We start from the raw sequence: 57,671 nt of genomic DNA, 5'->3' as shown, positions 1-57,671 counted from the left end.
AAATCTCCGGCTGCTATTAAATTCAAGTAGGCTCGGCCAGCATAAGAAAGTCCCGGGAAATGGCCCCGGGACTCTTTATTTTAATTAATATGCATCTGTTCTATGCTTTTCACCGAAAACATGGCTGTCCAGGTATTTATGGAAGAACCATTCTCCTGCTGCAATGACGATGGCGCTGATGATAGAAGCGATGATGATGTCACTGTCATTGGCAACAAGGTTATTGCCCATGAACCAGATAACCAGGAATGCGAGCACCGCATCTGAAATAGTCGCAATCAAATTTCTTTTTCCCTGGTCTGAACGGTCTCCTGTTGTACGGAAGATTAACAGGTCGCCGGCAATATAAGCCAGAATGGTCAGAACCACACTAATGAGCAGGGAATCGGTCAGACTTACATCAAAAAAGCCGGTTAAGATAATGCCCAATACAACAGCAATCATCACAAATTTAATGAGAAGTGCCTTAACATGTTCCATTGTTCATCCTCCTTCTGTGGTGTTGGTATATCCATTACTTAGCCTGGCCAGCCCGGGCATAAACCCAAATATTTTCCGGCGGGCAAGGGAATTAATACCAAAAATAATCATGCTTAAAAGGGTGGCAAGCGGGTAATGATTGGTAAAATCCTGAAAAAATTGCTTCATACTGATTCAATAAAAATAGCTGTAATCCAGGGAAATATATGGCCAACATCCAACATGAAATGGAGCTGAGCAGCATGGACGGTAAAGGGACCGACCAGATCATCAAACTTCTGGAAGATGAGAAAAAGCTCTATGAAGATAAACAGATCAAGCTGGCTATCGAAAAGGGGAGCAAAGAGAAGGAAGCTTATGTAAAGGGAATTTCCGAAGGATTATCGATTGCTGCAGCCATCATTTCCGGTGCTGGTGAGAAGTAATCGACCCGGGGGAAGTAAAGGACAGCGGACATTGGTGAGGAAAGGCAAGGGCTGAAATGGACAATTCTTTCATTGGCATTATACTATCTGCAATGGCAACAGGATTGGGCGCTGTTCCAATCCTGTTTTTGGATAAAATTAACGGGAAAATGAAGTGCATCCTGCTGGGATTTGCTTCAGGGGTCATGATGGCAGCGACAGCTTTCAGCCTTATCCCTGAGGCACTTAAGGCCTCTAATTTACTGGTGCTCTCAATAGGGATGCTTGCCGGTACAATTATACTGAACTATGTGAATTCAAAGGTTTCGGAGCTGGATGCCGGCGACATACGCTTTAATCCAGGCATCGACAGAAAAACGCTTATCATCGTCATTGCAATCATGCTTCATAATTTGCCGGAAGGCCTTTCGGTGGGGGTGAGCTACGGATCGGGCGAAGATAATCTCGGAACGATCATTGCTTTGGCTATCGGTCTGCAGAATGCCCCCGAGGGGTTCCTGGTCGCCATTTATTTACTCTCAGAAAATATCTCATGAATTAAATCCCTCCTGATTGCCGCTCTTACGGGAGCGGTCGAAATTGTTACAGGGACGATCGGCTACTTTCTGGCATCAAAGGTGGATGGCCTTGTTCCATATGGCCTGAGCTTTGCGGCCGGGGCTATGCTTTTCGTGATCTTTAAAGAGCTGATCCCGGACAGCAATGAAAGGAAGGAAGAGAAAATTCCAACTTATGCATTTGTGCTCGGGCTCCTTGCTATGCTGTTCCTTGTCCAGGAGTTTGGATAAGGAAAGGAAAAGGCGATGGCCGCAGGTTCGGAGAAGAATCCGGAACCTGCGGCCATTGTTCTGAGAAAAAGCCGGCAGCATTTACTCGACACTGTTTGCCAGCTGTTCATGCCATTTTAAAGTCTGTTCTTCGTTCTCCCCATTGATGAAGATATGCTTTCTTCCCATTTCAATATAAATATAGGGGGCTTCTTTGTGGATAAAGAGAAGGCTGCTTCCATAGCCTTCTACCGTAAACCGGCCTTTTGCAAGGGTTGACAGGCCAAAGCCGTTTTCCTTCCAGGTAACCTCCGGCATTTCCTCAAGCAGTTCTAGTTTCGTAATACTCTCAATTGGCCATTCATCCCCATACATGCCTGTTATTTCAAACGTATCTTCTGTGATTGCGAGATCCGGCTTTTGATAGCCGAGATAGGTAAGGCCGCTGATGAATCCAATCACGACGAAGGAGAGGATGCTGGTGAACCAATACATTCTTTTTCTTTTGCGGGGAATTTCGAACTTGGACAAATAGATGCTGCCGCCGAGGAGGAAAAGAAGCATAAAGCCAATTTGGACTTCCATTGCATATGTGAAGCCCGTAAAGGCAAGTGGAAGAAGGATGAGCATCCCAATTGCCGTCGCCAGCAGGAGGCCGCCCGTTTTCTGGGGCATTTTATTCTGAATGAGTTCCTCCTGCTCTGCTGCGGGACGTCCGGCAAAACCAGAAATGAGCCAGTAGTTCTTTTTATAGCGGATGGCCCATCCGAGAATAGAAAAAAGCACAATAACAAATACCTGTATACCTGCGAGGAACCACATAAAAACCACTCCTTTTTTGTTCGCTGTCTACTCTACGGATGGAGAGGGGCTTTGGATTCAGCTTTATGCGGTTCCTGAAAATAATAACCCTGAAAGATTTATTTGCTGCTTTATGCCATCCCGTGCTTTTTGCCTCCAACAGATACAGGGGTTTTGTAGCCTTCTGCGTGCACATCTTCAATACTGGCATGTTCACTGTTATCAGCCAGACCGAACCTGCCGTTCTCTCCTTCTGCCCGTACCTCCGAAACGCTGACATGCCGGATGCCTTCGCCAATCTGGATTCCCTGCTTTGCAGACCCTTGGATGGAGGCTTTGCTGATCTCTACATGATCAGCCCGCTGAGCTCCGCCGAACACTTTAATATCCACTCCTGCTTGTTTAAAGCCCTGAATGGCCAGGCGGTTCAGAACGACATTCCTCGCTCGGTATTGGATGGCAATGATGGGATTGCCGGCATAGTCATATTCAGGGTCGCCTATCAGTGTGAATTGGTTGATCACAACATTTTTATAAGCTGATATGACCAATCCCCTGGGTGCAGAGCCCGCATAAAGGTCTGTATGCACCGGGTGGATGCTCACTATCTTTGTTGCCCTGATGTTGCGGGCGGTCTGCGATTCTGGATCGCCGGCTTTATGATGGCCGATGTGGCGGAAGTTAAAGGAGCGGTTATCATTAACGGAAAGGTGGCCGATGATCTGGACATCAGAGGCTGCTGAAGAATTATGATGTGCCTTGATTTCCACCCCGCCGAAGCAGCGTGCGGATGAGTTATTGACGAGCCAGACATTTCTTGAGCCATCATCCACTTCAATGCCGTTTGAATTGGAGAAGCCTTTTTTGTGGGTACGGCCGCTTGGATCGCACATATGGCAGTTGGAGATCAGTATATTGTCGCTGTGATGGGTGGTGATCCCGTCATCTCCAAATCCATAGCCGTTCAGCTTGTCCAGCCAGACATAGCGGCTGCCTCCGCGTGCGCGGTATCCATCTCCTGAGTAGTTATAGAGTGTGGACGAAATATCAAAACAGTGAAGGCCGGGATTGATGGCTTCCACATTTTTTACCCATCCATACATCACGTTTGCATACGTAAGGCAGCTGGAGTGGTTTCCCCAGGTGCTGGTTTTAGCTGCATTGCCGAGCCTTTCGACGTTCCAGTCCAGGCTCAGGTTCCGGACAAGGATATGATGGTTCCCTTTCCAGTGATTTGAATTGGTCACCAGCCTTGCCGCCTTAGGAGACTGGTCAAGAAGTTTTATGACTGTCAGGCCTTTTCCTTCCCCCTGCAAGAGAGTCCATGAAGGGAGCTGAATGCCAGACACCAGATAGGTGCCGGCCGGAATGCTGACTTTTGCCTTGCCTCTGCCGATGGCCCGCCTGAAGGCTTCTGTATCATCGGTTATCCCATCTCCAGCTGCTCCGCATTCTTTAACACAAACCTCTTTTTCTAAGGCCTGGAATAGCCTGGTATATTCCTGGTCAAGCTTTTTTTTCCAGAGAGGGAAGGCAATGCCGGATTCATCAACTATCGTACTATCGGTCTCTTCATTATTCCGGTCTGCGGTCAGGATCAGGTTTTCTGCCGCTTTAATCAATTTCTTGAAAAACCCTTTGCCGTAATCAGGCGTTTTTCCGCTGTGGCTCGGGCCGGAAGGGGTTCTTCTCTCGTTAAACAGCCTGTCTGTCTCCTCGGCAAGCGTTTTTGTATCAAGCCCCGGGCTAAACTTATCTATCAGCTCTTTATTGCGGCACGGATCATGCTGCTTATCCAAAAATAGCATTTACGGATCACCTCTATTTCTTTGAGCCTGCTGGGCTATTGTATTATTCCCGTCCGGACAGGCTGCTAACCTTATTGCATCCAGAGGAGGGGAGAGAGCGGCAAATAGGAAATTAATAGACAGAAAATTGCAACTGGGTTAGTTTTATTATTAGAATACATGCGAAAAGGGGATGAGTGCAAAGAAGCTGTAAGGTTCTGTCTGAAAAAGGTTCACTTCAGAAGGATAATATCTGAATGAATTTAGATTATACACGAAGGGAAGAGGCTGGATGAATCCGTTTGTATTTGCCTGCATCACTCCGCATGGTGGAGAAATCATACCTGAACTGCAAGGGGAAAAGCCGGAGCGCATGGAAAAGACGAGAAAGAGCATGGGGAGGCTTGGGGCCCTGATGGATAAAGCCCGACCTGACAGCCTGATTGTGCTCACTCCCCATGGAACGCGCATCAATGGACAATTCGCAGTGGCTGTTTCTGAAAGGCTTGAGGGGGAAGCGGCTGAAAATGGTTCCTCCTTTATGATGGAGAGAAAAACCGATCTGATGCTTGCTTCCTCTATTTTGGCGGAGGCTGAAGCGAAAGGGCTTCCTGCAGCCGGAATTAATTACGGAACAAGTGCCGGCCCGCTATCCTGCCTTCCCCTCGATTGGGGTGCAATAGTACCGCTTCGTTTTATGCCCGAGGTGCCGGTTGTGGTCATTACGCCTTCGAGAGAAATAACTTATGAGCAGCATATCGCTTTTGGCAGGGCAATCAGAAAAGCAGCAGGGGAATCAGGGAGAAAAGTCGGCCTGATCGCCAGCTGCGACTGGTCTCATACGCATGACAGCGAAGGGCCTTATGGCTATCATCCGGCTGCGGAGGAATTGGACCGCCGGACAGCAGAATTGATAGAGTCAGGGAGGCTGGAAGACCTTGCTTTGTTCGATCCGGAGCTCGTGGAGAATGCAAAGCCGGACGGGATCTGGCAGACACTGATCCTGGCGGGGGCAGTCCCGGAGGAGGAACGGCACAGCAGGCTGTTCTCTTTCGAAGCGCCCACCTATTTTGGATTGATTTGCGCCGCTTATTATCAGAACCGGGAGGCAAGGGAAAATGATTGATTGGCAAAGGGAAGCAGAGGTACGGAAAAACGATCTGATGAAGGATCTGATTGGGATATTAGAAATTGCCAGCATCAAAGATTTATCCACGGCAACTGCAGAAAGGCCGATGGGGGATAAAATCGGCGAAGCGCTGGAGTATATGCTGAAGCTTTCCGAAGAAGCAGGCTTTACAGTGAAAAATGTGGATGGAATGGCCGGGCATGCCGAGCTGGAAGGCGGCGGGGAGGGAACAATCGGCATTCTTTGCCATGTGGATGTCGTTCCAGCCCCCGGAGAATGGACAACACCGCCCTTTGAACCTGAGGTAAGGGACGGCAGACTGTATGCACGTGGAAGCATAGATGACAAAGGTCCGACACTTGCCGCTTTTTATGGATTGAAAATGGTCAGGGAACTTGGACTTGAGCTAAGGAAAAATGTCCGGATCATCTTCGGGACAGATGAGGAAAGCGGGATGAGCTGCATGCGCCATTATGCAGAAGCAGAGCTTATGCCGGAGGAAGGCTTTGCTCCTGATGCGGTTTTTCCGATCATCAATGCTGAAAAAGGCCAGATGAATGTGAAATTGGCAATTGGGACGGGCAGGAAAGAACCGGGGCAGGAGAGGGTCTTGTCACTGCTGTCCTTCCAATCGGGCAGCCGCATTAATATGGTGCCTGAAAGTGCTTCTGCCAGTGTGGCCGGTCCTGATGCAGGACAGCTGGAAAAAGACTTTATCCTTTTCTGTGATGTAAACGGCGTCCGCGGAGATGTTGCTATAACTGATGATGTTGCTACTTTCAATCTGCATGGAACTGCAGCCCATGGGATGGAGCCTTTCAAAGGTGTGAATGCCGGGACCCTGCTTGCCGTTTTCCTGGCAGATTTGGAAGTACAGCACACCGGGGCGGAATTCCTTTCTTTCTTAAAGCTTCTCCATGGGGATTTTTACGGCCACAGGCTTGGCATTTCATACAAAGATGAAGTATCCGGTCCGCTGACAGTCAATCCGGGCATCATCTCCTTTGATCAGGCTGGTGAAAGCTTTGTGCAGCTGAATATCCGCTGTCCGGTTTCCTCTGTTTATGAAGATTTGAAAAACAGGCTGGAGGAAGCGGCTGAGTCTCAGGGGTTTAACCTTGAAGATTACAGAGAGTCGCAGCCCCATTACGTGGCCCCGGGGCACCCTGTGATTGAAGCCCTTCAAAAGGCATACCAGGAAGAGACAGGAAAAGAGCCGGTCCTTTTGTCAACAGGCGGAGCCACATACGCCAGGTTCATGAAAAAAGGGGTCGCTTTTGGCGCCTGCTTCCCTGGGAAAGAGATGACTGCCCACCAGAAAGACGAATACATTGAAGTGGATGATCTGGTGAAGGCGGCAGCCATCTATGCAAGGGCTATTTATGAGCTTGCAAAATAAAAACAGGCTGTTTGATCAACTTTTATTCAGGTGGCGGCAGCCGGTCTGGCATAGATGATCCCTCTCGATTTTAAAAGGTTAAACTAAACCGATTTAAGCAAAGAAGCTCAGCATAAAGCTGAGTTTTTTTGCTGTTCATCTTTATTTGTTATTGTAAATATTTAGTCAAAAGTGTAAAATTACACTAATTACAAAGTAAAGGAAGTGCTGGAATGCCTGGTAAATGGATTCTGTATTTTGGGATTGCCCCGTTCCTTCTATCTATGCTGTCTTTCCTTTTCCTGGGGGCCTGGCCGGACTATGCCTTTCTCCTGCAGATTATTGTGCTGGCGGCAGGCGGAGTGCTGATTGGTACATTTAAAAGCAGGAAGCTAAACGAGAACGATTGGCTTCTTGCCTGTGGACCGCTGGTATATACAGCAGTCATCTGGGCGGTTTTTATGATACTGACAGGAGGGTTTTCCGGCCACGAATCCTGGCTGTTTTATGGTATCCTCCATATTCCCTTTGCCCCGATCTTCATCTTCTCTTCCCTCATGGGCGAAGGGCGGACTTTCTTATGGGCTCCGATGGCATTTGAGCTGGCGTTCCTGGTGCCTATTGCAGTTTCAATGATTAAGAGGAAGAATGCCATTCGGATGATTCCCAAAAAGAAGGCTATCATTCTATCTTTAGTATTTGCGCTCTCGATAGGCAGCGGAGCCTTCATCCATTGGGAGCGGAGCAGAACCGTCCTCCCTTCTTATGGTTTCGATTATGGCGGCGGCTACTCAAGCACAGATCTGACACCCTATGATATAACCAATACGAACAACCGGCTTCCGAAACTTGAGGGAGGAGCTGATTTTTCAATTTCGGATGCTGATTCCATGCCTGTGCTGGATGGAGCAGAAGCGGCATTCCCTGTATATTCAGCCTTTGCGAATGCCGTTTATAAAAATGTACGGGAAGTTTCCCTTGAAAAGGAAGTGGTCAGCTTCACCAATACCATCTACGCTTATGAACGCCTTCTGTCAGGAGAGGCGGATATTTACTTCGGTGCTGAGCCCTCCGCTGAGCAGCGGAAAATGGCCGAAGATGCAGGGAAGGAACTGGTAATGACCCCCATTGGAAAAGAGGCATTCGTATTCTTCGCCAACCCGGAAAACAGCATTAAAAGCCTTACTGTTGAACAGGTAAAAGACATTTATTCAGGAAAGATAAAAAACTGGTCGGAGGTTGGCGGCAGCAGCGGCAAAATCATTGCGTTTCAGCGGCCAAAAAATTCAGGGAGCCAGACGCTCCTGGAAAAAATCATGGGTGATACACCAATCATGGAACCGTTGAAGGAAGAGGTCCCTGAGGGAATGGGCGGTATAATTGAGCAGGTTGCGGATTACCGGAACTATGACAATTCACTCGGATTTTCCTTTCGCTTCTTCGCCACAGGAATGAACCGAAGCACGGACATCAGGCTTTTAGCGATAGATGGCGTGGACCCAAGCCCGGAGAACATTGCCTCTGGAACATATCCATTTACTGCTTCCCTGTACGCCATAACTCTCAAATCCAATCCCAACAAAAACATCTCTCCGTTCCTGGAATGGATGCAGGGTGAGCAAGGGCAGCAAATAGTGGAAGAAATCGGGTATATAAAGGAATTTGAAAGCTGAGCCGGGTTACTATAGAAGGGGAAAACCAGGGGACTAAACGGTCCCTTTTTCCAATGGCTGGAACCTTTTCATGCTCCAATCCGTAATACAGACAGACAGGAGGAGACACTATGAATCATTTATCGGATTTGAAAACTTCTATAACCCCTTTTGAATGTGCTATCAAACTGCTGGAATCGGAATCATTGAACACAGATAAAATCCACGAAGAGTACCATACGCCTGCCGAAGGAATTGAGTTCTGTGTCCTTGTGTTTGAGAGATTTTATTTCCGCACGGGTGGAAGAGCGTCGCTGACGGTCATCATGGAAAATGTAAGAGGAGACAACAAAGTGAGATGCATTTCTGCGGGAAGTGCGGAAAGTCTGATCAGCTTTGATTGGGGAGCAGGCAAAAGCTTTGTCAATAAGGTGAGGGAAATTCTGGTTCCTTATACATTGGGAAAATAATTTAAAAAGGAAAACTTATGATAGAAACTCACCTGATAACAAATTCCTTAATATGGTAAACTATTAAATAGAACAATAATAGATTAAGAGGTGTGTTTCGTGCTGAAAAAGAAGAAGCTGGTAATAGGGATAGGAATTCTTGCAGCCCTGGCCATTATGCTGCTGATGGACGCTGTTAAAATCTCAAATGAGAAGCGACCTCCAAATCCGGTGGTCATGGTTGACGGGGAGAAAGTAGATGCCGATCTGCGGGGCTATACCTGGCATGGTGAGACACAGGCAGTGAAAAGGGCGAATGCAGCTTCTGTAACTGAAGTAAAACCCCGTTCTGAAATAACGGTACAATTTGGGACAAAGGACGAGCCTGAATCCACTGCACTGGACACGATTTATGGAACTGACCGCAAGAAGCCGGTGTATACAGGCACATATACGTTATCCAACAAGCCCGGCCCCATCACGATGAGAATAAAGGCAAAATGGGAAGGCAAAGGCCAGGCAGAATATACAGTGAGCCTGGACGTTGAAGAGGAATCGTCATACCAGGAACTGCTGGCTGAAGAAGCTGGTGAATATACTGTCCTGGCTATAAGGGAAAATGACCAGTCAGACCTGGGCGTTACTGAGGATGTTTATCAAGCTGGCGCCAACCGTGTGGAATATAGAAATCTGGATACAGTTCAACGAATATATACTGACCTGGAAGTCCGGCAGGCCCCGTATTTTATTGTGTTTAGCTTTGAAAAGCCTGTCCTGGGAACGAGCGATCCAGGTGAAGCTGCTGAGTACATAAGAACTCATGCTGACTGAAAATCGCCTGGCTTAAAAAGGGTCAGGCTGCTGCCCCTTCATCAGAAGTCTCTTTTCAGCATAGCTTGAAGCGCATCAATATAAAGCCGGGGTTTGGGTTTCCGCATATTCATTTAACTCGAAATAGCTGCCCTGTTTCATGTATAATAGTGGATGAGACTTACTATTTTCTGCAGGCATGGAAAGGTTTTTCCATGCAGCCATAGATCAGATATAAGTGAAAGAGAGTGGAACAGATGGGCCGTAAATGGAATAATATCAAAGAAAAAAAGGCATCCAAGGATGCAAATACAAGCCGTGTGTACTCTAAATTTGCATTGGAAATATATGTAGCGGCAAAGCAGGGGGAGCCGGATCCGGAATCCAATCAGGCTCTTAAATTTGTGCTCGAGCGTGCCAAAACCTATAATGTGCCAAGAGTCATCATCGACCGTGCGATTGATAAAGCAAAGGGCGGCGGAGAAGAGAGCTATGACAACCTCCGCTATGAAGGCTTTGGGCCGAGCGGTTCCATGGTCATCGTGGATGCTCTCACCAATAATGTGAACAGGACCGCATCCAATGTCCGCGCGGCATTCGGAAAAAATGGCGGAAACATGGGCGTCAGCGGCTCTGTATCCTATATGTTTGATGCAACGGCTGTTTTCGGTCTTGAAGGCAAATCAGCTGATGAAGTGCTGGAAATCCTGATGGAAGCAGATGTTGATGCACGTGATATCCTTGAAGAAGAGGATACAGTCATCGTTTATGCCGAGCCAGATCAATTCCATGCCGTTCAGGAAGCTTTAAAGGCTGCCGGGGTTGATGAGTTTACAGTGGCAGAGCAAACGATGCTTGCCCAGAATGAGCTTTCCTTATCAGAGGAAGACCTTGCCCAGTTCGAAAAACTGGTCGACGCCCTTGAGGATCTGGAAGATGTCCAGCGTGTATACCACAACGTGGATTTAGGAGAATAATTAGAAAAGCAGGCTTTCCTTGTTGGGGAGCCTGCTTTTTTCTTATTTATCTGCTCACAAAGAAAGGCAGTTTCTCGATGCCTGCGAGGCGGGCGTATGTAAACAGCTGTCCTTTATGATGGATTTCATGGTCTTTGGCATTCTCAAGGAGTACGATCCCGGGCATGGTCATGCCATAGAAATCGATTGTTTTGCCCAGCTGGTCCTGGGTCAGTTCTTCAAGTGCTGATTTTGTTTTTGAAGTTTCCTCCTGGACAAGTGCTTTTAGCTGCTCCAATGTTTCAATGGCCGGATACTCAGGCGGCGGCGTAAATTCGCCTTTCTTCACTGTCTGCACGAACATCTCCATAGAGCCTGTTATATGTGCTGTCAGCTCAGAAACAGACATCCCCTGCTCCCATGCTTTGAAATCCTGCTGCCCTTCTTCAAATGTGCCGAGCAGTTCGATCAGTGCATTCCTGTGGCCGAGCCAGCCTTGGATGAATCCATTCCATTTATCCATTAAGATCTTCCTCTCTTCTTATGAAAAATTCAGGCTGTGCCTCCACATCCTGCTGCCATCAGTATAATTCACTTTCCCGGGGCATTCAAAGGTGGTGCCTGCATATAAGAGCGTTCACTCAAAGGGGGCCTTTGGTAGAATGGAATGTATAGATTCGAAAGGGGGGCAGGATTATGCCTGGACATATCCATCATATTGAAATTAACGTATCTGATTTGCAGAAAACCATTGAATTCTGGGGCTGGTTTTTAGAAGAGCTTGGCTATGAATCTTTTCAGGAATGGGAAAAGGGGCGGAGCTGGAGGCTGGATGAAGCCTACATCGTATTTGTGCAGACAGAGGAAAAATATATTCATTTCCCTTATCACCGCTCGGGAACGGGCCTCAATCATATTGCCTTTCATGCTGATTCCCGCATCCAGGTCGACCGGATGGCAGAACAGCTAAAAAAGAAGGGGGTCAGCCTCCTTTATGAGGACAGATATCCATATGCCGGCGGAGAGGGTCATTATGCTGTATTTTTCGAGGATCCGGACCGGATAAAGGTTGAGCTTGCCGCACCATAAAACAGGCCGGAAGAATAGACTCCGGCCTGTTTTGCTTTATTTTATACTAACAGCCATTTCCAGAGCTTCAAGCGGTACCTTCTTTGTTTGAAGCTCGTAGATTCTTTCTCCATCTTCCCAGTAAATATCATTTTCGACCTCATTGCCGCCCTGCCTGTAATGAACCTTGATGTGCCCATCATCGTGTGGTGCAGGGAGGTAATGGGATTCAAGATAATCAACCATCTGGCGTGCAATTGCCTGATCATCCATTTGATCTTCTGAGACTGAGCTGATCTGGAGAATCCAGTTGCCTTCTTTCCAGTTTAAATATTTATGGCCTGCCGCTCCTTCTCCCATACCCTTGATGCCATGACCGAGATCAATGGCCATTTCTGCCGGTATATCGTCGAGTGACATCGGCGGGAACAATTCCTGCTCATTGTATGCTGCCGTTTTGTTATGTGCCTTAAAGACAGCGACAACAGGGGCGCTTCCATCAGGTGTTAATGAAGGGTCGTTGACAGGCACCATTTCATTCGTCTGATAGAAGGTGACCTGATAGGAATCTGTCTTATCCTCCTCGATTGAGGCTGAAAGATGGGTGCCTTCCTTCAGAGGGAATGAAGCGGGCAGGATAGCATTCTCCATCTTCAGCTGCTCTTTCACACTCCCGATGACGTCATCGGTTGTCTGGGTGCTGCCAGACTGGCTGTTATCTTCCTCTGTGCTGTTTTCTTCTGTCCCATCTGCTTCGGCTTCATTTTCTTCTGTACCGGTTTCTGCATTCTGATCATCAGGTACAGGAGTCTGTTCCTGCTGGGAATCTTCCGGAGCAGGAGAACCCGCGTCATCCGTCCCCGAACAGCCTGCTGCAGATATGGCAAAGGCAAGTGAAACTGGAAGCATCAGTCTTTTTTTATACATTGAAAATCCTCCTATTAGAATTGATATTAGATGTTTTCCCTATCTTTGCTGGAGGAAACGGTAGGTCAGCGCTGGAAAATTGAGAGACTGAATACAAAGATATATAAATACTATGCAATAAATAATTACCGATGAATTTACCGACGTAGTAAATACTTTTGCTGGGTACTACGAGAATAGGATGGATTTTCGGATGGGGCTGCTAATTTCCGTTCCAGGCACTTCGCTTTCCGCGGGGCGAAGTTGAGCCTCCTCGCGCTGCGCGCTGTGGGGTCTCAACATTTCCGCTGCAATCCCGCAGGAGTCTGCGTGCCTTGCACTCCAATTAGCAGGTTTTCCAAAAATTTTTGGGCAAGGAAACAGGCAAGGACTCTATGTTTATCCATTACTACACAAACATTGCTGTTTTCCGGCAGTATCATACAGAACTATTTTATTCTGGGGTATAAGGATAGCTATCAGGATGGGGCTGCTAATTTCCGTTCCAGGCACTTCGCTTTCCGCGGGGCGAAGTTGAGCCTCCGTGCCTTGCACTCCAATTAGCAGGTTTTCCAAAAATTTTTGGGCAAGGAAACAGGCAAGGCATTGTATGTTTATCCATTTTCATACCAACAGTGTTTAATGTATATCTACGTAAAAATTAAAGGAAGGACAGAAGGTTTCTTCTGTCCTCTTTATCTGTCAATCGTCACTGAAACAGCTGCCGTCCTTAATCCTCCTGCTTCTTAATCTTGGAAGGATTATTGATCTTATAGCGCACATCCTTATTCAGCTTCCGGTCGACGATTTTGGCTTCGAAGGTCAGCCTGTTCCCTTCAGTGAGCTCTGCCTTTTTCAGTGTTTTGCTGTAGCTGCACCAGGCTTCGCCAACTTCGAGCGGGCTTTCTCCTGTAATCTGCACCTGCTCAAAGACGATGATTTCTTCATCGGTCTCGTTAAAATGGTTATATTTTGTGGTGAATTCTTTAATGGCCGCCTCGAATGGAACCTTTTCAGACGGTAGGTCAAGGGCAGGAGCTTTTCTCTTTTTCTTCTCTGCCGGTTTTTTGTCATCCCCTGCCTTTGCTTGGGCCTTCACCGGCTCTCCTGCTTCCGGAAGCCCGGTATCCTGCGGGGAATCTCCCGTTTCAAGGGCACTGCCTTTGCCAAAGGAAGAGCTCTGCATTTCTTTTAAGTATGCAGGATGGACGCAGTGAAGGGCGTCATTGGAAAACGCCACTACAGCAGTTTCATGAGTGCCTGTCTGCAAAAATCCTTTTATGATGACAGTATAAGCGGAAGCACCGCGTTTATAAGAAAATTCCTGTTTAGCATTTTTGGCGGAGGCCGTAATCAATCCCCACTCCCTTAATTTAGCCGCATAGTCATTTTCATCGGCAAAGGTGAAAAATTCGCCGGGTGGTATCGTTTTAAACATAAGTGATCCTCCGATCTTTATTTTCTACTTGAACCAGCCTTTTTTCTTGAACCAGGCAAACATGGCAAGCCCGATAGTGAGCATGACCAGCAGGGTGGCAAAATAGCCGCTGTCCCATTCCAGCTCTGGCATGTGCTCAAAATTCATCCCGTATATCCCTGCGATGAAGGTGAGTGGCATGAATATGGTTGTAATGACCGTCAGCACCTTCATGACCCTGTTTGTCTGATGGGCATTCAATGATAAATAGCTGTCCCTGATATCGGTAGTCAGCTCCCTATTCTCTTCAATCATCTCGGCAAGCTTCAGGAGATGATCATGGATATCGGAAAAATATTTGATTTTTTCCTGAAAGCCAGCGAGCCGCTGGGAGTTCAGCATCCTGTAGATTAAATCCCTCATCGGGGCGACAGTGTGCCTCAGGGCCAGAAGATCGTGCCTGGCATCAAAGAGATCCTCAAGCAGAAGCTCCATCGGCCTGTCCTTTGAATTTTCGTCAATATCATTCAGCGTGTCCTCCAGCTGGTAGACGAGCGGAAAGTAGTTGTCCACAATTTTATCAAGAATATGGTATAGAACCAAGAGCGGCTCCCATTTATCAGGCGAGTTGGACAGCCTGAGCCTTTCCCTGACATCTTCTATTTCAGTGGAGGGATGGTGATGGAAAGTAATCACATAATTCTTCCCGAGGAAAAAGTTAACTTCTTCACGGTCAATCGTATCCGGATTGACACTATGCGTAACAAAAAATGCATAGTCTTCATAATAGTCGAGCTTTGGGCGCTGAAGCACATGGATACAGTCCTCGATGGCCAGAGGATGGAAATTCAGCGGTTTTCTCAGCAGTTCGATTTCTGCATCGGAAGGATTGCTGAAATCCGCCCAATACCAGAGAATATCCTCTTCGAGCAGCCTGGTGATATCCCAATTGCTCTTAATTTCATGATTCTTAGTAACCGCAATCGTTCTGATCATATTATCTCCTTTTAACAGTGCATCCTCTTTATAATAAACGAAATAATCGCTTTAATAAAATTTGAAAATAGGTTGATGATACAGGCTTTTTAAGTGAAATAAAGACATATGACCGATTGACCCGTTATTTTTTAGGAAATTCGGGTAATAAATAAGTACTAACACAATTGAATGATAATATCTTATAAAAACAGGAGGCAGGAACGATATGAATTCCGAGTACAAACCGAACCAATTCAACCAGGATCAGTATTTATCATCCATCCATGACCTAGCGGATAAAGACAGCTGGAAGACAAGAAAGATTCTGTCTCAGGAAACAACAGAATATACAGATGCAGTGAACGAAGTCATTGGAAAAGTGCAGGGCGAGTGGCTTGAAGCCAAACGATATGATGAAATAGACAAAGCTTTGGATAATAAAGATGAAGAGCGTTTTCAGGCCCTTACATCAGAAAACTGGGAAGCGGTGTTATAAAACAGGATGAATAGAGGAAAGAATATATTTATATTTCCGAGATCGGGCCCATCTTTTCAATTTGGAAATGAGCCCGATTTTTTTTTTGTTTACCCGTTATTTATGGGATAATAGTGGAAATAACGGATATTTCCTTTTAAAAGCATATACATAGGAGCTTGCCATAAATGAGATTTTTCGCCAGGAATTATACCATACTGGTATGGATTATTATATTATGTTTCATATTTTTAGTGGATGAGGCTATTAAAACAGCTCTTGCCTATTATTTTCCTCCCCGGAACTTGTGGGTGTTCGAATTGATCCATACAGTGATCAGCGTAGGGCTCCTGATTGTATTGTTCCTCGTTTTTATCCAAAAAGGCATCCAGAAAACAACAGCCGAACTGAGAAAAAGCAATCAAAGGCTTAACAATATCTTTGATACCCTGGACGTCGCCATATGGCATCATAATATGAAGAGCGGCAGGCTGATGATTACCTCAGGAATTGAAAAGCTGTATGGCTTTCCTCGGGAATCGTTTTATAGGGATCCGGATTTGTGGAGAAAAGTGATCCATCCGAATGATGTGTCTGTCCTGAATGAACGGGAACAAAAAGTCAAACAGGGAGAACCGGTCGTAAGCATATACCGAATCATCCGCCCTGAAGGGGGAATCCGGTGGATACAGGATAGAGGAATCCCCGTCCTTGATAAAAAAGGCAGGCTGATTGAATTTTCGAGCGTCCTGTTTGATATAACAGATAGACAAGAAAGTGAAGACCGGTACCGGGGCCTTGTTGAGCTGTCTCCTGACTTTATCGGTGTTATTTCCGGGAATGTCATTGTATATATCAATGAAGCAGGATGCAGGCTGATCGGCGCTTCCAGTAAAGAACAGCTTCTTGGGAAGCCTATTATTAACTTTGTCAATAAAGAGGCAACCTCTGAAATTTATAATACGCTGCTGGCAGCAGACAGCGACCTGGCTGGGAAGAGGCGCTTTGAGGTACAGGCGAAAAGGCTTGATGGCGTCCTTGTTGATGTGGAAGTATCCTCCATGCCGATCCGGTACGGCGGCAGAGAAGCTGTACAGGTGATTGGCCGGGATATTACGGAACGGAAAAAGTCTGAAAAGACCATGGAGTATATGGCGTTTTATGACACATTGACAGGCCTGCCAAACCGGAATGAAATCATGAAGCGGCTGCAGGGCATTTTGAACAGCGGAAAAGAGAAAGCGGCGGTTTTATTCCTAGACTTGGACCGCTTTAAAATTATCAATGACACAAAAGGCCATTCTACCGGCGATCTGCTCCTTAAAAAGGCAGGGATCCGTTTGGAGGATACTGTAGGAAGCCTCGGGCTTGTAGCCAGGCAGGGCGGCGATGAATTCATCATCCTTTTTGAAGAAAAAGAAAAGCAGCAGATAGAAGGTGCGGCACGGGCAATCCTCGAGCAGTTCAACAAGCCTTTCATCCTGGAAGGAGAAGAGTTTTATATTACACCAAGTATCGGCATCAGCCTGTATCCTGAGCATGGGACTGATCAGGAAACGCTGATCAAGCATGCAGATACAGCCATGTATCTGGCCAAGGAAAGAGGAAAGAATAATTTTCAATTTTACACCTCTTCCCTTGAGGGGCTGGCCTCCCGGAAAATGGCTTTGGAGAATGGACTGCGCAAAGCGCTTGACCGCGGAGAGCTTCTGCTTCATTACCAGCCGCAGATAGATCTGAAGACAGGGAAGCTGAAAGGGACGGAGGCGCTCGTGCGCTGGCAGCGTCCAGATGGAGGGCTTGTTCCTCCCGGGGAATTCATACCGCTGGCAGAAGAGACCGGTCTGATTGTGCCGATGGGAAAATGGATTCTGCGGACAGCATGTGAACAGCATAAGCGCTGGAAATCGGAGGGAGCCGGATCGGTTCCGATAGCAGTCAATATATCAGTCCGGCAGCTGGAGGATCCTGAATTCATCATGTATGTAAAATCTGTTCTGTCTTCCTGCGATATTGAGCCTGGCTGCCTTGAATTGGAGATTACAGAAAGCATCATGCAGAACATCGAAAAGGCGACCATTGCCCTGAATGAATTAAAAAAGATAGGCATCAGGCTATCCATTGATGATTTCGGAAAAGGATATTCCTCATTAAGCTATTTGAAGCACCTGCCGATCGACACCATCAAGATTGATAAGTCGTTTGTAGACGATATACTGGATCCTGCCCAAAATGGATCGCTTGTGAAGGCCATAATCGATATGGGCTTAAATTTGAATTTCAGTGTAGTCGCTGAAGGCATTGAACATAAAGAACAAGCAGAGTTCCTGCTGGAAAACAATTGCCCGGTTGGCCAGGGATATTACTTCAGCAGGCCTGTAACAGGGGAAGTATTTAAGGAGTTCATTAAAAGTTTACAATAAGGAAAACCCAAGCCGCAGAAGGGCTTGGGTTTTCTCTTTATTTATTTTTGTCTGCATATACGGCCATCGTGTCACGCATGAAGATAGCGAGGCCTTCCCCGAATTGATCAATATTTTTGGTGAAGCGCTCATCATCGACATACAGCTGCCCGAGCCCCTTGAAGGCATCCAGTGAATAGCTGCCTATTTTGTTCAGGAATTTAAACCATTCTCCTATTGCCTCTTGGGCTTCATCAGAGTCAGGGGCCATATGCCGCACTTCCGCGAGGCTCCGGTAAATCCCGTTCATGGAATCCCCCATTTTTTGCTGCTCTTCTTTTGTCATGTTGGAAATCTTTTTATTTGAGGCATCTACAGCTTCATCCCCCCAGCGTTCACGGGCTTCCTGCTCATAGGGATTGGAACCGAAGTCAAAGCCTTCAAATCTTTCTTTATTTGACATGTGTATCTCTCCTTTTGCATGCCTGATCGTTTTATCCAGCGATGCAATCATCTTATCCAGGCGGCTGCGCTTTTCGAGCAGCATTTCCCGGTGCAGCTCGAAGGCCTTCTGCTGGTCAAACGAAGGGCTGCTGATAATATCTTTGATTTTCTTCAAAGGGAAGCCGAGCTCTTTGAAAAAGAGGATCTGCTGCAGGGTTTGCAGGTTTTCATCTGAGTACAGCCGGTAGCCTGCCTCCGAGAGCTCATCAGGGACGAGGAGCCCGATTTCATCATAATGATGCAGTGTGCGCACACTGATGCCGGCCAGATCGGCGGCTTCTTTCACTTTCATGGCCATTGTTCCGGCCTCCCTTCAACCATTACTTTAAAGTATTACGCAGCGTGAGAGTCAACATGTAAAATAGAAGAATTTATAAAAAGGCACAATAAAAAAGAAAGCCCGCGGAGGTGCAGGCCGGGAGGGGGACAAGGTGTCATTACCTGCGTTCCTAAATTCTGGGCAAGCCGCTTCCGCATTTCTGCTTGTCCAGCTCCGGGCGCTAGCCCCTCGAGGTCTTAAGCCAAACAGATCAAAAGGTTAAAGATCAAACCTTTCGCTCTGTTTGTCTTAAGCTTGAGGCCCGCAGGATGCGGGTCATGCGGACGTTGCCACAGGACGTGGCGTATTTAGTCCGCGTTCCTCTATTGAGCGAGCGCCCTCCGCATTTCTATTTCAATTTATCGTTCAGTACACTTTCTTCCAGAACGGAAAATTTATCGCCATAGACTTTGGTGATATGGCGTTCGCCCCAGGCACAGAGTGCGTCAAGGATGCTTTCCAGAGATTTGCCGTAGTCGCTGAGCTCGTATTCGACTTTGGGAGGCACCTGATTGTATACAATCCTGTTGATGACACCGTCCTCCTCAAGCTCGCGAAGCTGCTGGGTGAGCATTTTCTGTGTGATATTCGGCATGAGCCGTTTCAGCTCGCTCGTCCGTTTCTTCCCGTGGGTCAGGTGGCAGAGGATCACTGTCTTCCATTTCCCGCCGATTACTTCAAGGGTGGCTTCCACCGATATATTGTATTTCTTTTTCTCCATCATGATCACTCCTGTTTCATAGGAACTAAAAGGTGCCTATAGAACTTTTCGGTGCCTATAGCACTATAAAGTACGTACTTTTCAAAAGAAACGCTATATCCCATAATAGCATTTGCCGGCAGGAAATTGCTATACTCATAAAATTTTCATAGATAGGAATAGGAGGAGAAAAATATGCCATCTGGCAAACAAACAAGTTTGCTTCCGCTGCTTGCGCTTGCAGTCAGTGCGTTTGCAATCGGAACAACTGAATTCATTTCAGTCGGGCTGCTGCCGATGATCGCGGAAGATTTGAATATTCCCGTCACCACAGCAGGACTGACTGTTTCTATATATGCACTGGGAGTCATGTTCGGAGCGCCTGTCCTTACCTCGCTCACAGCTAAAATGTCCCGCAAATCACTTTTGCTTTGGATCATGGTGGTATTCATTGCAGGGAATATCATTGCTGCCTCATCAGGCAGCATAGGTATTCTCCTTGCAGCGCGGATTATTTCGGCCTTGAGCCACGGGGTGTTCATGTCCATCGGCTCTACCATTGCCGCCGATTTAGTGCCGAAGGATAAGAGGGCAAGCGCCATTTCCATCATGTTCACAGGCCTGACTGTTGCCACAGTAACAGGCGTTCCGTTTGGGACATTCCTCGGCCAGCAGTTTGGCTGGAGATTTGCTTTTGTGGCCATTGTCGTAATCGGCGTCATTGCCTTTATTGCCAACAGCATCCTTGTGCCAAAAAATCTTTCAAAAGGGTCGAAAGCTGCATTTGCCGATCAGATCAGACTAATTACGAACGGCAGGCTGCTGCTGGTTTTTATCATTACTGCGCTTGGCTACGGCGGCACATTCGTTGTATTTACGTATCTGTCACCGCTGCTGCAGGAAGTGACCGGCTTTAAAGCTGGTACAGTGGCTGCCATTTTGCTTTTATATGGAATTGCCATTGCGATAGGAAATATGGCCGGCGGCCGGCTGGCGAACAAAAATCCGATCAGGGCACTCTTTTATATGTTCATCATTCAGGCCGTGGTGCTGCTGCTGCTCACATTTGCAGCACCCTATAAGACTGCAGGCTTGATTGTCATCCTGCTGATGGGGCTGTTTGCATTCATGAACGTCCCAGGGCTGCAGGTATATGTGGTCATGCTGGCAGAACGGTTTGTCCCTGGAGCGGTGGATGTTGCTTCTGCTATTAATATTGCCGCCTTCAACGCCGGAATTGCGATTGGCTCTTACTTGGGCGGCCTCGTCACAGACTCTATCGGGCTGATCCATACACCATGGATCGGTGCCGCAATGGTGCTTGGCGCTGTCATTCTAACAGGCTGGAGCATGAAGCTGGAAAACCAGGATATGAAAACAACAAGCATCAATGGGGGAGCTGCGTAAAGCAGCTTCCGGAAAAATAAAGGAGGAACAGTGATGATAAAAAGCATTCAAGATAAAACAGTTTTAAATAATGGTGTGGAAATGCCATGGATGGGATTGGGCGTTTTCAAAGTAGAAGAAGGGCCGGAGCTTGTTAACGCCGTAAAATCAGCCATTAAGCTGGGTTACCGGAGCATAGACACGGCAGCTATCTATGGAAATGAAGAGGGTGTCGGACAGGGAATCAGGGAGGGAATTGCGGAAGCAGGCATATCCCGCGAGGACCTTTTTATTACATCAAAGGTGTGGAACAGCGATTTAGGCTTTGAATCAGCAATCCAGGCGTATGAAACAAGCCTGCAGAAGCTTGGGCTTGAATATCTGGATCTGTATCTTATCCATTGGCCGGTGGAAGGGAAGTATAAAGACGCATGGCGTGCGCTTGAAGCTCTTTATAAAGAAGAAAAAGTAAGAGCTATAGGCGTGAGCAACTTCCAAGTGCACCACCTGGAGGAATTGTTGAAGGATGCAGAGGTCAAGCCGGTGATCAATCAGGTAGAATACCATCCGCGTCTTACCCAGCAGGAATTAAAAGCATTCTGCAGGGAAAATGGAATCCAGCTTGAGGCATGGAGCCCGCTTATGCAGGGGCAGCTATTGGACAATGAAATCATTGCTGCCATTGCTGAAAAGCATGGCAAATCTGCAGCCCAGGTCATCCTGCGCTGGGATCTGCAGAATGGTGTCATTACAATCCCTAAATCAACGAAAGAGCACAGAATTGCTGCCAATGCCTCTATTTTTGATTTTGAACTGTCAAGCGATGAAATGAAGCAGATCAGTTCACTGAATCAAAACCTGCGTGTAGGGCCGGACCCGGATCATTTTGATTTTTAATAGGAAAACGAAAAAGCCCTGGCAATGTCCGGGGCTTTTTCACATTAGTTTTCGTCCTTTAATACCTCATACCATTTATCCTTCCAGGCTTCTACTTTACCGTTGATTTCATCTCTTGCCTTTTGTGCTTCTTCTTCTTTTTGTTCGTATAAGTCCTTGAAATGCGAGTCGCGGATTCCATGCCTGGTTTCCGCCAGTTCCTCTGCTTCTTCTGCCGCCTCAGGACTGATCAGCTCTTCGCTCTCCAGGAAAGACACTGCACTTTTAATCCTGTCTTTCTCTCTATCTGATATTAATCTGATCGGGTTCGATATATCAAGGAGCCTTTCTTTCTGGTCTACCGTCTCATGCAATGGTACTCCCAGCTGGGAAAATATCTGGCCCAGGCTCGGCTTCCATTTTTTCAGCACCTGGTCCTCCAGCTCATCTTTATCCCTTACAGTTGCATAAGTTCCGCCGCCCGCCTCCGCAACCTCCTTCAGCTGTTTTTGCCCTTCGTCATCAACATCGAAGCCAATGATATTGACCTTTGCCTCAATATTGCTGCCCTGAAGCTGCTGTGCTGCTTCTACAGGATCTCCGTCACAGGTCTCGACCCCATCGCTGACAATATAGATGGTGTTTTTATAATCCGTGCTGTTATAGGCGGACAAAAGCTCCCGTGCTTTGTCAATCGCTCCAGCCAGCGGGGTCCAGCCGCTTGCCTCAAATGAATCCATGGATTTGTTGAAGGCAGTTTTCTCATAGGCCCCCAAAGGGAATACCTCATCAATGCGGCTGCAGGATTCAGCTTTATCTTCATCGTTCCCTGTTCCTACATGGCCGTAAGCCATTAAGGAAACACTGGCATCATCCTCCAGAGAACTTGTAAATTCCTTGATGGTTTCTTTGGCAAGCATCATTTTATTGCCGCCGCTGACATCAGCTTTCATGCTACCGCTTGCATCCATTAAAATGACTATATTAGATTTCTGGTTCTTTGCCTGCTGGATTTCATCTTCTCCATCAGGGAGTTCTGGCATCTCATGACCATGCTCAAAGGAAACAAGTTCCTCATAGTAGGACTGGTATAAACCTGAGCCCAGCTGATAGACCAGATAGTCGTATACCTGGCTGCCGGATAAATCCTTCTGCTCAGAGAAATATGCTTTCATTTCTTTCTCTGCTGCCGGCTGGAGTGTCTCTTCATTAAATCCGGTATATTTTTTGGCGTCCCATAGATCGGCAATCTCCACCTCAGGTTCCAGTTTGCCTTCAAGTATCTTTCCGGGCTTTTGTGCAACCATGCCCTCAATATCGTCCGATGCTTCTGGTATCTTTTCATCGGAGGATGTTTCCTGTTCCCGGGCTTCCTCCTGGGGCGGGTCATTTTTCTTTTCGCCTGAAGCCTTTTCATCTTCCCCGCTGCAGCCTGCCAGAACCAGGGTGCATAGAAGTGCGAGTAATCTCGCAAGAATATGTATTTTTCTTTTCATTGTTCTGCCCTCCTCTTTAGAGATTTTACAATATTTACTAAGCTGCTGCCCTTTTTTACCCAAAATCAGGCATTTAGTAACCCGCTTAATTAAAAATATAGGAAAAAAGAGGTCCAGAGAGTTTAAACTTTCTAAACAAGGGAAATGTCTTTATAGTTATAAAGAACTATTACATAAAGACTATACAGATAGATGGGGGAATTACAATGAGTGTTTATCAATTTTCAGCTCCGGCCATGAACGGAAGACAAATCTCTCTGGAGGAATACAGGGGGAAGGTAATGCTGATTGTCAATACAGCAAGCCAGTGCGGCTTTACTTTTCAATATCAGGATTTGCAGAAGCTTTACGACCGCTACAAAGAAAAAGGGCTGGTGGTATTAGGTTTCCCGTGCAATCAATTTGATAATCAGGAGCCTGGGAGTGATGAGGAAGTCCAATCCTTCTGTGAGCTCCGCTATGGTGTATCATTCCCGATGTTTCAAAAAATGGATGTGCGCGACGGAAATGCCCATCCTTTATTCAATTACCTGACTGCACAGAAGCCATTCGAAGGATTCAATGAGAATCATCCGGTTGCAAGAGTCCTCATTCCTCTGTTGAAGGAAAAGCATCCTGAATACCTGTTCGGCGACTCAATCAAATGGAACTTCACAAAGTTTTTGATAGATGCAGAGGGAAATGTAATACGGAGGTTTGAGGCTACGACAGATCCGTTCGAGATGGAAGCGGACATAGAACAGCTGCTGGGCTGATAGCAAAAAGGAGCTCCATTGCCGGAGCTCCTTTTTGTCTGCAGTTATTCCGGGAACTCCCTGGTCACCTGGATGCCTTTTTCCTGGAGCTTCACATTAAAGATAGGATAAGCCTTCCGTACGGTTTCTGTAATGAGGAAGCTGTACTGTTCCCCGTCCTTAAACACAAATGTCAGATTCTTATCCTTCAGTCCATTTTTTTCTTCAACAGCAATCTGCTTCGCTTCCTCTACATCCGCCCACAGAAATTCCTTTTCGCCAAAGCCGAAGAAGGGATTGATATAAATGCCATTGCCGTTCATATAGTGATAATGGTCTACACTCAAGACGGACAGCAGGATGCTTGCAAAGATGCCCGCAGCAATCAATCCCTTGGCCATTTTATTTTTTGCCAAGCCGGAAATCATCAGGAGCAGGCTGAGACTCAATAAAATGAGGGAGCCGGTGAAAATAAAGTAGGCTGATCTCGGCGGTTCCAGAAACCAGTATCCGAATGGATGATACAGGGCCTGCTGAAGAGGGAGCAGCACCACCAGCGGTATAAAGAATGATCCCAGCAGAAGAACAAAGGAAATGCCGAGGATATATTGATTTTTGTCCCGTTTCTTTTTTTTAGTAATGGTATAGCTGCTGGACATCTCTTATTCCCCCAAATGAAAATTGCTTATGCATTGATAGAGCGATTCAAACTATCAGCCCAGCCTATGGCTTCTACGTATTGGCGATATATTTCATCTTCAGGAATATTGAGGAAGCTGCTCAGTTCATTGATTGAAATGCCTCTTTCTAAAGATGACAACAAATCTAAGATCAGAGCAAATTCGTTTTTATGCCCTAGCAGGGCTTCCTGCATTTCAGGAGTCAGTGGCAGCTCTACAAGAATTTCCTCCATTGGCCGCTCTAAAATCGTATCTATTAAAGAGAATAATCCGAGCAGGAAATACTCCGAAATATTTCGCTGTTTCAGCTTTCCGATGGATTCTGCGAATTTGGCTCTGCACATTGAAAGCTTAATTGTTTCATTGTCTTTAGCAGACTTATAATCTGAAATGGCCATCAAAAGCACCCACTTGCGAAGCTCGTATAATCCCAGCACCATAATGGCTTGTTTGATTGAATTAATTTTATTTCTCATATGATAAGCCGCACTGTTTACAATGCGCAGAATTTTGTAGGTAAGGGAAAAGTCATTTTCAACAAGCTCGGCGATTTCATCGATATCCGGCTCAGGGTCGTCAATTTTATTTAAAAGATATAGATGCTGCTGATTAATCAAAGTTGAGGAAACATCCTTGGCATTGATTACTACCGGCTTGCTAAAGAAATAACCTTGGAACAAAGTGAAGCCAAGAGACTTCGCTATAGTGAAATCCTCTCTGGTTTCTACCTTTTCCGCTAAAAGCTTCACGTCTTTATTGGGTAACTCTCTTAGTATCTTTCCTATGCCCTGGATGTTTGTTTTAATTATATCAACTTTTATGATATTAGCATATTCGAGGAATGCCCTATTCTCATCCTTTAGAACAAAGTCATCCAAAACAATTGTGTATCCCAGCTGTTTAAGCTTTGCGCATGCCTGCAGTATTTCACTGCTGGGAATGATATCTTCAAGAATTTCTATTGCTATGGCTTCTTTATCAAAATAGGTTGGAATATCGTTTAGAATTAGTTTCTCGGTGAAGTTAATAAAGCATTTTTTTCCGTCCGCGAGCTTGTCCATGCCAATACTAAGGAAGCTGTTTTTTAAAACCTCCAGAGTGGCCATATCTCCATCAGTTTGCAGATAAACATTTTCCTTGCCCGTTCTATTTAATAACTCATAACCAAACAGTTCCTGATGGATATCAAAGATTGGCTGTCTGCCCACGAAAACTTCCACATTCTACACATCCTTCAGTTCTTTGTCCTTATTGAAGTATATACCATTTTAATAGTAATATTTAACTATATAGATTGTAAATATAGTTTAAGTGAAATTTTTACTTGGTTGACAGAAATAGTTTGAAATAAAAATAGAAAAGGATTATTTTATGCAGAAAATCATGATCATTGAAGATGACAGCAAAATGAGAGGGCTTATCGGGCAGTTTTTAAAAAACTGGAGTTTTTCAGTGCTGCCAGTTGATGATTTCAGCATGATAGCTGAGCAGTTCAGCGCCTGCAGCCCGGATCTGGTCCTCCTTGATATCAATCTTCCTGAACGGGATGGCTATTATTGGTGCGGGAGAATAAGAGAGATGTCTGATGTGCCTGTTATATTCATTTCCTCGCGCTCGCATAATATGGATATTATCATGGCCATGAATATGGGGGGCGATGATTATATCCAGAAGCCTTTTTCGCTGGAAGTGCTGGTCGCTAAAATTAATGCGGTTCTAAGAAGGGCCGCCAGGGGAAAGGGAGAGGAAACTGACCTTATAACAGCAGGCGGTATATCGCTTAATATGGGAACCGCGGCATTTATGTATGATGGGACGGAGGTTTCTTTGACCAAGAATGAGAAAAAGCCTGAACAGATTGTTTCCCGTGATGAAATCATGCGGGCGCTATGGTATGAGAAATCATGTATGCCATCCATAGCTTAAGCCTACAATATGAAGGCTAAAGATGACATTTTTGTAAGAAACAGAAAATGGAGGAAGCAAGGTGGACAATCACTCAGTTGCCAAGGAGCTGAACAAGTTCCTGAAAGGGATTTACATGGGCATCCATGCATACGAGCATTTCATTGAAAAACTTGACGATGAAGGTGTCAGAGCCGAATTCCAGAGAATGCAGCAGGAGCACAAACATAATGCGGCCCTGATTGCGGAAAGAATCCAAAACCTTGGGGCTGTACCTGCTGACGATGAAGGCATAGCCGGTTCCATCCAAGGATATATCAGCAGTCTCTTCCTGCCGGAAAGCCAGGAGGCCATAGTCGATAAAACCCTTACCGGCGAAGACTATTATGCCATCCAAATGTCCGAAGAAAACGTAAGAGGCGACCTCGACCCTGAAAGCCGCCGACTGGTTGAAACTGTTCTCGGCACAGACCGGAAGCATGTGGAATATTTGAATACATTGAAGGGGAGAGTCTGAAGCCTTGTCTAAGAGCAAGGGTACTAAAGGGGTCAGCCAAACAAATTATTAAACCCTGCTGATTGGAGTGGAAGGCATGGAGACTCCTGCGGGAAATAGCGGCAAGGCTGAGACCCCGCAGACGCGCAGCGGTGAGGAGGCTCAGCGTCGCCCCGCGGAAAGCGAAGTGCCTGGAACGGAAATCAGCAGACTACATTTGAGGAAGTATCCAGGTAACTGATCAAAGAACTACATAAAATTAGTATCGGATTGCAAAAAAAGTATCAAACCCATTTATAAGCAAAACAAAGGCAGTGCACTAAAAATGCACTGCCTTTGCGATTATTTAATACCCTTCATCAATCTCTGAATAGAAGGTGACATGAAAATCAGGACGCCGCCTAAAACGACAGCCAAAAGTCCAAGCGTACCAAAATACATAATCTCATTATTAGGATCATACAGCTTAACAAGCTGAGCATTTACCGCCTGTGCCGCTGCATTGGATAAGAACCATAAGCTCATCGTCTGAGCCGAGAATGCCGCCGGCGCAAGCTTTGTTGTAGCTGACAGCCCTACAGGGGACAGGCACAGCTCACCGATAACGACAAGGAAGAAGCTCAGTACAAGCCATAATGGATTAACCAAAGATTCCCCGCCGCTCATATAAGCAGGGATAATCAGGACAAGGAAAGACAAGCCCGCGAAAATCAAGCCAAGTGAGAACTTCTTAGGCGTTGATGGCTGCCTGTTTCCTAACTTAACCCATAGCCACGCAAACAATGGTGCGAGTGCAATAATGAACAATGGATTAAGGGACTGGAACCATGAAGCCTGCAGGTGGATGCCTGCAAAATCCAGGTCAGTACGCTTGTCCGCATATTGAGCAAGGATGATGGAACCTTGTTCCTGGATCGCCCAGAACATAACCGATGCTATAAACAGCGGGATGTAGGCGATAATTCTTGACCGCTCATCTGAAGTTGTTTTCGGACTGCGGTACATCACAATAAAGTATGCGGTCGGAATGGCAATCCCGAGGATACTGATCAGTACCGTGAAGCGGTTAATCGTTAAGAATCCGGTTGAAATACTGATAAAAGCAATAATAGCAATAATAACTGCTGCAATGGCAATGCGGCCGAATACTTTTTTGCGCTCTTCAGGGAGCAGCGGGTTTGGTACATAGCTGCCTGCAAGCCCAAGGTTTTTCTTTCTTGTAGCAAGATAAGTGATCAATCCAATCAGCATACCGATTGCTGCAATGCCGAAGCCCCAATGGAAGTTATACTTTTCACCGATTGTTCCGACAATTAACGGCGCAATGAAAGCACCAGCGTTGATTCCCATATAGAAAATCGAGAAACCAGAATCACGGCGGACATCTTCCTTGCTGTAAAGGTCGCCGACAACGCTTGAAACGTTAGGCTTTAATAGACCTGTACCAATGACAATCAATGCCATGGAGATGAACAGGGCTGTAATGCCTCCAGGGAATGCAAGGGCAATATGGCCAAGCATAATCAGGACCCCGCCGTAGAATACGGTCCTGGCAGTTCCGAGTATACGGTCGGCAATCCAGCCTCCGATTACCCCGGACATATATACGAGTGAGCCGTACACGGCCATTACAGAAGCGGCTGTCGTCTCATCGATCCCAAGTCCGCCCTTAGAAACTTCGTAATACATATAGTATAGTAGGATAGCTTTCATCCCATAGTAGGAGAAGCGTTCCCAGAACTCTGTGAAGAAGAGCGTGAACAAGCCCTTAGGGTGGCCGAAAAAGCCTTTCTGCGGCACACTATTCACAATTTTCTGTTTATCAAAAGCTGTCATTTTTCTGCCTCCTTTAGTACAAAAACCATCATACTAAAATTGAATTGCGATTGTCAAAAAATTTTGGGGATATAATAAAAAAGTACCAGGTATCTATACCATATATCTACTCCTTTTTCTTTATTTGGAAACAATTGTGAGTTTACCCTATAATCCTTGCCTGAAACCAGGATAAATGAATCATTAATGGTATGGTATTTCAGGCGCTGGGTCTTGCCAGTCCTGCAGCTTTTCGGGCTTTCTGTTTATAAGATGCCCTTTTAGAGAATAAAACTAATCCCTATAGGTATAAATAACTCCCGCTCCTATCCTCACGATTCAAGCCGCAAAAAATACCCGGGCATCCTGGCCCGGGCAAGTTGATTAGAATCTGTTCCAGTTTAAAACATCATCCAAAGGCAGGCGGTTTTTCTCAAAGCCGGCCTTTTTGCCTTTTCCTAAGGAAATAAGCATTACTGGCTTGAAGTTTTCCGGCACATTAAAGGCTTCAATAAATTGCCCTTCGTCATAGCCGCCCATAGGAACCGTGTCATAGCCTTTTGCTTTAGCTGCCAGCATCAGCTGCATAGAGACAAGGCCGCCGTCGATCATAGCAGTCTTAAGTGCTCTCTCATCAGAGAAACCGCCATAGGTCTTCATAATGGATGCTACATAGGAATCTTTGATTTCTTCCGTCATGCGGCCCATCTTTACAAGGCCTCCGTAAATTTCACCTGCATTCTTATACGCGTCTACATCCGCAAGTACTGCAACTACGACAGAAGCATCTGTGATCTGCTGCTGGTTGTTTGCGATTGGCAGCAGTTCTTTTTTCGCTTCCTGGTCCTTGATGACTAGGAATCTCCATGGCTGGAGGTTAGAAGAAGACGGTGCCAGGATGGCTGCTTCAAGGATTTCACGGATTTCACTGTCTTCCATAATATAATCGGCATCATACTGGCGGACAGAGCGGCGCTCTTTTGCCACCGTGAAGAAATCTGTATCTTCCAGCTCCTTTGGCGCTTCAGTGGTTTGGTCAAGATCTTTTACTTTATTTAAATACTCTTCTTTGCTCATTGTATTATCACTCATCTATGCCATCTCCCTTTAACTGTGGTTATTACAAGAACAGTATATGGCGTTACTGTTCTTTTGTCAAACACAGTTTATTTTCCAATAAATAACAGGCATGAAAAGGGAGGACAGTCTATTTGCCGATGACAAGTCTCCTGTAAGAATAGGATTGCCTTCCTGACTCAGAAAGACGAAACCAATTGTATCCCGGCCCGTAGATGTTATAAAAGGAGGGATGGTTTTGCAGGTTGATTATAAGCCGGCTTCAGAGCAGGTGCTGAAAGCTAATAAAGGAATATCTGTTCAAAAACTGCTCAACATTGCCGGGAGCTTCATGCTGCTGGGCCTGCTGATCAGCATTTTTACTGTACCATTTTCATTAAATGAAGAGCTGCAGCTGTATTATGATAACAGGCTGGTCTTGAAGGGAGAAAAGCTGGAGGAATTTTTGTCTTTTGTTGTTGCAGCAGGCTTTGCCTACTTCATGCTGGTCCGGCTGTATTTTACACAGCGGAGACTTTTCTATATTTTTTTGTGGTTGATACTGATTGACTCCATCATCATGGTATTTCTATTATACGGATCTCATTAACAGCCGCTGCGTGAATATAAAAAAGGAAACGAAACACAATGATGTCTCGTTTCCTTTATTTTTTACCCATCAGGTCTTTAAGGGTCTTTTCTTCTAATCCGTTCAGGATCCATTGCTCCATTTCATTCTTCAGGCCGGATAAGGCACTGCGGGTGCATGGTTCAAAGCACTCTTTGCTGCTGACATCCAGGAAACCTTTTGAGAATGGCTCTGCGCGCATTCCCGCATATACATCAGAGAGCCTGATATCCTCCGGCGGTTTTGCGAGAAAATATCCGCCGTCCCGGCCTTCCTTGGCCTGGACAAGGCCTTCCTTAACCAAATTCCGCAAAATCTTCCGCAGAAACCCTGATTCTGAACCGATTTTGTCCGCTAGCCTTGCGCTCGGGCACAGGCCTTCATTGTCTGCCATAATAAGCAAAGCCTGCAGGGCCAGGCTGAACCATCTTATGCTGGAGGCAGAGGATGTTTTCTCGTTCAATATACTCACCTCTGCTTTAACTGTATCGTATTTTTTGCTAAAAAGACAATCCCCTTGAAAAAATTGTTAGAAAAAAGAGAACGGCTCTGCGGCCGTTCTCCTCCTGAAAATAGCACCCACTGGCTGGTGGCTTTGCTTTTATAATTTAAATGAGCTCTTCAGCGAAACGATCCGGTTAAATACAATGTGATCTTCTGTTGTATGCTTTGGATCGACATTGAAGTAGCCGTGGCGGAAGAACTGGAACTTATCTTGAGGCTTGACATCCTTCATGTTCGGCTCGATGAAGCCGTTGACGATTTCCAGAGAATTTTCATTCACATGGTCAAGGAAGGTCTTGCCTTCATTTTCTTCACTGTTCAATTCTTCGTCAAGGATCAGCGGCTCATACAGGCGGAATTCAGCCGGAACTGCCTGGGATGCCTCGACCCAGTGGATGGTCCCTTTTACTTTCCGTCCGGTAAAGCCGGTGCCGCTCTTGGTTTCCGGATCATATGTGCAATGGATTTCAACCACTTCACCGTTTTCATCCTTGATGACATCTTGACATTTAATGAAGTATGCATGCTTCAGACGCACTTCATTTCCAGGGAAGAGGCGGAAATATTTCTTTGGCGGATCTTCCATGAAATCATCCTGCTCGATATAAATTTCTCTTGAAAACGGAATCTGGCGGCTGCCCATTTCCGGGTTCTCCGGATTGATTTCCGCTTCGAGCATTTCTGTCTGTCCTTCAGGATAATTGGTAATCACAACCTTCAGCGGCTTCAGGATTCCCATTGTCCGAGGGGAAGACAGCTTAAGGTCTTCACGGACAAAATGCTCAAGCATCGCAGTATCAACGGCTCCGGATCCTTTTGAGACGCCTGTCGCTTCAACAAATTCACGGATGGCGCCAGGTGTAAAGCCTTTTCTTCTCAGCCCAGAAACGGTCGGCATGCGCGGATCATCCCAGCCATCCACATACTTTTCGTCGACCAGCTGCTTCAGCTTTCTTTTGCTCATAACTGTGTTGATCAGGTTCAGGCGCCCGAACTCAATCTGCTGAGGCTTGCTTTCCATCTCACAAGCTTCAATGACCCAGTTATAAAGCGGTCTTTGATCCTCGAATTCTGTTGTGCAGAGAGAGTGGGTGACGCCCTCGATTGCATCCTCGATCGGATGGGCAAATGCATACATCGGATAAATGCACCATTTGTCGCCTGTGTTATGGTGATGGGCATGTGATACACGGTAAATGACCGGATCCCTCAGGTTAATATTAGGTGAGCTCATATCAATTTTTGCTCTGAGCACCTTTTCTCCATTCTGGAATTCTCCTGCACGCATACGCTTGAAGAGATCAAGATTTTCCTCGACAGAACGGCTGCGGTATGGGCTATCCTTCCCGGGCTCTGTCAAAGTTCCGCGATATTCCCTGATTTCATCTGCATTCAGGTCATCAACATAAGCAAGGTCTTTTTTGATCAGCAGGACTGCACGCTCGTACATTTCCTCAAAATAATCGGAAGCAAAGCGAAGCTCCTCCCATTCAAACCCCAGCCATTTGACATCTTCTTTAATAGCATCCACATACTCCTGGTCTTCTTTCAGCGGATTGGTGTCATCAAAGCGCAGATTGGTTTTGCCGTTAAAATCATCGGCGAGTCCAAAGTTGATGATGATTGACTTTGCGTGTCCAATATGAAGATAGCCGTTCGGCTCTGGAGGGAAGCGGGTAACGACTTCATTCCTTTTTCCGGATTCCAGGTCCTCCTTAATGATCGTGCGAATAAAATTGGATGAGTTTTGTTCCAAACCAGTATCAGCCTTTCTTTTATATACTTTAGGAAATTATAGAATTTTTTTGCCTGAAGCTCAATCGGCTCCAAACATTTTTTATTAAAATAGCCCTTTTTTAAAATGGCTGTGTTGAACATTGTCGGTGATTTTGGGCTCATGTGTGTGAAACCCTGTTTCACACACATTTCAGCATAGCTGAATGAGCCCAAAATCAACATGCAGTTACAATAGTCTAAAAAACTGGGCTCGTTCACTTATAGTCTAATGGAATCTGAAAAGATATGCCATGAACTTAATACTACTCATTAAGGAGGATAAAAACAAGGAGCAGGTAAGCAAAATAAGGAAAGCGGAGGGGCTGGGCGGGAAAAAACTTTTGGGCAAAGCTGCCTGCCGGCCTGCGGCTGCATACAATAGCTTTATGTACCCATCTTCATTGCTCTTGAGCCAGGCTGCTGCTCCAATTGAAGCGAAAGAACTAGGGGAGAAATCTTCCTGGTATGATAAACTGTTAAGGTAATATAATGGATCATATGGTTTTTTTACCCACAGGCTAATATCGTTTCCGAATCTTTCAATCACACCATGAACCTCCAACATTGCTGAATGACGAACAGGCTAAAGGGGGATGAAAATGGAAAGGATGATGGTTAAAGATCTGCCTGTCATTGAAGATAAGGTAAGGAAATGGTCTGCGATCGTGTATTGGACGGGAGTAGGGATCATCATATTGCTTGCAGCTATCAGCTTATATCATGCTGCACAGCTGCCGGATGGCGCGGGCCAGCCGGATGCAGGCGGCCAGGCCGCTGCACAGGATACGGTCACAAGCCTGATTATCAAGCCGATTGCCGAGTCGCCGAAATTCCAGGTCATTTTTGAATATCTTTTCTACCTGCTTTTATGGCTGCTGCTCTGGCTTTTAGTGCCTTCCGCATCCAGGAGGATCATCCGCTTCAAGCTCGGAAATCTGGAGTTTGACCTGGACCAGAGCCAGAAGGAAGTCATATCCATCATTGATGACCAGATGAGAAAGTTTAAATTCCTGACGTATTTAATGAAGGAAGAAAACAAGAATGTCCTGAAAACGAGCTTTGATTCAGAGCATCCCAGATTCCATGATGCCCTCGATTTTGCACTTGCCAAAATGCAGGAATTCTATTTAAGTGAATGGGATGAACATCTTACCTTTGAAGTAATGACGCTTGCCGAGTTTCATCAGGCATCATTTCCTTCGCCTGTAAAGAGGTCGCTCGAGCTTGTGGACTTATACAAAACAGGGATCCCGATCAACAAGGAAAATCCGGAAGTTATCCATGATAAAAATTATCTGGTTTATACCACCTCAGAAGAGGAAAATATTTATACAAGCGGTACAGAAGTCGTCGACTATGTCATTTGTGTTTCAAGCTACAGATCTGAATTCAATGAAAATGACGGCTATCTGGTCGCAGGCATTACTTCCCTTGTTTCGGAGCTCCATAAACGGGCATGGGAGAACTTGGGGCTTACAAAGCTTCGGGAAAGATTGAATCTTTAGCCCTAATGAGGTAAACTTATAGTAAAGAGGTGGTTAAAAATGTCAGCCAAAAAGCATGTGTTAAAAGTCCAGAAGCCAAGTGGCGAGGAAGACATTTTTGATTTTGATCGGTTATTCAAAGATGCTGCCAATTATAATAAAAAAGCAGACCAGCAGGATATTCAATATCCTCGCGGAGCATCAATATCAAGGAAAAGCTCCATCGTGAAAGGACTTTTCGCTGCCAAGGCCTGATGAATCGGCAAGGCTGGTCCAAAGAGGACCGGCTGCAGGCATTTGGCAGGGCTGAAATAAAAAACGCCCGATTCACGGGCGGCAAGCAGTATCTTAGGATCCTGGAAAAGATCCGCTGATTCCGGCCTGATAGTTTTTTAGATGGACAAGCCATAAGGGCTCTTGTAACTTGCGTATGCAGGTTATTTTTTTATGCCCAGATATTTGGACAAGAACTGCTGCATATTGTGGCTGTTTCCAACGATTTGGGAAGACCGGTGCACCTTATTGATCGGGCTGCCTTTTGGGTATTGGATCTCCCGCTGTCCCTTTTTATGAAAAAAGCTTTCTGCATTGGCAAATAGCTTTGAGAAATTAAATTCATCCATTTCTGTTTTCCGCCTCCAACTCGACTGCTCTCCTTATTGTATTCTATGCAGGCAGTACTATACGGGAAATGAAATTTGTGTGTATAGAGAAAAACGGGCTTTTTTCCGGAGCTGGCAGGGTTTGCGGCATAGGGAGTCGAACTTTTTCAAAGTGAGAAAGAGGAGGGAAAGAAATGGCGGATAACTATCCAGTATTAAACGGAGCAGAACCCTTTTATTATGAAGGCGGCAGGACAGGCATCCTGGTTTCGCACGGTTTTACAGGCTCGACACAAAGCATGCGGCCGCTCGGGGAGGCATATGCGAAAGCAGGCTATACGGTCTGCGGCCCAAGGCTTAAAGGCCATGGGACCCATTATGAGGAAATGGAGCAAACGCAGTACAGCGACTGGATTGCAAGCATTGAAGAAGGCTTTCAATGGCTGAAAGAACGGTGCGACGATATTTTCGTCACAGGCTTATCCATGGGAGGGACACTTACTCTTTATATGGCTGAGAAGCATTCCGAAATCAAGGCCATTATCCCAATTAATGCTGCCGTAGAGATTTCGGATATGGAAGGTGCTGCAGCCCTTCAGGACGTCCGCTTCCTCGATGCCATCGGCTCAGATATAAAGAAAGCTGATGTAAAAGAGCTGGCCTATGAGAAGACCCCGGTCAAATCCATCGGTGAAATCGTCCAGTTAATGGAGCTGGTAAAAGGAGGGCTGGCTGACATACAGTGCCCGGCATTGATTTTTGTTTCCAGCGAAGACCATGTTGTCCCGCCTGATAATTCCCGGCTCATACTTGACCGCATCTCAAGCAAAGACAAAAAACTGATTACGATGGAAAACAGCTATCATGTTGCCACGCTCGATAATGATCAGCAGCTGATCATTGATGAGACATTGGCGTTTATAAAAAAATATCAATAAGAACGGGGGGCTGCGGCCTCCCTTTTTTTGTGGGAGCAGGACAAAAATACAGCATTGCCATCAATTAAATAACTGTGTTAACATTTAGTGAATCGAAATATATTCTCTATAAAAGATCTGTTCCAGCCTTTTATATGCTCGTAAAAGTTAAATACTGCACAAGTTTTTATTTTTTTGAAAAGGGGGCTTTACCGCTTGAGTGAACAAAAAGAAAAGCTTTGGACGAAATCCTTCGTCATGCTGATGGCAGGGAATCTGTTTGTCTTTATGTCCTTTCAAATGCTGATCCCGACAATGCCTCCATACATAAAATCAATAGGCGCCTCCGGCTTGGAAATCGGCCTGGTCACAACTCTATTCTCTGCTGGCGCAATTCTGTGCAGGCCCTTTATCGGCTATATGCTTGAGTACAGGACAAGAAAGCCCCTCGTCCTGGCCGGTGCAGCCGCCCTGCTGCTGATTACTTTGGTTTACCCGCTTTCCAGCGTGGTTGTTATGTTTCTTCTCTTCAGGCTGGTGCACGGGCTTGCCTGGGGCTGGTCGACGACTGTCAACGGGACAGCAGCGGTAGATGTTGTTCCGAACTCCCGCCTCGGCGAGGGGATGGGCTATTATGGGCTGTCTGTGACTCTCGGGATGATCATTGCCCCCAGCCTGGGCATTTATTTATTTCAGGTTACGACCTTTGAAAATCTGGTTTATATATCGGCCGGCCTTGGCATTATCAGCATCATACTCCTGTCGCTTGTCAGCTACAGAACGCCCCAGTCGGTTAAGGAAGCGAAAAAAGAGGAATTAGCTTTCTCCTATTTAGGGTCACTGATTGAAAAAACGAGCTGGTACCCGGCACTTATCACGGTCATCGTCACCTTCGGCTATGGATCCATTGTCACGTTCATTGTCATTTTTGGGGAAGAGCGGGGGATAGAGCAGATTTTCCTTTTCTACCTGTTCAATGCCGTACTGGCATCGGCCTCGCGTCCGGCAGCTGGAAAATGGTTTGACAGAAATGGGCCGAGAGGGCTCGTCCTGTTCTGTACACTCATTACATTCGCCGGGATGTGGGTGCTGTCCTTTGCCCATTCTAATGTTTTGATTGCTGCAGCCGGAGTTCTTTTCGGGATCGGCTTCGGATCACTGATTCCGACGCTTCAGTCGTGGACATTGTCCCTTACGCCGCCAAACCGCAGAGGTGTTGCCAATGGCATGTTCTTTTCAGCCATCGACCTTGGCATCGGATTGAGCGGACTGGTATTCGGCGTCATAGCCCAGTACGTGGAAACAGGCAGGCTGTTCCAAATCTCGAGTATCTTCCTGCTGATTGCCATCGCCATGATCATGGCCGAGGGGTGGAGGCGGAAAAACAGCATAAAAAAACAGGCTGCTGCTGTATAAGGCCGGGGATGCTTCCCTGGTCTTTTCTTTTCTGGGCTGGTGGCTGCGGGATTTTTGACACCCTTCTTCTTTAGAATTTTCTCAGCGATTGGCTTCTCCTGCGGCTGGAATGATAAGATAGAACCAAAAGATACAGCTGGCAAACAGGGCAGCTGATCTCAGGATATAGAAGGGTGATAATATGGCACAGGAAATAAAGCTGCGTCTGAAGGCGCGTTCTGATGAAGAGTATAGAAAAGGGCTGCCCCTTGTTTATAAGGATAGAATAGAGAATCTTGCGGATCTGAAGGAGGAGGGGGCAATCTTCCGCCTTGCAGACAGCAGGAACAAATTCATCGGCAAAGGCTATTATGGCCTGCAGAATAAAGGCTGCGGCTGGATCCTGACGCGTGATGAGCAAGAAGTGATCGACCAGGGATTTTTTGAGAAAAAACTTCAGAAGGCTCTTAAGCATCGGGAATCTTTCTTCAACAGCTCTGATACGACTGCTTTCCGCGTTTTCAATGGCGAAGGCGACGGGATCGGCGGGCTGACAATCGATTATTTTGCCGGCTATTATCTGCTGACTTGGTACAGTGAAGGCATATACCGGTTTAAGGAAGAAATCCTGCAGTCTTTAAGGAATCTTGCTGATTTTAAAGGGATCTACGAAAAGAAACGCTTTGATGCGAAAGGCTCTTATATGGAGGATGATGACTTTGTTGAAGGAGAGCGCGGAGAGTTCCCGCTCATTGTCAAAGAAAATGGCGAAAACTTTGCCATCTACCTGAACGATGGAGCAATGACAGGCGTGTTCCTTGACCAGCGCGATGTCAGAAAAACAATCAGGGATGTATATGCAAAGGGCAGGACAGTCCTCAATACGTTTTCCTATACAGGGGCATTCTCCATTTTTGCGGCAAAAGGCGGAGCAGTGAAAACGACAAGCGTGGACCTTGCGAACAGGAGCAAAAGCAAAACGATTGAACAGTTCAGCATCAATGGGATCGACTATGAGGCACAGGATATCATTGTAGAGGATGTTTTCAATTATTTTAAATATGCCGTAAGGAAAAAGCTTCTTTTTGATATGGTGATCCTCGATCCTCCAAGCTTTGCCCGCTCCAAGAAGCATACCTTCAGTGCAAGCAAGGATTATAAGAACCTGCTGAAGGAAGCGATTGCGATTACGGAAAAGGATGGCATCATCGTCGCCTCTACCAACTGCAGCACCTTTGGAATGAGCAAGTTCAAAGGATTTATTGAAGCCGCCTTTAAGGAAAGCGGCGGAAAGTACAAGCTGCTGGAGGAATTCTCCCTGCCAAAGGATTTTCGGACCATCAGTGAGTTCAAGGAAGGGAATTATTTAAAAGTGGCATTCATTCGTAAACTGTCTTGAGTATGCCTGCGTTTTGCCTGCAGCACTAAAGGGTAAACAGCCTATATATGATTTTCATATAGGAGGCATAATGATGAAACGCGATATTATCGGTGTATACAGTTCAATAGATGAAACGATCGAGGCAATCAGGGAGCTGACGGCGAAAGGCTATGATTCAAAGGATCTGGCTGTCATTTCAAAGCGGCAGGATATTTACACCCTTGATTCGTACACAAATGCAGATGTGGAAAAGGCTGCCGGCTCAGCGCCGAAAGAGCATGATGATGAATCGTTCTGGGATAAACTGAAAGAAGCCTTCTCGCTGGACGGCGACTTTGGCGAATCCCATGAAAGGCTGACAAAGTATGGAATTGCTGAGGAAAATGTAGAGTCATATGCAGCAGATATGGATAATGACAAAATTCTCCTGGCTGTGAACGCAGATTCTGCTTTTGCCAACGCTGAAACCGGTGCTGATGAGTGGTATGGCGCAGGCCAAATCGAGAGCGGAGATGAAGGGGAAGGCACGTCAGGCAGCCCATCATTATCCGGGGAGCCAACCGTCTATACAACAGATGAACAAAACAACCTGAGAAGAGGCTCCCGCTAAGGGCTTCCATCCTTCGTCAGAGCGAACCCGCCTTCTCTAGAGGCGGGTTTTGCTTGATTAACGGTGTTTCAGGCAGTACAGAGTGAAGTTCCTGCGTAAAATTTACCATATCTGAGGGTTGCTGTTAGAATTATTACAGAAGGAAACATTTCTGTATCAAAAATGAAAGTAAAATGAAATTTGTTGCATTCCATTCTTTGCTAGAATACAAGGATAGAGAGCGCAGAATAATAGGAATCTCTTTAGCATATAGTAGGTCAATCTATTTACATAAGGGGATAACAATGACGATAGAACAACAATTAATCGATAAATCATATTACGAAATGTTTATGGAAGGCCATAGCGGGGAGCAGCCTGCACAGGTGCTCGGCGAGGCATATTTCCTGGAGCAGAAAAAAGAAATACCGGAGCTTTCGGTCATCAGGTTTGCACAGGGTGAAATCTATTTCCACCATAAAGACTATGAAGCAGCCATTTTCAAATGGGAAAACATACATAACGATTTGGGGGAGTGGGCCAAAAAAAATACCGCAGACGCCTATATGGAACTGGAGCTGCATGCAACAGCCGAAGAAATATACAAGGCCATCAGGACAGAGTCACTTGTGCTCCAGACTGAGGTCCTGCTCCAGCTGTTTTCCTTATATGTCCATCAGGGCAAGCTTGATAAGGCCGTGCAGACAATAAAGGAAGCTGTTCTCCTCAATCCGGATTATCCGGATGTAACAGAGCTGGCAAGAGCCTTTTTCGAAAAGCACCAGGATTGGGGCAATGCCATTGAACTCGCTGTCAACGAAGGAGTCCGCACAAGCTCGCTCAAATGGTTTGAGGTCCTGAATGGCTATATTGATCAAGGGGCGGCAAGGAAGCTTGAGCCTGTTTATTTCCTTGACGCGCTGAAAACGGTCTTTTATAAAGATGAATCAAGATTTGAAAAGCTGTCTGTCTCCCTTTGGCAGCATTATCAGAATCAGAGCAGCAGCCATCAATGGCTTAAGGATTTCAACGGGATGATGCTGGAGCTTGAAGCGGACAGATCTTATGCATGGCATGAACTTTCCGCTATGTACAGGGAGACCTACCTGCAGCTTATCACAGGCAATTATTATGTGAAGGAATTGACTCCGCTCGTTCCTGAGCTGCTTGTGAACTGGGTTAGGATCACTGATTCCGCCAACGCGGTGCACGCTTCCGCTGCATTGCTTGCCTGGAATAAGCTATTTGCCGGATTAGACTCTAACGCTGTAGCGGATGCAGAAAATCTGATAGAGCGCTCAAGCCTTTATAACGGAGGACTGGAAGACAGCTACAAATTGTTTATGGATATTAAGAAATGGGCACTTAAAAATGATCTCCCGCTTGGACAGAGGCTGGAATGGATCGTCGAAGAGCTCCTTGATCTTGATAACAGCCATGTCCTTGTTGCCGGCAGGCCTGGAAGCGGGAAGTCCGCATTCATTAATTATGTGCTGGGCAAGCCGGTTCTTGGAGAGGACACATCTTCCATCAGTATGTTCAAGGCTGGCGAAGACGCTGCTTTCAGTGAAGTTACCGACAGCAGGCTGATCATGATGAAAGATCTTCCGCAATATCAGGAAAATGAAGCTGCCGCCGGCCTTGAAGGAGAAAAGGTTGCTTTCAACTGCCGGGTACCGGTTCCCTTCCTGCAGGAAAACAGGATTGCGCTCATTGACACCCCGGGAGTCAAAGGGAGCGGCAGGGCAAGTGGAGAGCTGGCCCATTATCTCCCGCTTGCAGACAGCATTTTATATGTCATTAATGCAGCAGAAGGCCTTTTAGAGGAGGACCTCCTGGCGCTGGAAAGAATTCGTGAGTCTGCTCCTTTCAAAAAGGTGCACTTCCTCCTGAACAAGGTGGATGCGATTCATGATCAGCGTGAGGCAGAAAGGCTGGTCGACGAGATATCCGCACAAATCCGGTCTTATTTCCCGCAAGGAAAAGTATTTGCCTTTTCCTCCCATTATGGAAGCAGAGAGCAGCTGGCAGATTTGGCCGGATTTTTCGATGACAGCCTGAGCCGCGACTGGTATGAGCTCCGGACACAAAGTGTGCTTGTCTATATCCAGCGCGCCTTAAGCTATCTGCTTGATAAGCGGGTGGAGGTGGAGAACTCGCTGCAGGAGGATATCCGCTGGAATGAAGAGATGGTCACGAAGCTGAATGGCGCCATCAACCAGCTCAGCGATATTGAAGAAGAAAAGACAAGGACGATCACAAAATCCTATCAATCTATCAAAGACAGAATGAGGAAGAAGCTTGAGGAGGAAATCCCCGGGATCCTGCGGGGCACTTCCGAGCTGGTCACAGAAGACAGCGACTTCCGGAAAATCCATCTTGAGCTGAACGATGCAATGAACGAGCGCGTCCAGCAGTATCTGGAGGATTCTGTCCTCCCTGAATTCTACGGCTCTATCCAGAAGTGGATTGCCCTCACCACTGAAGAGTTCAATCACAGCCAGGCTTATTTATATGAAATGGGCGAAGGGTTCAATGAGTTATATGGAGAGGAAAAAATCCGGCTGGAGTGCGATTTCAAAGTGCTGGATGACTGGCGCAGGGATGCCGACAGGATGACAAGCGGAGTGAGGATGGAAAAAGTGAACATCCTACTGCGCTTCACTCCTTCGCAATTCCTGCTGAAAAGCGCCGGAAAGCTGTTTGGCGCAATCCCGCAGAATAAAGGAATGCTGTATAATAGATATAAACAATTCCTCGAAAATGAGGATTACAGCGAAAGCGTCGACGCCATTGTCAGCAAGTTCATGCAGCAGTTTGAACTGTTCGAAAAAGCACTGGAGAGGGATATTAAGATCTTCTTCCGCAATCCATTCAACGTGCTCAATATGACAGTTGAGGAAACCTTGAACACTATTGAAGCCAACGGGCAGGCTCTCAGCAAAATGAAGGAAAATCCGGAGGCTTACCGCGATCCGATCACTTTGTTTGAGCTTAGGAAGCTGCAGTATGAGCGGATGGTTCGCGTATAGAATGCAGGGGATTGTGTGCTTTCCCAAATAAAAGACTGGCCGGAATTAATTCTGGCCAGTCTTTTTGTATTTTTTCAGCAGGGTTACTGTCATGATCTGTTCTGAAGCAATGTTCTTTGCTGCTTCAATCTCTGTCTTTAGCCTGCTGGGTATCCCGGATGTTCTTCTGGACTGTAACAGCGGCAAAGACGCTGAGCACGAATGACATCGCATAAAATCCTTTTTCGCTCAGGATGATGCTTCCTGCATTGTACAAGCCGATAGCCATCAATAGTACGGCCACAATAAGTGCGAACCAGCTCAGTCCATAATAGATGCCGGTAACCGGTATTCCTTCTTCTTTGTCTCGTACCGCCTTTTGCAAAGAGACCGCAGAGTAGAGGCCGAAAATCAGGACAGCAAAATAATATCCTTTCTCGTTCAGCTGCATCGTGTCCGCATTGAACAGCCCGATCAGATAAGCCCCAGCCCCGACCATTAAAGCAGCCCAGGAAGCTCCTTTAAAAGCGGCAGTCGGTTCCCCTTCTTTCCGTTCTTCCTTCTTCTTCGGCGCTTTATTAGTGCCTTTATCTAACAAAACATCATCTTCATAAGCCATTCTCGAATCGCCTCCAGCCAGTCAAATAATTTTTTAGCACCGCAAAAGCCTGCAGCACTCTACTTCCAACATCTATTATATAGAAAATTTTTGAAATTAATAGAAAAAATTGCAATGGCTCCAGCGTGCCAGGCACCGTTCGTGGACAAATAGGGGGAAAGTGTCTTTTTAAGGTGCCAGGCACCACCCGTGGACAAAATGGGCAATAGTGTCTTTTTTGCGTACCAGGTACGGAAAATGACATTTGTCATATGAATTTGATGACATCAGGTACTAATGAGTATGGCTGGAAGGTTTTACAATGAAGTTAATTAATGGAGACGGAGCTGATGAGTATGCAACAGGCAGTTGTTTTTGAAAATGTGGTGAAAGCTTTTGGGTCCTTCAGGGCGCTTGATGGATTAAATCTGAAGGTCAATGCGGGGGAGGTTACAGCACTCCTGGGTCCGAATGGAGCCGGCAAGACTACCGCGGTGGGGCTGATGCTGAATATGCTCAAGCCTTCCTCTGGCAGGATTGAAATATTCGGGCGGGAGCCGAAGAGCAAGGAGCTCAGGGAAATGACGGGGGCCCTGCTCCAGGAAACAAAGCCTGCAGACGGCTTGCGTACAGGCGAAATCCTCCAGCTTTTCCGCAGCTATTATAAAAATCCCTTATCGTATGAAAGGCTGCTGGATCTTTCAGGACTGCATAAGGAAGAAAAAAGGAAGGCCACTGCGCTTTCAGGGGGCCAGCGGAGAAGGCTTGCATTCGCACAGGCACTTGCCGGAAATCCGAGCCTTATTATTCTGGATGAACCGACTGTCGGGATGGATGTGGAATCAAGATTCCGCTTTTGGGAAGTGATCAGCGCGCTTGCGAATGATGGGAAGACCATTCTTCTGACCACCCACTACCTGGAGGAGGCGGATGCTGTTTCTGACCAGATCTGTGTGATGGCAGAAGGAAGGCTCGTCGCTTCCGGGACTCCGCAGGCACTTAAGGCAAGGGTATCATCAAGAACAGTTTCGTTCCGTTCCTCCCAGGAGCTGGACCTGAATCTCCTGAATGGACTGCCGGGCGTCGAGAGGGCGGAGAAAAGCGGAAATGCTTATTCTCTATATGCGAGGGAAACGGATGAGCTATTGCGGAACATCATTACATCAGGCTGGGAAATCAGGGATGTCCAGGTATCCTCAGGCAGTCTCGAAGCCGCTTTCAGGCAGCTGACAGACATACAGGATCAGCATTCAGAAAATAAGGAAGGTGCGTAAAATATGAACATGTTTATTTCCCAATGGAAGGCAGAGAGCCTCCGGATCATCAGAAGCCCGTTTTTCCTGCTGTTTTCCCTTTTGATGCCATTTGTGTTTTACTTTCTGTTCGCCAGCTTGAATGGCGCGGATAAGGAAATAGCGGGCACTTCATGGGGGGCATACTCACTTATGTCCATGACCGCTTTTTCACTGATAGGGACGGCGACTTCCCAGTTTGGCATCCGCCTTGCTTTTGAAAGGAAGGAAGGGTGGATCCGCCAGCTTCAGCTTACACCTTTGTCCCACTTCACCTGGATCAGCGCCAAGGTTGCCTCGCAGATGCTTATCCATCTGCTGATCATCCTGCTGCTGTTCCCGCTGGCCGCTATTGTTTATGATCTCCACCTGACTCCCCTGCAGTGGGCAGCCTGCACGATCTGGCTGCTGTTCGGAAGCCTTCCGTTCCTGGCGCTGGGCGCCCTTGTCGGGACAATGAAGAATGCAGATGCCGCCATTGCGATTTCCAATGTCCTCTTAATGGGACTGGCGATCGCCGGCGGGCTGTGGATGCCATTGGAGGCACTGCCAGTGTGGCTGCAGAGCATCGGCAAATGGCTGCCATCCTACCATTATGCAAATGGGGCATGGGAAGTGCTTTCAGGCAATCTCATCTCATTGGAAAATATTTTCTATCTTGGCGCCTGCACGGTTTTATTTATGATACTATCAAGCTATATTCTAAAGAAACGGGATGCGGTATAAGTGAATCCTTACTGGAAAAAGTTATTTCCTGCCTCGGAAAGCTGGCCTCCGTATATCTATCTGGCCAACTTTGCACTGCCTGTATATTTCATGCTCGGAGAAGCCCCGCTTAAGAGGGAAGCGGGCTTTTTCCTGCTGCTGGCCTACCTCTTTTTTTACAGGCATCTGTACTGGTCCAGAAAATATGAAACTCCCATCATTGCATTGATGGTCGGCATGACACTGTTATTCAGCTTTTTCTATAATCCTCTGTATCTGTATCTCATCTTTCTGGTGCTCAATCATCTGGTCAGGCTGCCTCTGAAAACGATCTATATCCTGTGTGCTTGCTTTGGTGCAGCCAGTGCAGCTGTCCTGGTCCAGTCGGGCCTTTATCTTGAGCCCCTCATGCTCTCCGGCATCAGTCCGCCATTGTTCGGGGGGACGATCCTTCCTTTCGTTGTTAAAGCTTCTGCAAAATATAAGGATATGTCAGAGCAGCTGCAGGTGGCCAATATGCAGATCGAGCGCCTGGCACAGCAGGAGGAAAGGCAGCGGATTGCGAGGGAGCTTCATGATACACTCGGCCACACCCTTTCATTGATCGCACTGAAAAGCGAGCTCACAGCCCGGCTGGCCTCCAAGGACCCGGTACGGACAGAAAAGGAAGCAATGGACATCCAGCTCACGGCGCGGACGGCCTTAAAGGAGATGCGTGATCTTGTTTCAGATATGAATCTTGTCAGGCTTGAAGAGGAAATCGAACATGCCCAGACGCTTTGTGCGGCTGCCGGCATAGAATTCATTTATGAAAAAATGCCTGTGCCAGCCGGCCTGACTCCGCTCCAGGAAAGGATCCTGGCTATGTGCTTGCGAGAGTCTATCACCAATATGGTCAAATACAGCAGAGCAGCCAGATGCGTTCTGTCAGCTGCCGAAACAGATGATAAAATTCATCTTTCTGTAAGGGACAATGGCATCGGGTTTGATTTATCAGTGATCGCCAAACATTCGGGAAATGGCCTTGCAGGGATTAAGGAAAGGCTCCAGCTTGTAGAAGGGAGCCTCCAAATCAGTTCAGCTCCAGGAAAAGGAACGGCTATTAGGATGAGCATTCCACTGGTCATCAGGGAAGGATTTTAAAGGGGGAGATGGCAAATGACCAGGATTGTACTGGGTGAGGATCAGCGCCTTCTGCTTGGCGCACTCGCCTCTCTGCTTGAGCTGGAGGAAGATATTGAAGTGGCTGCGCAGGGGGAAAATGGCAGGCAAACCCTGGAGCTCGTCAAAAAGCACCAGCCTGATGTATTGATCGTCGATATTGAAATGCCTTTAATGACCGGGCTGGAGGTGGCAGAGGCGCTGAAGGAAGCTGGATCTTCCTGCAAAGTGATCATTTTGACCACTTTTGCAAGGCCAGGCTATTTTCAGCGGGCGATCGCGGCAGGAGTGGGCGGCTATCTGCTGAAGGATACCCCAAGCAGGGATCTGGCGGAAGCAGTCCGCCGGGTGCATGCCGGGAACAGAATGATTTCACCGGAGCTTTCCCTTGCCATGTGGGAGGAAAAAAGCCCGCTCACACCAAGGGAAACCGAGATACTTGAATCCGCTGCAGCAGGGCACACAATGGCCCAGATCGCCTCACAGCTGTACTTGTCACATGGCACAGTCCGAAACTACATGTCCGAAATCATCGGCAAGCTAGGTGCCGCCAACCGGATTGAAGCCGTCAATCAGGCAAAGGCGAAAGGCTGGATTAAATAGCGAAGAGAGAATAAGTGGGAATCAGGCTCTGGCTTTTTGCCGGGGCTTTTTTTGTTTGGCAGGCACCTGCACCTGCTCGGGCGGCCAAGTACATGACTGGCGGAGGGAAGGGCAAGTTATATATGGCGGGATTGGGGTTTGGAGTACATGGGTGGGGGGAAGAAGAGGAAGTCGTGTATCTTGGGAGTATTTTGGAGTACATGAGTGGTGTCGAGAAGAGGGGGTCGTGTATGCCGGGAGAGTTTTGGAGTACATGAGTGCTTCGGAAAAGAGGGAGTCGTGTATCTCGGGATCGTTCTGGAGTACATGTGTGGTGTGAAAAAGAGGAAGTCATGTATGCCGGAATTGTTTTGGAGTACATGAGTGCTTCGGAAAAGAGGGAGTCGTGTATCTCGGGAGTGTTCTGAAGTACATGAGTGGTGTGAAAAAAAGGAAGTCATGTATCCCGCCATCGGAATCCGCGCAATGCATACCTGCATTCACTTCAAGCCCCAACACTAACCAGTCTTTTGTACACCCGTAAAAAACATTTGTGCTTTCCGGAGGGAAAAACTATTGATTTTTCTGCTTTAAAGCGTGATAATAAGAGTTAAATTTTAGCAGGGAAACTGCAGCTATGGGAGATGTGTAAATGAAGGTTGTAAAGTTTGGCGGTTCTTCTCTTGCTTCCGGCCGAGCAGTCGAAAAGGTCTTTGAGATTGCAGCAGCCGATGAGAGCCGTAAGATCATTGTTGTATCAGCTCCGGGCAAGCGATTCCCGGAGGACGAGAAAGTGACAGATATGCTGATTGACTGCGGGATATATGCCCTCGAGAAAGAGGGGATGCCTCCGAAGCTGGAAAAAATCGTTGAACGGTACAGCCGGATAGCAGCGGAGCTGGGCCTTGATAATAAGGCAGAAGAAGTCAGGGGCAGGCTCCTCGATACAATGGCCTCCGGCAAAGAGCGGCCGGAATATTTCCTTGAAAAAGTAAAGGCATGCGGCGAGGATTTGAATGCGAGATTGATAGCGGAATATTTCTCTTCCAGGGGAATTGAAGCATCATATGTAAATCCGGGGGAGGCTGGGCTTTATGTGACAGATGAACCCGGCAATGCAAGGGCGCTTCCTGAAGCCTACATCAATTTAAAGTCATTGCGGGAACGCAAAGGCATCATTATTTTTCCCGGCTTTTTCGGCTACAGCAAGCAGGGGGATGTGCTTACTTTTTCAAGGAGCGGTTCGGATATTACCGGATCCATATTGGCAAATGGCATTGAAGCGGAGCTTTATGAAAATTTCACCGATGTGGATGCTGTCTATTCGGTGAATCCCCACACGGTAAGTTCGCCGAAGGAAATCAGGGAACTCACATACAGGGAAATGCGGGAGCTGTCATACGCAGGATTTTCTGTATTTCATGATGAAGCGCTGATACCTGCCTACAAGGCCGGCATTACCGTGAATGTGAAAAATACGAATAATCCGGAGGCGCCAGGCACCAGGATTGTCGGTGAAAGGGACAATACAAATGGGCCGGTCATCGGAATTGCCAGTGATAAAGGATTCTGCAGCATCTATGTGAGCAAATATCTGATGAACCGGGAAATCGGGTTCGGCCGCAGGATCCTGCAGATTCTTGAGGATTTCGGATTGTCCTATGAACACACTCCTTCGGGGATCGATGACCTTTCCATTATTCTCAGGCAGCACCAATTTGATCATGCTGCTGAGGAACAAATAGCGGCAAGGATCAAGGAAGAGCTGGAGGCAGACGAAGTGGTCATTGAGCATGATCTTGCCCTCATTATGGTTGTCGGCGAAGGGATGAGGCATAATGTAGGCACAATGGCCAGGGCTTCAAAGGCGCTGGCAGCAGCGAAGGTAAATATAGAGATGATCAACCAGGGTTCATCAGAAGTGAGCATGATGTTCGGTGTAAAAGAAAATGATGAAAGTAGGGCTGTCAAAGCGCTTTATGAAGAGTTTTTTGAACCGGCCCGGACAGCTGTAAGATAGTTTAGGAAACCTGATTGCATGGCAGTCAGGTATTTTCCTGTGTTATTATATCGTTATATACGATATAATCGTAAAAAACGATTTAAAGTAGGAGGAATACGATGATTGATCAAATCAATGAATACTTTACCGATATTTATTTCCATCTACACCCTGAACAGCAAGAGCCCATTTCCCACCAAAGCGTACGCATCCTGCAAATGGTAGATAAAAGACAATCCGTCATGATCCGCGATATTGCTTCGCTGCTGTCTATTTCGCATAACACAGCTTCAGAGCATGTGAAAAAGCTGACAGCGGGCGGATGGCTTTATAAAGAGAGGGATGAAAAGGATCAGCGAAAGGTGTATTTGCACCTCACAGAATCAGGAATAACGGTTCTCAAAAAGAATACAGAACTGGACGGGGGAAAACTGAAGGCGGCACTCGAAAAATTGTCTGCGGAAGAAAGGCAGCAGATTTTCAACGCCTTTAAGCTGCTGAGCGAGGCATCCAAATAAATGTATATGCTCATCAAAATATTTAGCTCTGCAGCAATCATTGGCATCATAACGGAATTGGCAAGGAGATTTCCGGTATATGGAGGCATGGTTGCAGCCTTGCCGCTGGTCAGTCTGCTGAGCATCATCTGGCTGTCTGTACAGGGGGAACCTGCACAGAATGTCACCCGTTTCACCCTGGGTGTTCTATCCGGACTCCCCGCCACGATCGTTATGCTACTTGTCATTTACACCGCCTTCAAACATGCAATCCAGCTGCCTATGGCAATTATAATGGGAATCGCAGCATGGGGAATCTTCCTGCTCATTCAAAATTATTTCATGCAATCATTTATTAGATGAAAAAGTGTCCCGTCTATCATACAAATAACAAGCGTAACTCCAAAGAAGGGTCACGCTTCTTTTTGTGGAATAGTTTTATAGAAAAGTAACACATCCTTGAAAATGTTTCGCAGCATGACTATTACCCGGAAGCGAAAACGGGAATGAAGAAAAATGAAAAAAGAGATCCAGAGAAACACGCGGAATGAAAAACAATCCATCGCTGTAGCAATCAGGTATAAATGCGTTTCATTCCAGCTAAAATGTTAAAAAGTGAGGTTACTATTATGTTCACTCTTGTGGTTGCAAAAATGCTGCGCCTCTTTCCTAATCAAGCAAAAAAGAACCCTTTGATTACCAGGCAGCCTGTAAAAATGAAAAAAGATGTGATAGTTGAAACTTCTGTTCAGCCTGCCGGCATTTCCTTATATTATCCGCTGGAATCAGAGCAGGAAAGCTTTCCTGTCTATATCAATTTCCATGGGGGAGCATTCATCATGAATGAAAAAGAGATGGATGATCCTTATTGCCGCTACCTGGCCAATCAGGCAAAATGTGTTGTTATAAATGTGGATTATGCAAAAGCACCGGAATACCCTTTTCCAAAACCGATTGAACAGGGCTATGAAGTGATTCAATGGTTAAAGAGAAACGCCGGTGAGTTAAATATCGATAAGGAGAAAATCATGGTTGGCGGACAAAGCTCAGGGGCAAATATAGCAGCAGCCCTCTGTCTCTATTTGGAGGAGAAAGGGGACAGTCAGCCGCTGCTCCAGGTGCTGTCCTGCCCGATGCTGGATTTTGCCACCCCGCATGCTGATAAGCCGGAACCGGACAAGTGGCGCGCCAGATATCCGCAAGCGGCCCATTTTTTAAATATGTGCTATGTACCTGGCAAAGAACAGGCGGAGCATCCCCACGCTTCCCCTGTCCGAGCAGAAGTGAGTGAGGGCTTAGCTTCAGCTCTTATCCTGATAGCGGAATACGATGCATTCAGGCCGGAAGCCGAATATTATGCTGAGAAATTAAAAGCAGCCGGGGTGAATGTTCAAGAGGAGCTGTTCAGGGACTGTAAGCATGCTTTCACCCATAATGGCCCAAAAGAAAGTGCCGAAGAGGCCTGGAGGATGGTTGCATCTGCAATCAAAGCTGCGGCTGAATCGTATGGAAATTGAGGCACCACTTGTATAATGTGTCTTTTCAGCACATCCAAGTTTTTGCAGGTGGAAACAAGGGTATAAAATATTTTTAAGGCTGCAGACCTCCGCGGCAGCAGATAAAAAGACAATTGATGGACTGTCATATTTCAATGATCTGTTAATAGATCCAAAGGAGATGAATATGGACACAGAGCAAAGGCAAGCGGACTTTGATTATTGTGAAAGAATCATAAAAAAACATTCCAAAAGCTTTTACTATGCTTTTTCACAGCTCCCGCGTGAAAAAGCAAATGCTGTTTATGCCATCTATGCTTTTTGCCGGACCGCAGATGAGTGTGCAGATGGGAAACATTCATTTAAGAAAAAGGTTCAGCTGCTGAGGCAGCTAAAAAAGGAACTTGATCTGTTTAATGATCATGCTGAATTGGATAAGCCGTTATGGCGCGCGCTCAGACAAGTGTTCAATACATACGAAATGGATATCAGCCCATTTTATGACCAGCTGGACGGGCAGTCCATGGATTTATCCTTTACCGCCCCGAACACAATGAATGAACTGGAAAGATACAGCTACTATGTAGCCGGGTCTGTTGGTTTAATGCTTTTGCCTGTCATCGCTTCAAAACCTTCGGCGGATCTGCATTCAATCGTGGTAAACCTTGGCGTAGCCATGCAGATTACCAATATTCTGCGTGATATTGGCGAAGATTACCATGAGAAAAACCGCATCTATCTGCCCGGAGAAGAATTAAGCCATTTTCAATATTCACAGGAAGATTTACATAAAGGCATCATCAATGAAAATTTCATCAGCTTATGGGAGAAGCTTGCTGCACGTGCTGAATCATTATATAACAATTTCTTGCTCAATATAGAGCTGCTGGATGAGGACAGCCGGATACCGGTCTATTTGTCTGCTCACGTTTACAGGGGCATACTTGACGCTGTACGGAACAATGGATATCAATGTCTGACCAAACGGAACTATGTCACAAAAGAGAAAATGGCCCAAATCAATGCTGCTGTGAAAAGAGTCTTTGATTTGCGGGAAGGAGATGCATTAACAGTTGAAAAATAAAACCGTACTAGTCATCGGAGGCGGGCTCGGAGGGCTGTCAGCTGCCATTTCACTTGCCCAGGCCGGATACGATGTCTCCTTATATGAGAAAAATGACCATATCGGAGGAAAGCTGAACCGGCTCGATCAGGATGGCTTTGGATTTGATCTTGGCCCATCCATCCTGACGATGCCGCAGATTTTTGAAAAATTGTTTGCTGCCAGCGGGAAATCCATGAAGGACTATGTCCCGATTGAAAAGCTGGACCATCAATGGCGCTCCTTTTTTCCTGATGGAAATGTCATAGATTTGTATGAAGATCTGAAGGAAATGCAAGAGAAGAACGCGTCCCTGAGTGAAAAGGACATGCAGGAATATCAAAATCTGCTCGATTATTCAAAACGGATTTATGATCTGACAGATAAAACCTACTTTCAGCATGGCGTTGATACAACGAGAGAAATCATGAAGCATACGGGTCTGTTCACTGCTTTGAGGAACTTTGATTTATTTTCTACTGTTCATGGAGCCATCGACAAGCGGATCAGCAATGAACAATTCCGCGATATGCTTTCCTATTTTATCAAGTACGTAGGTTCGTCCCCTTATGATGCACCGGCGGTTTTGAATATGATGATCTATATGCAGCATGACCAGGGGGTCTGGTATGTACCCGGCGGACTGCACAATCTGGCGAGCGGCCTGGTGAAGCTGGCTGAAGAAGTGGGTGTGAAGTTCCACCTCGGCAGGAAGATCGTCAAGCTTGAAAAAAAGAACGGCGAAATTACAGGAGCCGTTATGGAAGACGGAACCGTGCTGACAGCAGATTATTTTGTTTCCAATATGGAAGTCATACCGGTATATGAACGATTGCTGGAGGAAGACAGCTCTTATGTGAAAAAATTAAAAAAGAAATTCGAGCCCGCCAGTTCCGGCCTTGTAATGCATTTGGGCGTAAAAAAGAGCTATCCGCAGCTGCGCCATCATAATTTCTTTTTTGCAGAAAACATGAAGCAGCAAATGCAATCGATCTTTCATAAGCATGAACTGCCGGAAGACCCTGTCATTTATTTAGTCAACGTCAATAAAACAGATCCTTCGCAGGCACCTGACGGACATGAAAATATTAAAGTGCTGCCCCATATTCCCTATATCCGGGATCAGAAGCCTTTTACGCAGCAGGACTATGAACAATTCGCTGAGAAGGTCCTTATCAAACTGGAAAGAATGGGACTGCAAGGGCTGCGGGAAAATATTGTCACAAAGGATGTATGGACACCGGAGGATATCAGACGGATGTATGGCTCTGACCGTGGTGCCATCTATGGAACAGTCTCAGACCGCAAGAAAAATAAAGGATTCAAGCACCCGAAACAAAGTGAACGCTATAGTAATCTATATTTTGTCGGCGGAACCGTGAACCCGGGCGGGGGTATGCCTATGGTCACTTTAAGCGGCCAGCTTGTAGGCAAGAAAATTGTTCAGCGGGATTCTTCCCATGCCTGACAATGACAGCCATTCTCTGAAATCATTGCCGGAGAGGCAGAGGGAGGATCTGTTTTCGGCGGGGAGCCCCTCTCTTGAAGCGCGCAAAAAACAGCTTTCAAAGCTGAAAACCATGATTGTGGACCATGAAGAGGCATTTACCAGAGCCCTTCATGCAGATTTGGGGAAACCGGCATTCGAATCCTTTTCCTCTGAAATTGCCGTTTTATTAAATGAGATCGATCATATATGCAAGCATATAGCAAAATGGAACCGGCAATCCCGGTCCCGCTATCTTAAAATGGGATATATAGAATCGATTAAAAGGAAGCGGCATCCCTATGGGAGTGTACTCATTATCGGTTCGTGGAATTATCCGCTCCAGCTTTCCCTGATGCCTGCCATAGGCGCAATAGCCGCGGGGAACCGCTGCGTGATCAAGCCATCTGAACATGCACCGGCAACAGCTGAACTGCTGAAAAAGATCATCAATGATGCATTTCCTCCCGAACAGCTGCTTGTTGTGACGGGAGATGCACAGACCGCGAGCCAGTTGACTGCAGCCCCATTTGACCTGATTTTCTTTACAGGCAGCGGCCAGACAGGGAAGGCTGTGGCAGAGCAGGCAGCCAGGCAGCTCACTCCAGTGATACTCGAACTCGGCGGGAAAAATCCGTGCATCATCGATGAAACAGGGTTTTCAAAAGAGGCCGTCAAGGAAATCGTCTGGGGTAAGTTCCTGAATGCGGGACAAACCTGCATTGCGCCTGACACCCTTTTTGTCCATGAGTCCATTTATGAAAAAACGCTGAATGAAATTTCTGCAGCGGTTTCTGCTTTCTATGGCGAGCAGCCCAGGGAAAGCAGTGATTATGGACGGATCTGCACCGATGATCATTTTCAGAAGGTGATTAAGTTTATCGGACAGGGTGATGTCCGGCATGGAGGGTCCTATGATCGCTCCGACCGGTTCATTGCCCCGACCGTGCTGACGGATATAGAACCGGGAAGTCCGATCCTGCAGGAAGAAATATTCGGCCCTGTCCTTCCGGTCATTCCTTATACAGACATGAGAACATTATTATCCAGCGGCAGGATTCAGCGTGATGCACTTACAGGATATATTTTCAGCAAGAACAAGGACAACATCCAGCTGTTCAAGGAACATATGCGGTCATCAACCATCAGCGTCAATCAAGTCATCCACCATGCCGCAAGTCCGCATATCGCATTTGGCGGAGTAGGGACAAGCGGATACGGAGCTTATCACGGCAAAGCGGGTTTTCTGGCTTTCAGTTATGAAAAAACAGAATACAGAACACATCATTACATCCATTTTCAAGGTAAATTCCCGCCATATTCTGATACAAATATGAAAGCTTTGAAAAAGTTAAGAAAATGGCTGCTCTAATAGAAGCCTCATCATAATAAGGAGTTTTATCATGATTGCTTCACTCCCGTTTCATTGGATCATGGTCATTGATGTACTTGCATGGGCTTTCTTTCATCTATCCATTTCGGCCATTTGCCTGAAGCTGCCTTTATCCTGGTTTCTAAAAGACACTTTCTGGTTCCGGATTTTCTCCTGGGAAAAGTCAGGTGAGTTGTGGCAGCGTTTATTCCGGGTGAAAAAATGGAAAGGCTATCTGATAGATGGCACGATTTTTCTCAAAAAAGGATACAGTAAAAAGGAGCTGCATGGCATCGGACCGAGGGACTTGACTATCTTTGCGGCGGAAACAAAGCGCGCGGAATTGACGCACTGGCTTTCCATCGTGCCTGCCCCGCTGTTCTTCTTGTGGAATCCGGCAGGGGCGGGCTGGGCAATGATTCTGTATGCACTTGGTTTCAATCTTCCCATTATCGTGGTTCAACGCTACAATCGGGGGCGCATGACTAGCATTGCTTCTAAAAGATGAAGCGGAATATTGTTTGGAAATGAGGGATTTAGATGAGTAAGAAAGTTATTGTCATTGGTGCGGGTGTAGCCGGGCTTGCCACTAGCATAAGGCTGCAGCATGCAGGATACCAGGTGGAGATATATGAAAAAGGAGAGACACCCGGCGGCAAAATGAACCGGATTGAACTGGATGGCTACAAATTTGATTTGGGGCCAAGCATCGTCATGATGCCGGAATTATATCAGGAAATATTCGAATTGTGCGGCCGCGATCCGGATGATTATATTCCAATGGAAAAGCTGGACCCGATTTACCGGGCTTATTTTAGTGATATTCCCGACAAGCCTTTTGATATCTCATCAGATCTTACCAAATTGACAAAGACAATTGAATCAATCAGCGAAGAAGACACGGCAGGCTTTTTTCAGTATCTGCAGGAAATTTACAAGCGCTTTGTCATCGCGAAGCATCACATTCTTCAAAGGCCGTTCCGCAAAAGGTCTGATTTTTATAACCTCCCAATGCTGAAGAAAGCCTTGAAACTGAAACCATATGACACGGCCGATACGTTCATAGGAAAATATATCAAAAATGAACGGCTGAAACAGCTGATCAGTTTTCAGACATTGTACATAGGCATTTCCCCTCTTAAAAGCCCTTCTTTTTATACCATGATCCCCATGATTCAATTTTTGTATGGAGTATGGTTTATTAAAGGCGGTATGTATACGATGGCCCTGGCCATGGAGAGGCTCTTCGGGGAACTGGGGGGAACCATTCACTATGGCAGCGATGTGCAGGAAATATCCATTCAAAATGGAGAGGCAGATGGAATCATCGTGGATGGCCAAAAGGTTTCCTCAGATTATGTTGTCTGCAATGCCGACTTCCCGCATGCGATGAAGCATCTGGTGAAAGACAAGGCAGCCAAAGGGAAATATACCGACAAAAAAATCGACAGCATGAAATACTCCTGCTCATGTTTTCTGTTATATCTCGGCATGGACCGCAAATATGAAGAAATCGACCATGTACATAATTTTATTTTCAACGAAAATCTTAATAAGAATCTGGAGGACATTTTTTCCGGAAAGAAATTGGACAATGCCTCCTTTTATGTATACATCGCTTCAAAAATGGATCCCTCCCTTGCACCCGAGGGGAAGGATGGATTGTATATCCTGATGCCCGTATCCGACAAATCTACAGCAGACTATGAATGGAACGAGGAAACCATTTCATATTACCGGGGCTATATCTTGAGTGAATTGAAGAAAATCCGCGGCTTTGAAAATATTGAAAATGAGATTGTCACCGAAACGTATACAACACCACAAGACTTTGAGTCGAAATTCAATGCCTATAATGGTGCCACGTTCGGCTTACAGCCCATTTTGAAGCAAAGCAACCACTATCGTCCGCAAAGCAAGGCCAGCACTTGTGAAAATCTGTACTTTACAGGAAGCAGCACACATCCCGGCGCGGGTGTCCCGATCGTGCTGCTTTCCGCCAGGATCACCGCACAGGAACTGATACAGGACGATACAGGCAATCTATATGATTACTCAGCAAAATAGAGGCAGGCCGGAGATCATAAAAGCTGTGTGCCGGCACACAGGGGAAGGAGGCAGGTATGGCTGCTGCAGAAGCAATTAATCTTGCTATTGGATTTCTGGCATTTATCGTTGGCATGATTATGTTCTGGTCTTTGCCGGTCCCTGTTTTCTCCTCCAGGCTTAAGGAGGATATCCCGTTTCTGTCCATCATTATCCCAGCCAGGAATGAAGAAGGCAGGATATCACCGCTACTGCTGTCATTGCAGGAGCAGTGCTACAGGCACTTTGAAATTCTGGTCATTGATGACGATTCCTCTGACAATACCAGGGCTGTTGCGGAAAGCTATGGTGCCAGGGTTTTGAAGAATACAGGCTCGGGTAAATCATCAGCCTGCTGGCAGGGTGCTGAACAGGCCAAAGGAAATTGGCTATTATTTTTAGACGCAGATACAAAATTCACCAGCGTGGACGGGCTGAGAAATCTGCTCCATTTCTATCAGGGCAAGGGAGCCAGGGGCATTGTGGCATTACAGCCCTTTCATACCGTTGAGCGCTTGTATGAACACCTCTCCGTTGTATTTAACATCATTGTCGTGGTAGGGATGAATCTATTTACAATCTGGGGGTCAAAATTTAAAACCGCCGGCTCGTTCGGACCCTGCATTCTTTGCAATCGGGAAGATTACTTTTTGAGCGGAGGGCATAAAAAAATAGAGGGAGCCATCATGGATGACCTGGCACTGGGTGAGGCATTTCTGGAGCATGATCTCCCGGTCCGCTGCCTCGGCGGCAAAGGGATTATTTCCTTGCGCATGTATCCGGAAGGATTGGGCAGCCTTATCGAAGGCTGGTGCAAAAGCTTTGCCGTCGGCAGCAAATCCACTCATCCCGCCGTCATGCTGATGGTCATCTTCTGGATCGCCGGCAGCTTCATCGCTGCAGGAGCATTGATCTCTTCGATAACTGAATGGAACCCTGCAGCCATGATATTCAGTGCAGCACTGTATATCCTCTACAGTATTCAAACAGCATGGTTTGCCCGCAGAGTCGGCAACTTCAGATGGGCGATCTTCCCCTTTTACCCGGTATTGTTCGTGTTCTTCGCAGGAATCTATCTATACTCCTTCATCCGCGTCAACATATTCCACTCAGTGAAGTGGAAGGGGCGTAACATTAAGGTTTGAGCCAGGGGGACAGA

The 57,671-nt window shown here is 46.5% G+C and carries 57 protein-coding genes and 1 pseudogene (1 of these 58 running past the window's edge); 39 read left to right on the top strand and 19 right to left on the bottom strand.

Annotated features, from left to right (window positions below):
• Nucleotides 1–30, top strand: the end of a protein-coding gene (locus ABU165_RS10610) for a DUF4275 family protein (protein WP_224952159.1). 432 nt of this gene lie to the left of the window's left edge; 30 of the gene's 462 nt are visible here — the last part of the coding sequence; the start codon falls outside the window, past its left edge; its stop codon occupies nt 28–30.
• Nucleotides 31–84: 54 nt separating this feature from the next.
• Here the strand turns inward: ABU165_RS10610 and ABU165_RS10605 are convergent, their stop codons facing one another.
• Nucleotides 85–480: a DUF2512 family protein gene (locus tag ABU165_RS10605; protein ID WP_009792377.1), complete on the bottom strand. Its 396-nt coding sequence runs from the start codon at nt 478–480 to the stop codon at nt 85–87.
• A 206-nt stretch (nt 481–686) separates the two neighbouring features.
• Here ABU165_RS10605 and ABU165_RS10600 point away from each other — a divergent pair, with 206 nt between their 5' ends.
• Together ABU165_RS10600 and ABU165_RS10595 are read left to right on the top strand one after the other, a co-directional pair.
• The gene (locus ABU165_RS10600; protein WP_009792375.1) at nt 687–905 is read left to right on the top strand and encodes a hypothetical protein; all 219 of its coding nucleotides are present in this window, start codon (nt 687–689) and stop codon (nt 903–905) included.
• Nucleotides 906–961: 56 nt separating this feature from the next.
• Nucleotides 962–1,693 (top strand): annotated as a pseudogene (locus ABU165_RS10595) (ZIP family metal transporter).
• An 81-nt stretch (nt 1,694–1,774) separates the two neighbouring features.
• On the opposite strand, the gene ABU165_RS10590 reads toward ABU165_RS10595, so the two are convergent.
• Together ABU165_RS10590 and ABU165_RS10585 are read right to left on the bottom strand one after the other, a co-directional pair.
• Nucleotides 1,775–2,494, bottom strand: coding sequence for a DUF3784 domain-containing protein (locus tag ABU165_RS10590; protein WP_148950598.1), 720 nt, complete (start codon nt 2,492–2,494; stop codon nt 1,775–1,777).
• Between the two features lie 110 nt (nt 2,495–2,604).
• A complete protein-coding gene (locus tag ABU165_RS10585) occupies nt 2,605–4,281 on the bottom strand; it encodes a glycosyl hydrolase family 28-related protein (protein ID WP_318060643.1) in 1,677 nt (558 codons plus the stop codon).
• A gap of 271 nt (nt 4,282–4,552) precedes the next feature.
• Between ABU165_RS10585 and ABU165_RS10580 the strand changes: the two genes are divergently transcribed.
• From ABU165_RS10580 to ABU165_RS10555, 6 genes are all read left to right on the top strand, one after another.
• Nucleotides 4,553–5,386: a DODA-type extradiol aromatic ring-opening family dioxygenase gene (locus tag ABU165_RS10580; RefSeq protein WP_318060642.1), complete on the top strand. Its 834-nt coding sequence runs from the start codon at nt 4,553–4,555 to the stop codon at nt 5,384–5,386.
• A complete protein-coding gene (gene pepV, locus ABU165_RS10575; RefSeq protein ID WP_318060641.1) occupies nt 5,379–6,788 on the top strand; it encodes a dipeptidase PepV in 1,410 nt (469 codons plus the stop codon). Before ABU165_RS10580 ends, pepV begins: the two co-directional genes overlap by 8 nt.
• 212 nt (nt 6,789–7,000) lie before the next feature.
• The gene (locus tag ABU165_RS10570) at nt 7,001–8,440 is read left to right on the top strand and encodes a PstS family phosphate ABC transporter substrate-binding protein (RefSeq protein WP_318060640.1); all 1,440 of its coding nucleotides are present in this window, start codon (nt 7,001–7,003) and stop codon (nt 8,438–8,440) included.
• 110 nt (nt 8,441–8,550) lie between these two features.
• Nucleotides 8,551–8,889, top strand: coding sequence for a DUF6054 family protein (locus ABU165_RS10565; protein WP_009792368.1), 339 nt, complete (start codon nt 8,551–8,553; stop codon nt 8,887–8,889).
• 99 nt (nt 8,890–8,988) lie between these two features.
• Nucleotides 8,989–9,699, top strand: a complete 711-nt coding sequence (locus ABU165_RS10560) for a hypothetical protein (RefSeq protein WP_318060639.1) — start codon at nt 8,989–8,991, stop codon at nt 9,697–9,699.
• A 236-nt stretch (nt 9,700–9,935) separates the two neighbouring features.
• Complete coding sequence (locus ABU165_RS10555) at nt 9,936–10,655, top strand: YebC/PmpR family DNA-binding transcriptional regulator (protein WP_009792366.1); 720 nt, start codon at nt 9,936–9,938, stop codon at nt 10,653–10,655.
• A 46-nt stretch (nt 10,656–10,701) separates the two neighbouring features.
• On the opposite strand, the gene ABU165_RS10550 is transcribed toward ABU165_RS10555, so the two are convergent.
• Complete coding sequence (locus ABU165_RS10550) at nt 10,702–11,157, bottom strand: DinB family protein (protein WP_009792365.1); 456 nt, start codon at nt 11,155–11,157, stop codon at nt 10,702–10,704.
• Between the two features lie 170 nt (nt 11,158–11,327).
• Between ABU165_RS10550 and ABU165_RS10545 the strand changes: the two genes are divergently transcribed.
• Nucleotides 11,328–11,723, top strand: a complete 396-nt coding sequence (locus tag ABU165_RS10545; protein ID WP_094768069.1) for a VOC family protein — start codon at nt 11,328–11,330, stop codon at nt 11,721–11,723.
• A gap of 36 nt (nt 11,724–11,759) precedes the next feature.
• Here the strand turns inward: ABU165_RS10545 and ABU165_RS10540 are convergent, their stop codons facing one another.
• From ABU165_RS10540 to corA, 3 genes are all read right to left on the bottom strand, one after another.
• Complete coding sequence (locus tag ABU165_RS10540) at nt 11,760–12,629, bottom strand: hypothetical protein (RefSeq protein ID WP_318060638.1); 870 nt, start codon at nt 12,627–12,629, stop codon at nt 11,760–11,762.
• Between the two features lie 709 nt (nt 12,630–13,338).
• The gene (locus tag ABU165_RS10535; protein WP_148950592.1) at nt 13,339–14,046 is read right to left on the bottom strand and encodes a hypothetical protein; all 708 of its coding nucleotides are present in this window, start codon (nt 14,044–14,046) and stop codon (nt 13,339–13,341) included.
• A 24-nt stretch (nt 14,047–14,070) separates the two neighbouring features.
• Nucleotides 14,071–15,021 (bottom strand): magnesium/cobalt transporter CorA, encoded by a 951-nt coding sequence (gene corA, locus ABU165_RS10530; RefSeq protein WP_318060637.1) that lies wholly within the window; start codon nt 15,019–15,021, stop codon nt 14,071–14,073.
• 208 nt (nt 15,022–15,229) lie between these two features.
• On the opposite strand from corA, the gene ABU165_RS10525 reads away from it, so the two are divergent.
• Together ABU165_RS10525 and ABU165_RS10520 are read left to right on the top strand one after the other, a co-directional pair.
• Nucleotides 15,230–15,499: an IDEAL domain-containing protein gene (locus ABU165_RS10525; protein ID WP_009792359.1), complete on the top strand. Its 270-nt coding sequence runs from the start codon at nt 15,230–15,232 to the stop codon at nt 15,497–15,499.
• Between the two features lie 167 nt (nt 15,500–15,666).
• On the top strand, nt 15,667–17,901 hold the full coding sequence (locus tag ABU165_RS10520; protein ID WP_318060636.1) for a bifunctional diguanylate cyclase/phosphodiesterase: 2,235 nt from the start codon (nt 15,667–15,669) through the stop codon (nt 17,899–17,901).
• Nucleotides 17,902–17,938: 37 nt separating this feature from the next.
• Here ABU165_RS10520 and ABU165_RS10515 read toward each other — a convergent pair whose 3' ends face one another.
• Both ABU165_RS10515 and ABU165_RS10510 read right to left on the bottom strand, forming a co-directional pair.
• On the bottom strand, nt 17,939–18,682 hold the full coding sequence (locus ABU165_RS10515) for a MerR family transcriptional regulator (RefSeq protein WP_094768073.1): 744 nt from the start codon (nt 18,680–18,682) through the stop codon (nt 17,939–17,941).
• A 370-nt stretch (nt 18,683–19,052) separates the two neighbouring features.
• Nucleotides 19,053–19,424 (bottom strand): winged helix-turn-helix transcriptional regulator, encoded by a 372-nt coding sequence (locus ABU165_RS10510; protein ID WP_022543312.1) that lies wholly within the window; start codon nt 19,422–19,424, stop codon nt 19,053–19,055.
• A gap of 174 nt (nt 19,425–19,598) precedes the next feature.
• On the opposite strand from ABU165_RS10510, the gene ABU165_RS10505 reads away from it, so the two are divergent.
• Complete coding sequence (locus ABU165_RS10505; RefSeq protein ID WP_009792355.1) at nt 19,599–20,810, top strand: MFS transporter; 1,212 nt, start codon at nt 19,599–19,601, stop codon at nt 20,808–20,810.
• A 36-nt stretch (nt 20,811–20,846) separates the two neighbouring features.
• Nucleotides 20,847–21,686 (top strand): aldo/keto reductase, encoded by an 840-nt coding sequence (locus ABU165_RS10500; protein WP_318060669.1) that lies wholly within the window; start codon nt 20,847–20,849, stop codon nt 21,684–21,686.
• A gap of 44 nt (nt 21,687–21,730) precedes the next feature.
• Here ABU165_RS10500 and ABU165_RS10495 read toward each other — a convergent pair whose 3' ends face one another.
• Nucleotides 21,731–23,161, bottom strand: coding sequence for a vWA domain-containing protein (locus ABU165_RS10495; protein ID WP_318060635.1), 1,431 nt, complete (start codon nt 23,159–23,161; stop codon nt 21,731–21,733).
• Between the two features lie 206 nt (nt 23,162–23,367).
• Between ABU165_RS10495 and ABU165_RS10490 the strand changes: the two genes are divergently transcribed.
• Nucleotides 23,368–23,916: a glutathione peroxidase gene (locus ABU165_RS10490; RefSeq protein WP_009792352.1), complete on the top strand. Its 549-nt coding sequence runs from the start codon at nt 23,368–23,370 to the stop codon at nt 23,914–23,916.
• A 44-nt stretch (nt 23,917–23,960) separates the two neighbouring features.
• Here the strand turns inward: ABU165_RS10490 and ABU165_RS10485 are convergent, their stop codons facing one another.
• Nucleotides 23,961–24,554, bottom strand: coding sequence for a hypothetical protein (locus tag ABU165_RS10485; protein WP_009792351.1), 594 nt, complete (start codon nt 24,552–24,554; stop codon nt 23,961–23,963).
• A gap of 26 nt (nt 24,555–24,580) precedes the next feature.
• Entirely contained in the window at nt 24,581–25,795 is a 1,215-nt protein-coding gene (locus ABU165_RS10480; RefSeq protein WP_318060634.1) for an EAL and HDOD domain-containing protein, read from the bottom strand.
• 151 nt (nt 25,796–25,946) lie between these two features.
• Here ABU165_RS10480 and ABU165_RS10475 point away from each other — a divergent pair, with 151 nt between their 5' ends.
• Together ABU165_RS10475 and ABU165_RS10470 are read left to right on the top strand one after the other, a co-directional pair.
• Entirely contained in the window at nt 25,947–26,501 is a 555-nt protein-coding gene (locus ABU165_RS10475) for a response regulator (RefSeq protein ID WP_094768076.1), read from the top strand.
• Nucleotides 26,502–26,562: 61 nt separating this feature from the next.
• Nucleotides 26,563–26,997, top strand: a complete 435-nt coding sequence (locus ABU165_RS10470) for a DUF2383 domain-containing protein (RefSeq protein ID WP_318060633.1) — start codon at nt 26,563–26,565, stop codon at nt 26,995–26,997.
• 321 nt (nt 26,998–27,318) lie between these two features.
• On the opposite strand, the gene ABU165_RS10465 is transcribed toward ABU165_RS10470, so the two are convergent.
• Nucleotides 27,319–28,812 (bottom strand): peptide MFS transporter, encoded by a 1,494-nt coding sequence (locus ABU165_RS10465; RefSeq protein WP_009792349.1) that lies wholly within the window; start codon nt 28,810–28,812, stop codon nt 27,319–27,321.
• Nucleotides 28,813–29,175: 363 nt separating this feature from the next.
• Nucleotides 29,176–29,883 (bottom strand): nitroreductase family protein, encoded by a 708-nt coding sequence (locus ABU165_RS10460; RefSeq protein ID WP_094768078.1) that lies wholly within the window; start codon nt 29,881–29,883, stop codon nt 29,176–29,178.
• A 223-nt stretch (nt 29,884–30,106) separates the two neighbouring features.
• Between ABU165_RS10460 and ABU165_RS10455 the strand changes: the two genes are divergently transcribed.
• Nucleotides 30,107–30,457: a hypothetical protein gene (locus ABU165_RS10455; RefSeq protein ID WP_094768079.1), complete on the top strand. Its 351-nt coding sequence runs from the start codon at nt 30,107–30,109 to the stop codon at nt 30,455–30,457.
• 55 nt (nt 30,458–30,512) lie between these two features.
• Here ABU165_RS10455 and ABU165_RS10450 read toward each other — a convergent pair whose 3' ends face one another.
• From ABU165_RS10450 to ABU165_RS10440, 3 genes are all read right to left on the bottom strand, one after another.
• Entirely contained in the window at nt 30,513–30,947 is a 435-nt protein-coding gene (locus tag ABU165_RS10450; protein WP_374703165.1) for an RrF2 family transcriptional regulator, read from the bottom strand.
• A gap of 129 nt (nt 30,948–31,076) precedes the next feature.
• Nucleotides 31,077–32,735 carry a glutamine--tRNA ligase/YqeY domain fusion protein gene (locus ABU165_RS10445; protein ID WP_318060632.1) on the bottom strand — a complete coding sequence of 553 codons (1,659 nt, stop codon included), beginning with the start codon at nt 32,733–32,735 and terminating at the stop codon, nt 31,077–31,079.
• 246 nt (nt 32,736–32,981) lie between these two features.
• Nucleotides 32,982–33,302 (bottom strand): hypothetical protein, encoded by a 321-nt coding sequence (locus tag ABU165_RS10440; RefSeq protein WP_141195024.1) that lies wholly within the window; start codon nt 33,300–33,302, stop codon nt 32,982–32,984.
• 52 nt (nt 33,303–33,354) lie between these two features.
• On the opposite strand from ABU165_RS10440, the gene ABU165_RS10435 reads away from it, so the two are divergent.
• A complete protein-coding gene (locus tag ABU165_RS10435) occupies nt 33,355–34,260 on the top strand; it encodes a hypothetical protein (RefSeq protein ID WP_148950587.1) in 906 nt (301 codons plus the stop codon).
• Between the two features lie 39 nt (nt 34,261–34,299).
• Nucleotides 34,300–34,494: a hypothetical protein gene (locus ABU165_RS10430; RefSeq protein ID WP_009792341.1), complete on the top strand. Its 195-nt coding sequence runs from the start codon at nt 34,300–34,302 to the stop codon at nt 34,492–34,494.
• 182 nt (nt 34,495–34,676) lie between these two features.
• Here the strand turns inward: ABU165_RS10430 and ABU165_RS10425 are convergent, their stop codons facing one another.
• Nucleotides 34,677–34,862: a hypothetical protein gene (locus tag ABU165_RS10425; RefSeq protein WP_009792339.1), complete on the bottom strand. Its 186-nt coding sequence runs from the start codon at nt 34,860–34,862 to the stop codon at nt 34,677–34,679.
• Nucleotides 34,863–35,035: 173 nt separating this feature from the next.
• On the opposite strand from ABU165_RS10425, the gene ABU165_RS10420 reads away from it, so the two are divergent.
• From ABU165_RS10420 to ABU165_RS10400, 5 genes are all read left to right on the top strand, one after another.
• Nucleotides 35,036–35,779, top strand: coding sequence for an alpha/beta hydrolase (locus ABU165_RS10420; RefSeq protein ID WP_318060631.1), 744 nt, complete (start codon nt 35,036–35,038; stop codon nt 35,777–35,779).
• Nucleotides 35,780–36,016: 237 nt separating this feature from the next.
• Nucleotides 36,017–37,174 (top strand): MFS transporter, encoded by a 1,158-nt coding sequence (locus tag ABU165_RS10415; RefSeq protein WP_318060668.1) that lies wholly within the window; start codon nt 36,017–36,019, stop codon nt 37,172–37,174.
• Nucleotides 37,175–37,355: 181 nt separating this feature from the next.
• The gene (locus ABU165_RS10410) at nt 37,356–38,552 is read left to right on the top strand and encodes a class I SAM-dependent rRNA methyltransferase (protein ID WP_101551927.1); all 1,197 of its coding nucleotides are present in this window, start codon (nt 37,356–37,358) and stop codon (nt 38,550–38,552) included.
• Nucleotides 38,553–38,625: 73 nt separating this feature from the next.
• Nucleotides 38,626–39,144 (top strand): YflT domain-containing protein, encoded by a 519-nt coding sequence (locus ABU165_RS10405; RefSeq protein ID WP_022543317.1) that lies wholly within the window; start codon nt 38,626–38,628, stop codon nt 39,142–39,144.
• 284 nt (nt 39,145–39,428) lie between these two features.
• Nucleotides 39,429–42,155 (top strand): dynamin family protein, encoded by a 2,727-nt coding sequence (locus ABU165_RS10400; protein WP_318060630.1) that lies wholly within the window; start codon nt 39,429–39,431, stop codon nt 42,153–42,155.
• 124 nt (nt 42,156–42,279) lie between these two features.
• On the opposite strand, the gene yiaA is transcribed toward ABU165_RS10400, so the two are convergent.
• Nucleotides 42,280–42,753 carry an inner membrane protein YiaA gene (gene yiaA, locus ABU165_RS10395; protein ID WP_009792332.1) on the bottom strand — a complete coding sequence of 158 codons (474 nt, stop codon included), beginning with the start codon at nt 42,751–42,753 and terminating at the stop codon, nt 42,280–42,282.
• A 329-nt stretch (nt 42,754–43,082) separates the two neighbouring features.
• Between yiaA and ABU165_RS10390 the strand changes: the two genes are divergently transcribed.
• The 14 genes from ABU165_RS10390 to ABU165_RS10325 all read left to right on the top strand — a co-directional run bounded on the left by ABU165_RS10390 (nt 43,083) and on the right by ABU165_RS10325 (nt 57,657).
• Entirely contained in the window at nt 43,083–44,006 is a 924-nt protein-coding gene (locus ABU165_RS10390) for an ABC transporter ATP-binding protein (protein ID WP_022543319.1), read from the top strand.
• A 3-nt stretch (nt 44,007–44,009) separates the two neighbouring features.
• Entirely contained in the window at nt 44,010–44,750 is a 741-nt protein-coding gene (locus ABU165_RS10385; protein ID WP_009792330.1) for an ABC transporter permease, read from the top strand.
• Nucleotides 44,751–45,872 carry a sensor histidine kinase gene (locus ABU165_RS10380; protein WP_318060629.1) on the top strand — a complete coding sequence of 374 codons (1,122 nt, stop codon included), beginning with the start codon at nt 44,751–44,753 and terminating at the stop codon, nt 45,870–45,872.
• 15 nt (nt 45,873–45,887) lie between these two features.
• Nucleotides 45,888–46,493, top strand: a complete 606-nt coding sequence (locus ABU165_RS10375; protein WP_318060628.1) for a response regulator — start codon at nt 45,888–45,890, stop codon at nt 46,491–46,493.
• Nucleotides 46,494–47,124: 631 nt separating this feature from the next.
• Nucleotides 47,125–48,492, top strand: a complete 1,368-nt coding sequence (locus tag ABU165_RS10370; protein WP_035401868.1) for an aspartate kinase — start codon at nt 47,125–47,127, stop codon at nt 48,490–48,492.
• Between the two features lie 101 nt (nt 48,493–48,593).
• Nucleotides 48,594–48,992 (top strand): MarR family winged helix-turn-helix transcriptional regulator, encoded by a 399-nt coding sequence (locus ABU165_RS10365; RefSeq protein WP_101551918.1) that lies wholly within the window; start codon nt 48,594–48,596, stop codon nt 48,990–48,992.
• Nucleotides 48,993–49,334 (top strand): DUF3147 family protein, encoded by a 342-nt coding sequence (locus ABU165_RS10360; protein ID WP_101551916.1) that lies wholly within the window; start codon nt 48,993–48,995, stop codon nt 49,332–49,334. It begins immediately after the preceding gene.
• 353 nt (nt 49,335–49,687) lie between these two features.
• Complete coding sequence (locus ABU165_RS10355) at nt 49,688–50,488, top strand: alpha/beta hydrolase (RefSeq protein WP_262383068.1); 801 nt, start codon at nt 49,688–49,690, stop codon at nt 50,486–50,488.
• 166 nt (nt 50,489–50,654) lie between these two features.
• Nucleotides 50,655–51,551, top strand: coding sequence for a phytoene/squalene synthase family protein (locus ABU165_RS10350; protein ID WP_249276801.1), 897 nt, complete (start codon nt 50,655–50,657; stop codon nt 51,549–51,551).
• A complete protein-coding gene (locus tag ABU165_RS10345; protein WP_318060627.1) occupies nt 51,541–53,037 on the top strand; it encodes a phytoene desaturase family protein in 1,497 nt (498 codons plus the stop codon). Before ABU165_RS10350 ends, ABU165_RS10345 begins: the two co-directional genes overlap by 11 nt.
• Complete coding sequence (locus ABU165_RS10340; RefSeq protein ID WP_148950579.1) at nt 53,030–54,427, top strand: aldehyde dehydrogenase family protein; 1,398 nt, start codon at nt 53,030–53,032, stop codon at nt 54,425–54,427. Before ABU165_RS10345 ends, ABU165_RS10340 begins: the two co-directional genes overlap by 8 nt.
• A gap of 31 nt (nt 54,428–54,458) precedes the next feature.
• Nucleotides 54,459–54,935 (top strand): glycosyl-4,4'-diaponeurosporenoate acyltransferase CrtO family protein, encoded by a 477-nt coding sequence (locus ABU165_RS10335; RefSeq protein WP_129613619.1) that lies wholly within the window; start codon nt 54,459–54,461, stop codon nt 54,933–54,935.
• Between the two features lie 32 nt (nt 54,936–54,967).
• Complete coding sequence (locus tag ABU165_RS10330; protein WP_148950578.1) at nt 54,968–56,494, top strand: phytoene desaturase family protein; 1,527 nt, start codon at nt 54,968–54,970, stop codon at nt 56,492–56,494.
• 56 nt (nt 56,495–56,550) lie between these two features.
• Nucleotides 56,551–57,657 (top strand): glycosyltransferase family 2 protein, encoded by a 1,107-nt coding sequence (locus tag ABU165_RS10325; protein ID WP_318060626.1) that lies wholly within the window; start codon nt 56,551–56,553, stop codon nt 57,655–57,657.
• The last annotated feature ends 14 nt before the right edge of the window (nt 57,658–57,671 follow it).

The sequence above is a fragment of the Cytobacillus sp. T106 genome (assembly GCF_040492155.1).
GTDB lineage: Bacteria > Bacillota > Bacilli > Bacillales > Cytobacillaceae > Bacillus_AB > Bacillus_AB infantis.
Note: the sequence above shows the minus strand (reverse complement) of the source record. Positions and strands in the feature narration are given on the sequence as shown.

Bases quoted from the DNA above. Each gene is read 5' to 3' on its own strand.
- ABU165_RS10605 (WP_009792377.1), bottom strand. From the start codon at position 480: ATGGAACATGTTAAGGCACTTCTCATTAAATTTGTGATGATTGCTGTT.
- ABU165_RS10600 (WP_009792375.1), top strand. From the start codon at position 687: ATGGCCAACATCCAACATGAAATGGAGCTGAGCAGCATGGACGGTAAA.
- ABU165_RS10590 (WP_148950598.1), bottom strand. From the start codon at position 2,494: ATGTGGTTCCTCGCAGGTATACAGGTATTTGTTATTGTGCTTTTTTCT.
- ABU165_RS10585 (WP_318060643.1), bottom strand. From the start codon at position 4,281: ATGCTATTTTTGGATAAGCAGCATGATCCGTGCCGCAATAAAGAGCTG.
- ABU165_RS10580 (WP_318060642.1), top strand. From the start codon at position 4,553: ATGAATCCGTTTGTATTTGCCTGCATCACTCCGCATGGTGGAGAAATC.
- pepV (WP_318060641.1), top strand. From the start codon at position 5,379: ATGATTGATTGGCAAAGGGAAGCAGAGGTACGGAAAAACGATCTGATG.
- ABU165_RS10570 (WP_318060640.1), top strand. From the start codon at position 7,001: ATGCCTGGTAAATGGATTCTGTATTTTGGGATTGCCCCGTTCCTTCTA.
- ABU165_RS10565 (WP_009792368.1), top strand. From the start codon at position 8,551: ATGAATCATTTATCGGATTTGAAAACTTCTATAACCCCTTTTGAATGT.
- ABU165_RS10555 (WP_009792366.1), top strand. From the start codon at position 9,936: ATGGGCCGTAAATGGAATAATATCAAAGAAAAAAAGGCATCCAAGGAT.
- ABU165_RS10550 (WP_009792365.1), bottom strand. From the start codon at position 11,157: ATGGATAAATGGAATGGATTCATCCAAGGCTGGCTCGGCCACAGGAAT.
- ABU165_RS10540 (WP_318060638.1), bottom strand. From the start codon at position 12,629: ATGTATAAAAAAAGACTGATGCTTCCAGTTTCACTTGCCTTTGCCATA.
- ABU165_RS10535 (WP_148950592.1), bottom strand. From the start codon at position 14,046: ATGTTTAAAACGATACCACCCGGCGAATTTTTCACCTTTGCCGATGAA.
- corA (WP_318060637.1), bottom strand. From the start codon at position 15,021: ATGATCAGAACGATTGCGGTTACTAAGAATCATGAAATTAAGAGCAAT.
- ABU165_RS10525 (WP_009792359.1), top strand. From the start codon at position 15,230: ATGAATTCCGAGTACAAACCGAACCAATTCAACCAGGATCAGTATTTA.
- ABU165_RS10520 (WP_318060636.1), top strand. From the start codon at position 15,667: ATGAGATTTTTCGCCAGGAATTATACCATACTGGTATGGATTATTATA.
- ABU165_RS10515 (WP_094768073.1), bottom strand. From the start codon at position 18,682: ATGGCCATGAAAGTGAAAGAAGCCGCCGATCTGGCCGGCATCAGTGTG.
- ABU165_RS10510 (WP_022543312.1), bottom strand. From the start codon at position 19,424: ATGGAGAAAAAGAAATACAATATATCGGTGGAAGCCACCCTTGAAGTA.
- ABU165_RS10505 (WP_009792355.1), top strand. From the start codon at position 19,599: ATGCCATCTGGCAAACAAACAAGTTTGCTTCCGCTGCTTGCGCTTGCA.
- ABU165_RS10495 (WP_318060635.1), bottom strand. From the start codon at position 23,161: ATGAAAAGAAAAATACATATTCTTGCGAGATTACTCGCACTTCTATGC.
- ABU165_RS10490 (WP_009792352.1), top strand. From the start codon at position 23,368: ATGAGTGTTTATCAATTTTCAGCTCCGGCCATGAACGGAAGACAAATC.
- ABU165_RS10485 (WP_009792351.1), bottom strand. From the start codon at position 24,554: ATGTCCAGCAGCTATACCATTACTAAAAAAAAGAAACGGGACAAAAAT.
- ABU165_RS10475 (WP_094768076.1), top strand. From the start codon at position 25,947: ATGCAGAAAATCATGATCATTGAAGATGACAGCAAAATGAGAGGGCTT.
- ABU165_RS10465 (WP_009792349.1), bottom strand. From the start codon at position 28,812: ATGACAGCTTTTGATAAACAGAAAATTGTGAATAGTGTGCCGCAGAAA.
- ABU165_RS10460 (WP_094768078.1), bottom strand. From the start codon at position 29,883: ATGAGTGATAATACAATGAGCAAAGAAGAGTATTTAAATAAAGTAAAA.
- ABU165_RS10435 (WP_148950587.1), top strand. From the start codon at position 33,355: ATGGAAAGGATGATGGTTAAAGATCTGCCTGTCATTGAAGATAAGGTA.
- ABU165_RS10430 (WP_009792341.1), top strand. From the start codon at position 34,300: ATGTCAGCCAAAAAGCATGTGTTAAAAGTCCAGAAGCCAAGTGGCGAG.
- ABU165_RS10425 (WP_009792339.1), bottom strand. From the start codon at position 34,862: ATGGATGAATTTAATTTCTCAAAGCTATTTGCCAATGCAGAAAGCTTT.
- ABU165_RS10420 (WP_318060631.1), top strand. From the start codon at position 35,036: ATGGCGGATAACTATCCAGTATTAAACGGAGCAGAACCCTTTTATTAT.
- ABU165_RS10415 (WP_318060668.1), top strand. From the start codon at position 36,017: ATGCTGATGGCAGGGAATCTGTTTGTCTTTATGTCCTTTCAAATGCTG.
- ABU165_RS10410 (WP_101551927.1), top strand. From the start codon at position 37,356: ATGGCACAGGAAATAAAGCTGCGTCTGAAGGCGCGTTCTGATGAAGAG.
- ABU165_RS10405 (WP_022543317.1), top strand. From the start codon at position 38,626: ATGAAACGCGATATTATCGGTGTATACAGTTCAATAGATGAAACGATC.
- ABU165_RS10400 (WP_318060630.1), top strand. From the start codon at position 39,429: ATGACGATAGAACAACAATTAATCGATAAATCATATTACGAAATGTTT.
- yiaA (WP_009792332.1), bottom strand. From the start codon at position 42,753: ATGGCTTATGAAGATGATGTTTTGTTAGATAAAGGCACTAATAAAGCG.
- ABU165_RS10390 (WP_022543319.1), top strand. From the start codon at position 43,083: ATGAGTATGCAACAGGCAGTTGTTTTTGAAAATGTGGTGAAAGCTTTT.
- ABU165_RS10385 (WP_009792330.1), top strand. From the start codon at position 44,010: ATGAACATGTTTATTTCCCAATGGAAGGCAGAGAGCCTCCGGATCATC.
- ABU165_RS10375 (WP_318060628.1), top strand. From the start codon at position 45,888: ATGACCAGGATTGTACTGGGTGAGGATCAGCGCCTTCTGCTTGGCGCA.
- ABU165_RS10370 (WP_035401868.1), top strand. From the start codon at position 47,125: ATGAAGGTTGTAAAGTTTGGCGGTTCTTCTCTTGCTTCCGGCCGAGCA.
- ABU165_RS10365 (WP_101551918.1), top strand. From the start codon at position 48,594: ATGATTGATCAAATCAATGAATACTTTACCGATATTTATTTCCATCTA.
- ABU165_RS10360 (WP_101551916.1), top strand. From the start codon at position 48,993: ATGTATATGCTCATCAAAATATTTAGCTCTGCAGCAATCATTGGCATC.
- ABU165_RS10355 (WP_262383068.1), top strand. From the start codon at position 49,688: ATGAAAAAAGATGTGATAGTTGAAACTTCTGTTCAGCCTGCCGGCATT.
- ABU165_RS10350 (WP_249276801.1), top strand. From the start codon at position 50,655: ATGGACACAGAGCAAAGGCAAGCGGACTTTGATTATTGTGAAAGAATC.
- ABU165_RS10340 (WP_148950579.1), top strand. From the start codon at position 53,030: ATGCCTGACAATGACAGCCATTCTCTGAAATCATTGCCGGAGAGGCAG.
- ABU165_RS10335 (WP_129613619.1), top strand. From the start codon at position 54,459: ATGATTGCTTCACTCCCGTTTCATTGGATCATGGTCATTGATGTACTT.
- ABU165_RS10330 (WP_148950578.1), top strand. From the start codon at position 54,968: ATGAGTAAGAAAGTTATTGTCATTGGTGCGGGTGTAGCCGGGCTTGCC.
- ABU165_RS10325 (WP_318060626.1), top strand. From the start codon at position 56,551: ATGGCTGCTGCAGAAGCAATTAATCTTGCTATTGGATTTCTGGCATTT.